Here is a 57,671-nt window from a genome sequence, read left to right as displayed (position 1 = left end):
ATTTATATACCTTTTCCGTTAATTTTTCTTTACAATCATGGCATAAACAATCTTTCTCTGTACCATTTCTATATACCGTTTTATCCTTTGATGCAGCAGGTTTATCGGTGTAAGTAATACTAACATCTTCATTAATAATTAAAAATCCCATCATAAACGCCGACTTAATTCCTGCGATTTGTGCTTTTGTCACGGCTTTGTCACTACTATCTTGACTGCTACCAAGCCCCCAAAAATTAATTGTTTCTCCACTATCAGCATCTATTAGCATTACTTCAACTTTCACCATTACTAGATATTCAATGCTTTCCTCAACTGTCGTTATTTCTTTCATGCTAATTAATTCGGATTTAGCACTAGAATAAACATTGTATTTTACTAATAATTTATTCATTTTCCCCAGTACATCCCCATTGGGGCATTCAAAAGAATTACTGTAATTCTTACTTTTTTGTTTCTCACCCTCTGCAAGCTCGTCCATAATTTTAACTAACTTAGTCGCTATTTTTTGCATTACTATCCCCCACAATACAAAAGCCTGTAACTACTAAAGTTACAGGCGTTAATTTTTTATCCGCTTTTTACGCAATCTTACTTTTTTCTTTTACTTGAGAAGATAAATATTTTTGTCGGCAAAAATCTTCTTTTTCAATTAACGCTACTTCATCGTCATAGCTGGATTCTATTTCAATACTACCTACATACTCTGTATCTATTTTTGTAATATCCGTATGCCCTAACATAGCATAGATTTCATCAACTAATTCTTTAATTTGTCCATAATTTAAAGTGATGCTTACTTCCATATTTTTATTTGTATTATTTAAATTAATTGAGATAGCTTCTTTATGTTGTTTAAGCTCTGCTTTCACATCGTTATAGGTCATTACCATTGTAATATAACACATTTTTATCTTCTCCTTTATCTTGCTAATGCAATTACGTTGGAATTATTGTTTGGCGTTATATTTTTAATAGGATGATTCTTATTGGAACCACCAAGCAATTGTTTTATTGGTAACGATAATAATTCACCACCCAGTCTTTCTAACTCTGTAGCTCTGTTATAGTCTTCAATATCTTGGCTTGCTCTAGTTACAGCATTGATTAGTCCAAACCTTGAGTTGTCACCTGCCATAATAAAATGTCTTAAGATACTTCCCCGTTCATTTTGATTCATCATATATTTATCTGCTAACAGTTCTACGGTCTTAATTGGATCATTACCAGTAGTCTCATGCTTGGTTTGACGAAATTTATCTACAGATAGCATAAATTTTGCTTCGTCTACAGCACATCTTACGGTATCTTGAACTTTCATAAAGAAGGCTTTATCATCGGCTGCTAATGTTTCATCACTAAAAATTTCATAGGCACTTTCTTCGTTATCAATTTGCCGCCCAACATGGTATCTTTTTTGCGCATAATCTTTGACGATAAGGCCATTTTTACAAACTAAGCGATAAATTAATGGTTCTACTTTTAAACTACCTAGTCCAACCTCACTATTACTTATTACAAGTCCTGCTTGAACGATATCATTTACAGCGACTTCGGCTTTTAACTTTTTATTGATTACTTTGATATACATATGCGTATCGGTAATATCTGCGGAAATGATATCTGTACCTTTCATTTCTTTGATAATCGGTAAAACAGCTTCGGCTAATTCTAAATTGTCTAATCTTCTATAACGGTCAGATAGAAACGCTCTGATATTTCCATCAAGAGTCCGAATCATTCGACGTTCCCCATTTTTATTGAACCAACTGTTAACATTATCGTCTAATAAAGAAGGGTATTCGACTTGCATCTTTTGATAATATTTGAACGGAATTTGTAGACGACTAGCAATTTGCTGATGTGCCAAGTCATTTACGGTAAAGATTTGATTAGAATCACCTAAATCTACATCTAACTTGCTTTGACCGCGTTCATTCGTAGTAATCATAAGGCTGCGCGTATCGGCAATATAATCTTTTCTTGCCATACGTTGACGTTCTAATTCTTTGCATAATTCAATTAAACTTTTTCCTTGTTTCATTGTAAAAACCACCTTTTCATTCTATTTTGTGTATTAGTTGAATAACTTTGTTGATAAATAAGCATAAAAATAGCGAGTAAACTTATTTTTATTTGTTTACTCGCTTTCTAATAACCCTTGCTCTTTAAAACTACAATATGTACTTTTTCCAATAATAATATGGTCAATAACGTTAATATTGATAATATCTCCTGCTTTTGTAATTGCTTTTGTGACCTCTATATCTTCTTTGCTTGGCGTTGGGTCACCACTTGGATGGTTATGTACTAAAATGATATTACCTGCCATCATTTTAATTGCTGGTGAAAATACTTCTCTAGGAGAAACTAGACTAGCATTAATCGTACCCTTGGAAATAGTCTTTTTTGCAATAATTTTATTTTTGATATTAAGCATAAGGATACGAAATTCTTCCTGCTGTAAATCTTCCATATCACATGCATACTCTGCAACATCATGCGGAGTTTTAATCTGAATTATTAATTCTGATTTTTGCTTTTGGATACGGCATAGAATTTCTTTAATACAATTTATTTTATATAACTTACTTTTTCCGTATCCTTTTACCATTGATAAATCTATAGGCGATGTATTCATGAATGCCCCATATAAAGATTGGTATTCAGCTATAAGCTGATTAGCTGTAACTCCTGGTATGAAGTTGCTTAGAAGTTCTACATCTGATAGGTCTTGTGGATTTGATTTCATTTTGTTTACCTCCCGAAAATAAATTAGGCACTAGCTAATTTAGCTAGTGCCTGTATGTATGTTCCTATGTTCCTTTGCAAGGGCTCTTCATTATATATGAAGGTTTACAAGTTATTCATAATTATAATATATAATTGAAAAAATATAACTTTAACAAAACACTATTTTTCAAATCTTAATTACGATTTTCCCTTTTGTAAAAGCATTTTTACTTCACAATCAAAATCAGAAATGATTTCTTTTGTTTTATTAAAGTAATTATATTCTACTTTTGCTTTATTATCAGCAACTTTTCTAGATACTTTCCCTTTGTCTTTCAATATCTCATATTTGGATAGGCTACACCATTTTAATTCTGTATTATATTAATACTTCATTCTTAAAATTTAACGCCCCTATAGTGGGATCAATAGCCAATTTAGATCCTCTAAATCCCACCTGTAACCCTTCTAATTCATCTGAATATACTCTTGTATATTGATTTATATTAACGGATAAACTTTTACAATCATCACATATACGAATAGAATATTTTTCATTGTTACTCTTATATACTCTATAAATACAATATTGATTTCGCGTCGTAGCTATATAGTCAATTTCTTGGCTACTGAATATCATTTTCTGTGTAAAGTCATATCCAGTAGTTTTAACATCCAAATATATAACATTATTATTGTTATCTTGAATGGAAAAATCATAAGGAAAACCACTTTCACGTTCTTGGTTATACCATGTATAAGAAATTAATTGCCCCGATTTATACAATTTTTCAAAATATGAATTTACAAATTCTTCACCCTCTCTGCCAATTTTTTTATTAGTTTCATTTGCTTTCTCAATATCATACGCTCTAAATTTTTTATTAGGCATAATGTTATTTGTTTGTGTAATAATTTCCAGCTCTTTTAAAACATCTATACCATTACTATTTATTTTTTCTTCAATATATGCCATTAATGCTGAGTATATTCTATCGTTACCATCTATCGATTTGGTTCCATGAACATTTAGTTTTAACCCTAATTTTGTAAATTCTAAGTAATCAGAAGAGCTATCGTTAAATAAAAAGAAAACTATTTTACAATTTTTTAATCCAAACCAAAGAAGATACCACTGAACACTACTATCAAATGATTTTGCAATTCCTCTAATTGCAGAAACAATAGAAATACATCCCCGCTCGCCAATCCTAATTTTAGGACTTCTGAATGTTCCATCTGGATTTTGAATTCTATCAAAGTATGCATCTATATACTCAAACTTATCCTCATAAATAAAAATTGAATCTTCACTTACGGTATCTCTATCAGATAAAAACATTAATACAGATTCAGCCAATCCAATATGCGTTTGATGTGATGTTGAAGATATTCCTAAATCTGCTAATGATAATTTTTTATATCCAATTTTCTTTTCATTATGTAATTCAAAAAACATATACGCTAATCCTCCAATATCCCAATTTCAACAATTAAATAGTATAGTATTGCATAAACCGTATTTACACTAACTGCGTTACCTGCCTGTTTGTATAACTGAGAATCACTAACACCTATCTCACGCGCTTTTACAAAGAATTTCTCATCAAATCCTTGAAGTAAAAAAGCTTCTTTTGGAGTTAATCTTCTGATTTCCTTTTTTATTAATTCATCTTTAGAAAACTCTTTCTTTGAGTATTCTTCTTTGTTATCACAAGCAATAAAATCATCGCTAAAGTAATTATCTTGACAAGCTCTATGCATTTTAGCCATTGTAGCAGTTAATGGTCGTGCAATTAATTGGTCTATTTTAGATTTCGACTTAAAATTTTTAGAACCATCTGCCAAAATAGTAGGCTTAATAAGTTCTGACAAATAATACTTTCTATTTACATTTTTATCCAAGACATCATATGTTGTATTATGTTTTACTACCGTTGATATTTCTCTAATCTTACTAAATGAATGAATAATACTGTATGAATCAAATTTAAAATTATCAGCAAGTTTTTTTCTGCTTGCAAAAATATAAACTCTATTTCTTGTTTGTGCTAAAGCAAACTCTTTTGTATTAAATACATCATAATACACATAAGGATATCCAGCATCTTTTAAGGATTGTATGATAATTTTTAGAGTTTCCCCTTTATTGTGAGTAGTAATATTTTTTACGTTTTCCAATAGAATATATTTAGGTTTCTTAATTTTTATTATTTCTAATATTTGAAAGAATACATTTCCTCTCATATCATTAAATCCCTTTTGCTTACCCATCATACTAAAGGATTGACAGGGAAATCCACCAGTTAATAGATCAAAATCTTTTAACCTTTGCACGTTTGTCCTATCTTGAACAAACGAAACAATATCTCCCATTTCAACTTCATTTTCTGTTTCAAAATTCGCTTTGTATGTTTTTGTTGCGTAGCTATCAATTTCTGAGAAACCTATATTTTCAAATTTCATATTAAAATCTCTACATAACGTTTCTATTGCCTGTCTAAAGCCACCTATCCCCGCAAATAATTCTAAATGCTTTATAACCATTTTATAATCTCCTCACCTATAACTTTAGCAAGCTTTACTGGAACCGCATTGCCAACTTGTAAATACCAGCTGTTCTGTGGACCTGTAAAAATGAAATCATCTGGAAATGTTTGAACCCTAGCAGCTTCTCTTGCTGAAAGCCCACGAGATTGCGTAGGATGAATATACATATTACAATCATATTTCATATGTGAAGTTATAGTTTTGCAAACATCATCCAATCTCAACTTATAATATTTATCTTTAAAAATATGGTTTCTTGATTTATATGGCATGATATCAGCTATGCTTTCATGCAAAGAATTAGCTCCTTGCGGCAATCGAGTGTATATATCAATGTCTCTTTCATTATTATATCTATTCTTGTGATTATACACATAGTTTACATACTTTCCATTATTGATATAATGATAAAAATTACTTTCCGGATAAACAAATCTTCTTTCAGCATAACCTACTTGTTCATTTTCTATAGATGATTTATTTTTAAACATATTTATACCTAGCGCAGGAAGGTCAGATATAGCATCTGCAAGAACATAAGTACAATATTTTCCCTTTTCAATATTGCCAAATATATCATTTGACTTTATACCCACACAGTTGCCAATTATAAATAGTCTTTCTCTATTTTGAGGAACACCATAATTTTTAGCATTAAGCACTCTATATGCAATGTCATACTCATTTCCTAATAGTTGGTGAAAATCATCGAAAATTTCGTCGATTTTATTCGCCATACCTTTTACGTTCTCCATAATAAAAAATTTAGGTTGAACTATTTTTAGAAACCTCAAATAGGATTTGTAAAGGATATTTCTAGGGTCATCTATTATTCTTTGTCTATTAGCCATTGAAAAACCTTGGCAAGGTGGCCCACCAGATACTAAATCCACATTACCAAATTTTTTATTTTTACATTCTATATCTTTTAATAAGTCATTTATATCCCCAACATAAACATTTTCTTCGTCAATATCAATATTCAATTTATATGTATTTGCACATATTGGATTAATTTCATTTGCAAATATTGCCTTAAAACCTGCATGCTCTAGTCCCATACTCAACCCGCCGCACCCAGCAAAAAGGTCTATCATCGTCTTTTGCATATTATCCTCCTATATTTTTTGCTGAATACTATTTTTTCTTAATTAGTTACATTAGTTCTATTTACTCGCTTTAACCTCAGCATTATTTTTTAATCTATTGTCTTTAGGCTTAGGTGCGTCATCTGGGATTGCCCAAGTATCACCTAACTTAAAGACACCATTGATTCTATCTTGAGCACACAATATTTGCACCCTACGTTGAGATATATTCCATTTTTTTGATGCTTGATTAGCTGTTATATATTTCATATGCTTTAACCTTTCAACTATAATTTATATTCATCATTATATTCCATAGGACGAATAATGTCAAAAGAAAGAATCATTATGTTAAATTATACATTAGCCTTTATTTCTGTAAATAAAATTATATATATATATATATATATACTGCAAGCATTTTGCAAGTACAAATCCGCAACCAGGCTCTATAATAAATGTTTTCTGATAAAATATTAGTCTACTAAAACCAATATAAAGGAGAACCTGTCTATTAAGGAATTTAAACGAGTGTCAAAAATTACATGGCAATAGAAGAAAGAAATTCTCCATGCTAATGCAACTGGCTTTAATAATGGATTTATTGATGGCTGTAATACAACAAGGGAAGTCGAACCCCTGTTCACAAAAACATTTTATTCAAAATCATTATAAGCCACTAATTTTCTCCCCAAATAACCTAACATAATATTAAACAACAATGTTAGGTGGTGAGTAATCATGTATAATCAACAGATATTAATGCATGTATCTGATGCAGGAAGTCTTTTAGGCTGTAGCAGTCAAATAATTTATCAATTAATAAATTGTGGCGAATTAAAAGCATTTAAGGCCGGCAGAGCATGGAAGATATCTTCCGAATCTGTTCATCGTTATGCTAACTCCAGATTAAATAATTAAGATTTGGTTTGATTATTTTAAATTTAATATGATGCGTAATTCATCTCTCAAATAGCTATTAACATCATATTAAGAAATCATTCTGGAGGTAAATTAATTATGTTTGAACAATATGACGATTTAGTAACTGTAGAAGATCTTACTGAAATGCTAAACATCGGTAAAAATTCAGCTTACAAATTATTAGATTCTGGCGAACTAAAATGCTTTCGCATAAATCGAGTCTGGAAGATTCCCAAAAAATCAGTTAGTGAATATATTTTACAAAAATCCCAGTAGTCATAATGACTACTGGGATTTCATATTTGCAAATGTAATAAATTTTAAACTTATCTCCATCACATCAACTATTGCACTATTAAATATTGAGATATAGCAATTTGTTAATTATCAACATAAAAAAATGTCAATCAATTCTAAACTCTTCTGTAAATTTTTCAAATTGCGCTAAAAATCTCCTTATTTCCATAGAAGCATCTTCAATCTCACCATATATCCGCATTTCAGCTAAGTAATATCCATCTGTAAGAGTATTTATATCTGTTATCATATCATCATCTAAAATTTTATCACTATTAATTAAATCATTTAAAAAAAAATAAATTTCTTTAAGCGAAAATTTCTCATTCAAAAGCGACTTATAACAAAGACCTAAAAATACATTTACGACATATCCAAACCGTTCAGTACCTTTCAATTCTTTCAATTTATATGATAAATCTATTGGTTTCTTCTTAGCAAGAAGAGACGCTTCAATCAAAACATATTCTGGGTCTCCATCCTGTAAAATATAATTATCCAGCTAAGAAATAACCTCTGTTTTGGTAAAAAACCCACAATTTAACCCAAGACGGTAAATTTCAACATATTCTTTTAAAGTAAGCATATTCCACATCCATTCATTAAGTTTCGTCTATAACTCTTTGCCTTCCATAAAACGAAGCTTAAATTTGCCATTACAAATACCAAATATTGCTTTTAAACTTACATATTATATTTAGACATCTTTAATTAAAATCCTTGTTCAACGATAAATTACATTTTTAGCGTTAAATAACACTTATTAATCTTGTCCCTTATTTGTCCCTTAATAGCACAAAATATTGCTTATTTAAAACAAACATTCACCAACTATTAATTCTAAATCCCCAATAAACTCAACACTTCTCAAACGCCTAAAAATTCACAAAAACACCCTATTTCCAATTCGTAATGAGCAGGTCGTAGGTTCGAATCCTATTATCAGCTCCATAGATAAATCAAGGCTTGCGAGGTTTTCGTAAGCCTTTTTATTTTATTGAAATTAATTTAGCAAATAATTATTGAAAATTCTTTTAGATTTTTATTTGTCCATTTACGAGTTTTATTCCTACAGTATTTTTACTATAAAATTAATTCTAGCATCTTAGTTTCTATACTTTATAAATTCAACAAAAACTTTTACACATTTTTTGTCGATTATGCATGAATTTATCTATTTTTTTGTTATAATTATTCCATGATGAAATTCGCTCGATTTTTATCGGCAAATATCATTATAATTAGACTGAATACTTTGGAGGTATCCTATGAAAAAAACGATAAAAATTGGCATCGTTGGTTACGGCAATTTAGGCAAAGGTGTCGAATTAGCCGCAGCGCAATGCGATGATATTGAATTAGTAGCTGTATTTTCCCGTAGAGAATTAGCTGGAACACAAAGCGGTGTACCTGCTGTCAGCTTAGATAAAATTACCGAATACCAAGGTAAAATTGATGTTATGGTATTATGCGGCGGTTCTGCAACCGATCTTGAAGTACAAGGGCCTCTTGTTGCACAATATTTTAATACAATCGATAGTTTTGATACTCATGCAAAAATCCCTACATATTTTGCAAGTATGGATAAAACTTCGAAAAAAGCAAATACCGTATCCATTATTTCTGTAGGTTGGGACCCTGGCCTATTCTCCTTAAATCGTTTATTAGCTAGTGCTGTTTTACCAAATGGACAAGATTATACCTTCTGGGGAAAAGGCGTAAGCCAAGGTCATTCTGACGCAATTCGCCGTATCGTCGGCGTAAAAAATGCGAAACAATATACGATCCCAAAAGAAGAAGTAGTCAATGCTATTCGAAGTGGTGAATGTCCTGCGATCAAAGGCAATGAAGTACATTTGCGTGATTGCTATGTCGTTGCTGAAGATGGTGCTGATTTAACTGCGATTGAAGCAGCGATTAAAACAATGCCAAATTACTTCGTTGGCTATGAAACTATAGTTCATTTCATTTCTGAAACTGAATTTAATGAAAAACACACAGGTATTCCTCATGGGGGATTCGTATTTAGAAATGGTCAAACTAGTCCAGGCACAAATCATGTGATTGAATTTGCCTTAAAACTCGACAGCAATCCTGAATTTACCTCAAGTGTATTAGTTGCTTACGCACGTGCAGCTTATCGACTAAAACAACATGGTGGTAGTGGAGCAAGTACTGTATTTGATATCCCATTTGCATGGTTATCCCCAAAATCAGGAGAAGAGCTAAGAAAAGAATTATTATAATTTACTTTTACTTAATACAAAAAGACGGAGTGAAAACGTACATAATGTACGCTCACTCCGTCTTTTGCATTTTATTATTTTCGAAAGAATGAAATGATATAACCTAATACCGCCCCAACAATAGATGGCACTACCCAACCAAAATTAAATATATATAACGGTAAAAACTCTGTGCAAAGGCGATGGATAAAATCAAAGTGAATATTTGCAGCCTGCATTCCATCGAATATACTAAAGATAAAAGTCAAGCCTAAACTTCCCCAGTAAACTTCCCTTCTCTTTCCGAATAAGTTTTCGGACATAGATAACAAGACCAGAACGATAACCATTGGATAGATGCCGACTAAAAATGGTACCGATAAATTAATTAAACTTGTTAAACCAATATTAGAAGCAGCCATGCTGAATAATACAAACGCAGTTAAGCATTGTTTATACGTAATTTTCTTATAAAATAAACCACTAAAGAAAGTGGCACAAGAAGCAGATAAACCACAACTTGTCGTTAAGCAAGCAAAACTAATAATAATTGCTAAAATAACATTTCCCATATGTCCAAAATAAAGGTTTGCAACACTTGCTAAAATAATACCGCCATTTTCCGACTGCCCTAATATTTCTACGCTAGTTGCGCCTAAATACGCCAGTGAAACATACACCAGCCCCATCAAAGTCGCAGAAATTAAACCTGCAATTGTACAGTATTTCGTAATATCCGCGGGTTTATGAATGCCTTTATCGCGCATTGAATTTACTACAATAGAACCAATTGCTATAAAGGCCAACAAATCCATTGTCAAATACCCTGATTGAACACCTTGCAAAAACGGCGCATGGTAATATGCCTCCATAGGTGATTCCAATGGACCTAATGGTGCAACAATTCCTTGTAATACAAGCAACGCAATAAAAAACAATAAGATCGGCGTTAATAATTTCCCTACCCAATCGACTAACTTTGATGGATTTAATGCAAGAAAATACGTAAGCCCAAAGAAAATAAACGTATAAACAAACTGACCTATCGCATCATATTCCGGGCTAAGGAATGGTCTAAATCCAACTTCAAACGATACCGCACCCGTCCGCGGAATCGCAAATAAAGGCCCAATCGTCAAGTTTAGGATAACTAACATAGCAAGCATAAAATATCTATGCACTCTATTTTCTATCATCTGTGTATAATTACCACCTGCTAATCCAATTGCCAGAACCCCAAGCAAAGGCAATCCTACACCAGTAATTAAGAATCCAGACATTGCTGAAAACATATTAGATCCCGCAGCTTGTCCTAAAGCTGGAGGAAATATTAAATTGCCTGCACCGAAGAAAATTGAAAATAACATCAATCCGAACGATATTATCTCAATCTTCGATACTTTTTTATACATTTAGCATCAACTCCATAATTAATTTTCCCCTCGAAAACAGTCCTTCCCATACGCACAAAAAGACGCGTTAAGGCATTTCTGCCAAAACGCGTGTCGGCATTCAATAAAATCACTTCAATTCCATGACAATTATTATAACATATCTTGCGTAAACTCGTAAACCTTTATTTTTGGCACTATCTTACCAAATCTTTTACTACTTCCCCAGCAATAATCAATCCCGCAACAGAAGGAACAAACGCTACACTCCCTGGAATCTGTCTTCTATATAGATCAAATTCCTCGGTTTCAAATGGCGTAATTGCAGGCTCCTGTGAGTAAACGACTTTTAATGACGGAATTTCCCGCTTACGCAATTCTTTGCGCATGACCTTTGCTAATGGACAAATATTTGTCTTGTAAATATCTGTTACCTCAAATTTCGTTGGATCAAGCTTATTTCCCGCTCCCATACTGCTAATAATCGGAATGTTTCTTGACTTGCATTGCACAACTAAATCAATTTTCCCTGCTACTGTATCAATTGCATCAACCACATAATCATAATTTTCTTGAAAAAAATCTTCTGCCACCTCAGGCAAATAAAACTTTTCTATCGCCGTGACCTCAGCGTTTTCATTAATCGCTAAAATACGTTCTTTCATCACTTCAACTTTTGCTCTACCAATTGTCTCCGTTGTTGCATGCAATTGTCGGTTAAGATTTGATTTTGCAATCGTATCTTTATCAACCAATACCAGTTTACCTACGCCACTGCGCACCAATCCTTCAACGACGAAGCTCCCAACACCGCCAATTCCAAATACAGCCACCTTACTATCATTTAACTTTTTCAACGATTCTTTGCCGAGTAATCGCTCCGTACGCGAAAATCTATCCATACTATCACCTTTACTTTTATCAGTTTCCATTTATCCAAAGCCATTTCAATCGATCCAATTGTTCATGCAGTTTCTGGATCAATCGCAATGCGAATTCCGGCTTCGCTTTCATAAAATCACGAATTGCTTCCGCCTTAAATTCTAATATTAACACATCTTGATTCATTGCCTCAAGCGTAGTCTGTGAAATCGTTACTCCATCCGCTAAGCTCGCACTGCCAAAAAAATCTCCATTTTTATAGATTCCTATAGAATTTTCCCAACCAATCACATTCCTCTTACTACTATCAACAAAGCCATCCCAAATAATGATAAATTTATCGTTAAAATCACCTTCCCAGGCAATGACCTCTGCCGGTGCATATAATACCTGCTTTCCTTTTTTCGCCAGACTAAATAATTCTGCCGAGTTGAAATCTTGTACGACTGGCAGCTTACTTAAAAATTGGATTCTCTTTGTTAAGGCAACTTCAACTAAAGCATCAAACACATCTAGATCAACTTCATGCCATTTAAAATTCAATTGTTCCAAATATTTCATCGTCTTTTCAGAGTCAATACGATATTGCGTCACTTCCTTCTCCGAAATCCAATCCGATCTTGCAATGATGTTTTCAATATACTCTTTAAACCCTAGCCTACCAAAGTTTTTATATAATAAATTTACAAATTCAATATTACTCACTTCTTGTAGTTCCATATGAATTGGTGCAGAATTCAATACATGCCCTAAGTTGATCACCTGATCACTATGAACATGAAAAGTATACTCTTTCTTGCCTTTTCTATTCTGTATTGCTACGATTGCTCGTGCAACATCATCTACACGACTAACCTTAGGATTTACAAAATCTCTAGGAACAATCCCTATATTTACATAGGCTGAAAACAAATTAAAAAAAGATGTCTCCGCTAAATTTCGCGGCAATTTTCCTTTCGGCGCAGGTAATAACAAATCACCAATTCGATAGATCGTCACAGAAAGTCCTTCTGCTCTTGCCTTTTCAAGTTCTTTTTCCGCCTGCAATTTTGTTTCAGCATAGTAAAATCTCATCTTTTGTCCAATATCACTGTCAGACTCATTAAAATGCACCAACAATTTATCCTTAACATCGCCAGATGCGATAGACAAAGTGGATAGATAAACAACATCAACTAGATTTTCTATTTTTTTTGCAAACTCAATGAGATTTAATACTGCCTGGACATTTTCTACATACAAATCCTTGTCGTTATCTAGTGGTATCGCCTGCACAGAATTTAAAACCATATCAATATTCTGCACGAGAAGCTGTGCATCTGCCCGCGATACCCCAAGGTTAGCTTTACATATATCACCCACAATTATGTGAACTCGAGGCGATTCCAAACAAAGTGTTGCCAAACTTTCACCTAAATAGTAATCTAAAATTCCCTTTATCTTCGCCCTAGCCATCTCCTCTTTTTCTGCTCCTACAAGAAGATATAACTCACATTTACCCTGACAAAACAGTTCATAAAATATATGTACGCCAACATATTCATCAGCACCAATAAGTAGTACTGCCTTATAGTCATTTTCTTCCTTTTGGGAAAGTTCTTTTGGTACGGAACAATCATTTTTTTTTGCTTGCGCTGTCTTTTTAATACTATCTAGTTTTGGACTTTTCGTTAATCTTAATTTTATCTTTTGTAAGTGCGCTCTTTCCTTAACCATTGTCAGCCAAGTCGCAGCATCTTTACTATATGAGTTTTCATTTAAATCTACTTGTCCTTTATCTACTTTATTTCCAAATTCTACCTTTCTTCCCAGATCTGCTAGCGCTTGACTTGACTCATCAATAATTACAGAAATATAACGTTCAAATGCTTTTAGCCAATTTTTTATCGTACTTTGCTTAAATAGCTTATTGTAATAAATAAATCCAATCGTTAAATGACTTCCCAAATCCTGTACCGTAAAAGATAAATCGAACCAACTCGTCCTCACTGGGATTAAAAATGGTATCGTCTCCAAAGTCCCATGCATTTTTGCACCACTATCTGGCAAAAATTCGAAGCTTACATCACAAAGCGGATTTCGATCAGCTCGTTGTTTAACCTTAAGTTCCTCTAATAACGTGGTAATAGGATACGACTGATTTAATTTCGCTTCTTCTAAAAGCAAGTAGTTTTTTTCCAAAAAATCAATAAACGTTATTTTTTTATCAGGATTCGTACGAATTCCATGCATATTTGCAAACATTCCAGGAATATTTATCACATCTTTATACATTCTACCTGCAAAAGGAATTCCAATAATAATATCCTCCTGCTGGCTCAGTTGCGATAAAAGTCCGGCATATGCGCTAAAAAACAATGCACAAAGCGAAGTTTTCGTTTCACATACAAAACCTCTAATTTTTTCACTCAATTCCATACTTAAATCAAGACTCGCCTCTGAGCCGCTACGGTTCATGATTGCAGGGCGCATATAATCCGTTGGCAAATTCAATAATGGCAAATCCCCTTTCAGCATTTCATGCCAAAACCGTCTGCGCTTTTCATAATCTCTTCCATAAAACCGACATTCTTGCCATACTGCAAAATCATGATAGGTTATCACTGGTTTATCCAGTGATTTATCACAATATAGCTTCATCAGCTCGTCAAAAAGTATCATTAGCGAACGGCTATCTAAAATGCTGTAATGCCCTGCTAAAAATACATAATTTTCAGTTTTCGATACCTCAATTAAACCAAAGGAAAACAATCCCGGTTTATCCGTTTGAAATGGCTTTAACCAATCATAAATAACATAAGGAATATCCACCTTATTCGCAATAGTTTTAAAAAGTTTTTTATAATGCACTTTCCGCGCAACTTTTTGGTAGCCCCGCCCATCAACAGCAACAAAATACGTTCGCAAAATCGTATGACGTTCAACCAATTGGTCAAATGCAGCCGCTAACTTCGCTTTATCAAGCTCCCCCTTAATGAAAAATACTTTTGATACATTATAATGCACTTCATGGTCCACCATCTTTTGCAAAATGTATAGCTGCTGTTGCTCAGGCGTAACGGGATATTTATTATAAGTAGATGCAACAGGAATTAGAGTGTTCTCACCATAATAAAATTGACTTTCTACATAACCGCTTTTATCATTACAACACCCATTTGATTTTTCCATCATACGCAATCGCTCCCTTCCGTATTCTCTTTAATACAGGAGAAGTATCTCATTAAGTTTTCCCATTTATATGGTAGAAGTGGGGATTTTATCATCGTACTCTCTATTGATTATATTCGCACTTTAACTTACAAATCCCCTTTAATAAAACAAAAAACTCCTCCGCCGCCAGCGAAGGAGTTTTTTGTTTTATTCTTATTCGTCGTCTCTAAGTCCATCTACAATTGTTGCGCAAGCTGCATCACCAGTAATGTTAACTGCCGTTCTAAGCATATCAAAAATTCTATCTACACCAAATAGAATTGGCAATGCCACAATTGGAATGTTTGCCGCCATCAATACTGCAACAACAAGAAGCGTAGGTCCAGGAACACCCGCTTGCCCTACAGCACCTAATGTTGAAGTAACAATAATTGCAATATATTGCGCTGTTGTAAGCTCCATCCCAAACATCTGGGCAAAGAAACACGCGGCTAATGCATAATATGCTGCATTCCCATTCATATTAATCGTAGCACCTAACGGAAGCGCAAAAGAAGTGGTTTCTTTCGACACTTTTAATTCATTTTGTACAGTTGCCATATTTAACGGTAAAGTGGCCATAGAAGATGCCGTCGAAAACGCAAATAATTGTACCTTATACATGCTTTTAAAAAATTGTGCAAATGTAACATTTTTTGCAAACAACGCTACAGATCCACCAATCATAACAAAGTTCACAAGTGCAAGCACCAAAATATAAATACCAACTAAATATGTAATCTTTACTAAAACGTCATAACCAAACGTACCTACAGCATCTGCCATTAAAGCAAATACACCAATTGGCGCAACATACATAATTACTGTCATGATGTTAATTAATACCTCAGTCATATAGTTGAAAACATTAAGTAAAAATTCTCTCTTTTCTCCAGAAAATTTCGCAATTGAAAAACCAATAAATAATGCAAATACTATAATTTGTAAAATATTCCCTTCAACAAGTGCGGCAAATGGGTTAGATGGAACAAATCCAATCACTGTATCCCAAAAACCAGGTAATGCTCCTTTATCGGCAAATTCATTTGATGCGATTGCATTAAATGTTTCTAAGCTCATGCCTGCACCAGGTTTGAAAAGTTCGCCGAACAAAAGACCAATTACGACTGAAGCTATTGTTGTCACTGCATAATAAATAAATGTAACAATACCAATTTTCCCTGCCGATTTGGAATTTCCTAGAGAAGCGCCACCGCCAACTAGCGAGAAAAAAACCATTGGCACTACAACCATTTTTATCAATTGCATAAATAAATCACCGATAGGGGCAAATATTTTTGCCGATTCCCCCATTAGCAAACCAACTACAGCACCAAGAACCGTCGCCGCGATAATCCATGTGCCTAACTTGCTCAATGCGTCATCTGACTTTGACAATACAATCCCTCCTATAAAATATTATAGATAAACAGCTTATCTTGACTACACTATAACCTTTTTCCACAATTTTGTCCATTCAACAAATAAAAACCATCAATATATTATGTGAAATCTATAAAATTTTATCCGATAATTTAGCCGAAATCCCCCCTCTGGGGTAACAATCATCTTATTTATGTAAACTCTAAATAAACGCTCGCGCATCTTGATAATGCTCAAATAAAAGATCTATAATCTGCTTATCCAATCTGCGATACTTTGCCATTTTCCCCATGATATCCTTTACTTTTTCTTCAGATAGGCTTTCTCTATAGGGACGATCTTCTGTCAGCGCCGTAAAAACATCTGCTACAGCTAATATTTTTGATCCTAAAGATAGAGAATCTTCTGATATACGAAATGGATATCCTGTGCCATCCAAAGTTTCATGATGGTAAGCTGCCCATTGAGCAATTTTTTCAAAATTATCAATTCCTTGCAAAATACGATAAGTATAATAAGTATGCTGTTTAATCAGTAAATACTCTTCCTCCGTCAACTTCTCTGGCTTTTCTAAAATCTCATTTGGTATCGCTAGTTTTCCCAAGTCATGCAAAAGGCCTGCAATTCTCATCTCTTTTACCTCAGATGGACTAAAACCTGCTTTTTTTGCTAAATACGCTGCTACTTCTGCAACTCCACGAGAATGTTTTGCTGTATAGCGACTCGTTTTGTCAATAATAATCGAAAAAATATCCGCAATTTCTGTTACATCTCCTAATGTATAAGAGATTGAACCATAGACATCCAGACTGCTAAAAAATACTTCTTTATAATTCGGATTTATTAGATCTAGCCAAAAGGCTTCTGATTTCGCACATTGATTAAAAGCATCTATCAAATTTGGATCAAATGCAGTACCTGATTTCTCATCTACATAATCTAAAATTTTGTTTTTCTGATCGAAAATATATGTACCCGGATAAATAGAAACTTCTATTCTATCCGCTAAATGGATAATTCGCGAAGCTAATGGAATTTTATCTCCTGCTAATCCAGATGGATTGCCCCCGCACCAATTATCATGATGATATCTAATGGGCTTCGCTAATTTCTCAAACCGCTTTGATAACAAAAGTAGTTCATATCCTTCTTCAGCATGCAAATAAATCCGCTTAGAATCATCCATCGTTCTTAGTAATTTTCGTTCTTCCCAATTGGATACTGCACCAATATCATGAATCAAAGCAGCATAGACAACCTCCTGCCGCTCTATCTCCTCCAGTTTCAATTCTTTTGCAATACAATCTGCAATAAGCGCCGTCCGCCAATGATGCGTTGACATTCCATTTACCGTTAGCTCAAGTGCCATAGATAAAGACTTCATTAAATTCATAGGGTGAATATCAAAAAAATGCACCTTTTCAGCCCCTTTCAAGTATCCGATTGAGGCCTTTCAGGAAGCTGCCAATCAATCGGTGTTCTGCCATTTTTAATAAGATATGCATTTGCCTGTGAAAATGGTTTACTGCCGAAAAATCCGCGATGAGCAGAAAGAGGGCTTGGATGCGGCGATTTTAAAATTAAATGTTTTGAATTTGTAATCATAGTTGCTTTTCGTTGGGCAGGACTACCCCACAAAATAAAAACCAGCGGCTTAGAATTCTCATTTAAGAGTTCAATTATCCGATCGGTGAAAAACTCCCAGCCAACACCTTGGTGTGAATTTGCCTGCCGTTCACGAACAGTTAATACCGTGTTTAATAATAATACACCCTGTTTAGCCCACGAAGTCAAACAACCGTGATTTGGAATTTTGCAACTCAAATCGCTCTTAAGCTCTTTGAATATATTAATTAAAGATGGTGGCGGTTTAACTCCCGGACGCACAGAAAAACTCAGCCCATGTGCCTGTCCCGCACCGTGATAAGGATCTTGCCCTAAGATGACAACTTTCGTCTCTTTATATGGAGTATAGTGAAGCGCATTAAAAATATCATACATGCTCGGGAAAATTCGTCGCTGACGATATTCATCAATTAGAAAAGATCTCAAACTTTTATAATACGGTTTTTCCAATTCTGTATTTAAAAGCTTTGCCCAATCATTTTTAAATATTTCTGTCATTGTATCATTTCCTTAAAAAAAATCTTCTTATTTGTCTATTGTAACACAAATAAGAAGATTTTTAATTTATTTAATCAATTGCATGATAACCAATCATTAACGCTTCCATATTTTTTTCAATCGTTGCTGGCGGCACACGCCTAGCCACCACTTCTTTTATGGTTTCCAGTTGAACTAAATTCGATAGTTTTACTAATAATCCAAGTGCAACAACGTTGGCAAATAACGATTTTCCTAGCCCTTCTACAGCAAGTCTGGTAATCGGTACTTTTATTACATTTGGATGATTCGGCACATGCGGAACAAGTTCTTCGTCAACGACAAGCAATCCCTCTTGCGACAAATCATGATAGTATTTATCGGCAGCTTTTTGCGTCATTGCCAATACAATGTCCGGATGCGTTACTTTCGGATGATAAATAAAACTGTCAGAAATAATAACCTCTGCTTTCGATGCACCACCACGGGCTTCCGGCCCATAAGACTGCGATTGTACCGCTTGCTTACCTTCTACGACTGCACCTTCAGCAAAAATAATCGCCGCTGTTATAACACCCTGCCCACCCGAGCCTGATAATCTAATCTGTTTCATCATTTTGCACCTCCAGCTAAGTCAATGACTTTTTGATAAGCTGTTGTGTATTCTGTTGTCGAAGCTTTATGCAAAATTCCGATAGGGAATTTATCTTCACGTTTTTCTTCTGGTAATTTATCAAAAGCAGCTTGCATCACAGCGTGTTCACTCATCCATTTTAACATCGCCGGTGCATCACCTAATTTATTTTTTCTACCATAGGAAATAGGACATTGCGTAATTGCTTCAATAAAGGAGAAGCCGTCATTATCCATTCCTTGTGCAATCATATCAGCTAGATGCTTTACATGGAATGCCGTACTGCGCGCAACATACGTAGCCCCCGCCGCTCTCGCTAAGTCACATGGATCAAAAGGACGATCAATTGAACCATATGGCGCTGTAGTTGCTTTCTTCGTAAGTGGAGTAAGCGGAGATGCCTGCCCACCGGTCATCCCATAAATATTATTATTGAACAAAATCACCGTTAAATCCACGTTTCTACGACAGCCATGAATAAAATGATTTCCGCCAATTGCCGTACAATCTCCGTCACCTGTGATGACAATAACATTTAATTCGGGATTCGCTAATTTAATTCCCGTTGCAAATGGAATTGCTCTTCCATGTGCTGTATGCAAAGTATCAAAGTTCATATACCCTGACGCTCTTGATGAACATCCAATCCCCGATACAATAATCGTTTTATCTTGATCTAAATTTTTCTTTTCTATTGCTTGCACAATTGCCTTCATTACAATCCCATTACCACAGCCAGGGCACCATAAATGAGGCAATCTGTTTTGGCGAAAATATTTATCGTAACTTCTCATTTCAGCACCTCCTGAGCTAATTTTTCAATTGCTGAAGTAACTTCATCTGGCGTAAAGATTTCCGTATTATATTTTGCTAATAGCTTCACTTTAGCCATCCCATTTGCTGCCCGTTCTACTTCATGAACTAATTGCCCATAGTTAAGTTCAGGTACCAAAATCGCTTTTACTTTTGTAGCAACTTCTTTAATTACTTTATCGGCGAATGGCCAAATCGTCATTAACCGAACCATACCTACTTTAATTCCCTTTTTGCGCGCAGTTTCAACCGCGGCATAGGCTGTACGAGCTGTACCGCCATAAGCAACGACAGCATACTCAGCATCTTCCATAAAAAATTCATCATAATGCGTAATTTCATCTTGTACACGCATAATCTTTTCATGCAAACGATGAATAGACTCTTCTGTTACTTTCGGACTTCCAGAAGGGAACCCCGTTTCATCATGAATAAGTCCCGTCACATGAATACGATACCCTTGACCAAAATCTGCAACATTTGGCACCAAGTCCTCTGTCGGGCGATATGGTTGATACCCTTCTGCACGTGTGCATGTTGGTTTACGCCGTGGATAAACCTCAATATCTTTTATTTCTGGAAGTTCTACACATTCTCTTAAGTGCCCAACAATTTCATCTAATAAGATAATAACTGGTGTTCTAAAACGTTCCGCATAATTTACTGCTTTTATCGTAACATCAAAAGTTTCTTTCACAGTCCATGGTGAAAGTGCGATCATTGGATGATCACCATGCGTACCCCAACGAGCTTGCATAACATCCCCCTGGGATGGTGATGTTGGCTGTCCTGTCGAAGGACCTACACGTTGCACATTGGCAATAACCATCGGAATTTCAGCAATTGCGGCAAATCCTATCAATTCCTGTTTTAATGAGAATCCCGGGCCTGACGTAGCTGTCATTACCTTTTTTCCTGCCAGTGAAGCTCCTAATATTACAGCTGCTCCACCAATTTCATCCTCCATTTGAATAAACTTACCACCGTATTTGGGTAACAAATCTGCCATTGTTTCAGCAATCTCCGTAGAAGGTGTAATTGGATATCCACCGAAAAACCGAACTCCTGCGGCTAATGCTCCTTCTGCACAAGCCTCATTCCCCTGCATTAATCTAGCTTTATTCATTTGCATTCACCTTCTTATCTATATAAATCGCATAATCTGGACAACGTAATTCACACAAACCACAAGCAATGCATGCCTCAGCATTTACCACTTGCACTTTGCCTAATGTATCTAAAGCTAATACAGCTTTAGGACAAAAAGTTACACAAATCTTGCAACCTTTACATCTTGCTTCTTTAATCGTTATAGATACGCTCATAAAGCTTCCTCCTATATCCTATCAAAACATTCATCTTTAATTAAATGCCAAATCCCTAAAATACTTTCTTATAAGTGCACTATACAATAATAACAAAAAATTTATAAAAAAGCTATTATGTTGTAAATGTATTCAAAAAACATCCAATAATAACGTACATTTATATAACAATTAATTAAAATGCTAAATTATTTAAAGCAAATAAACTTCTTCTTCTATAAAATAAAGCTATTATCGAGATTTTTCAAAATAAAACTTTAGATTCTCTGTATAATTTTGTTTTTTTAAGTATTCTTTTAGTATTATTTTTCTATTTTATGGAGGATATCATCTATAGAGAACGAATATTTTATTCATTGATTTTTATCTGTGGAGGTGCAATCCTTGCCCACACTTTTATCCGATTTTTCAACAACTTTATTTGCAGGATTTCCTTCACTTATTGCAATATTTATTTTTGCGTATCTTTACTTATGTTATCGTAAAAAGCATCTTTTTCTTTGGTTATTCTCTTGTTTTGCTCATACATTTCGCATAAAAATTCTCGCCATTGCTTCCCTTAATTTACCGTCTGCTTTTTGGCAGATTTATCAGTTTACATGCATTATTTCTATCATTTTAGATTTATATACAACAAATACTTTGCTAAAAATTAAAAATAAAAAATCTTGGCTATACTTTTTTTTCACATATATTACGTTTCTCATCCTTACGTCTATCTTTAATTTGCCATTTTATACTCTATTGACAATTTCGTATATTGCGCTTTCTTTTAGCTCTACTAGAAATGGTTATATGTTTTTAAAGCATTTACCCAAAAGTATTCATGCGAAAAATATCGCAGCATTTTCATTCATTGCTTCAGGTCTACTGTTTTTTATTTCAGCAATTTTATGCATAATAGAAATTAACCAGAAACTTCTCTTGTTAGTCGAAGTTTTTCTAAGAATCCTTATAATCATTGGATTACTTTCTGTGTTTTTAGAAAAGAACAATTACGATTTAATCAGTGAAAAAATTCGCTATCAACGATTAACTGAAAATTTACCTGATACAATTTGTCGATTTCACATTCACCCAAACTTTCGTATCGATTATATAAGTCTTGCTATCTTAAAATTAACGGGTTATCCCCCTAAAGAATTTTACGATAATCCTCACTTAATTTACAGCATTATATATCACGAAGATCATCATATTTTTAAAGTTTTGAAAAAACAACCTTCTACTTTTTGCTCTAATCATAATCCGCCAAAACAATACCGCATCATCCATAAAAGTGGTAAATTTATTTGGGTGGAACAGACCTTTTCTCCTTTTTTCGATGATAATAACAATATTATAGGATTTGAATCGCTTATTCGTGATATCAGTCTAAAGCGCTCTCTAGATAAAGAAATGCTTCACTTAAACAATATGAAAATCATCGGTCAAATGGCAACAGAGGTAGCCGATCGTGTCCGAAATCCTTTAACTACAATTTCCGGCTATTTGCAGCTCTTTTATGTAAAACCCGAATTTGAAAAGCAACGCAGTAAATTATGTCTTGCATTAAACGAAATAGAAAACTGCAATAAATTTATTCAACAATATTTATTACTAAGTAAGCAAAAAAATCTTGAACTGACAAAAAGCAATCTAAATGACATTATTATAGACATTCAATCTATTTTAAATACAAAAGCTTGCAACCTTGATGGATCCCGCAGAATAAACATTTACTTAAATTTAACCCCACTCCCCGATCAAATGCTTGATATAAGCCAGATTAAACAGCTTCTCATTAATTTAGCTACAAACGCCTTTGATGCCATGCCCTATACTGGCACATTAACAATCATCACCCTTGCAACACCAAATTCAGTCATTCTAACTATTCAAGATGAAGGTTTTGGAATTCCAGAAGAAATCCTTAAAAATATTGGTCAACCATTTTTTACAACCAAAGAGATGAATTCAGGGTTAGGTCTATGTATTTGTTACAATATCGCAAACTTACATCAAGCTGAAATTAATGTCGCTTCAACTCCCACAGGCACAACTTTTGAAATTACTTTTCCTTTATAAATAAAAAGCGTTTACAAGCACCGTGCTGCAAACGCTTTTTATTTATTTTGGGAATAAGTTCTACTAAGATTTAGATAAAATCAAAACTCCACTAAATCCCAACCTTATTTTATAGATTATTCTTCAAATACTCTTTTACTTCTTCGGCAGTCTCTAATTGTAGAACTGCTTCTAGGATAACTTTTGCTTCTTCAAAGCTAATTTTACGGATTTTTTCTTTTACTTTAGGAATAGATGGTGCACTCATGCTAAGCTCATGAATTCCCATGCCTAAAAGCAATACTGCGGCAGCTGGATCACTCGCCATTTCACCGCACATACCAGCCCAAATATTATGATCTCTAGCTGCTTTAATCGTCGTATAAATTAAACGCAAAACAGCTGGATGGAAATGACTATATAAATAAGCAACATTATGATTTACTCTATCTACCGCAAGTGTATATTGAACCAAATCATTCGTCCCAATGCTAAAGAAATCTACATGTTTTGCCAGAACGGGTGCCATAACTGCTGCAGCTGGAGTCTCTACCATGATACCTAAAGATACATCCTCAGAATATTCTTTTCCTTCTGCAATCAATTCATTTTTTGCTTTTTCAAGCAGAGTTTTCACCTGATTGATTTCTGTAACACTGATAACCATCGGCAACATAATTGCTGCTTTTCCATAAACACCTGCACGTAAAATTGCTTTTAATTGCGGAATAAATAAATCTTCTCTAGTTAAACTGATTCGTAGTGCCCGCCAGCCCAAAAACGGGTTATCTTCTGGTGGTACATCAAGATATGCGAGCGGTTTATCTCCACCAATATCCATCGTTCTAATTACACAGATATTACCTGCACACTTTTCTACAGCTTTTTTATAAGCGAGATATTGATCTTCTTCCGTCGGAATATTTTCTTTGCCCATAAATACAAATTCTGTTCTAAATAATCCAACACCTTCACAACCATAAGTAAGTGCTGATTTCACATCGTCGGCACTTCCAATATTTGCAGCAAGCTGCACTTTGACACCATCTGTTGTAATCGCTGGCAATGGTGCTAACTGTGCATAATGTTCTTGCTGACGCTTTTGTTCTTCCAATCGCTTTTGATAACTGCGAATCGTTCGTTCATCAGGATTAATTAACACTTCCCCTTCGTCACCATCAATTAATACCATTGTGCCATCTTTAATCGCTTCAACTTTTTTGCCTAAACCTACAACTGTTGTAATCGCCCGCGCTTTGGCAATAATAACAGCATGACAAGTCGTACTCCCCTGCCCTAAAATAACACCGCCAATTTTGTTAGATGGGATATTTGCTATAACGGAAGGCTCTATCTCATGCCCACAAAGGATTACCGCCTCATCACCAAACTCAGGCTCAGGCACACCGAGTAGCCGTTTCGCGATTCGTCTTCCAACATCGCGGATATCTACCGCCCGCTCCTTCAAATACGCATCATCCATTCCTTCAAACATCGCCGCATATTCTTCACTTGCATATAAAATCGCTCTTGGCGCTGACCCCGTACTCGTAACCTTATCAATAATTGCGCTTTCAAGTGATGAATCTTGTGCCATCATAAGATGAGCTTCCATAATCGCCGCTCTATCTATAGATTCTTTTGCTTTAAGCATTTTAACACTGGCTTCCAAATCAGCAACAACGTTACGAATTGCTTCGTGGACTTTTTGAATTTCAGACTCACTATCACCAGCATCATACGCAGCAAGATATCCGTCTATATTTTGACTTACGAGCATGACTTTGCCGATAGCAATTCCAGAAATAACACCCTTGCCTTGTAATACATCTGGCATAACTATAACCTACCTTTCCAACAGTCTCTATTCTATTCTCCGAATTTAGATTCAACTAATTCAACTAAAGCTTTCACCGCATCTTCTGCATCTGCGCCTTCTGCTTTAATCGTAAGTTCAGTCCCTTTCGTGAGTCCCATTCCCATAATCATTAAGATACTTTTTGCATCCACCGTTTTCCCTTTTGCAGTTACAGTAATTTTACTTTTAAATTTTGCAGCTGCCTGAACAAACATCGACGCCGGTCTAGCATGAATCCCTGTTTCATTCACAATAATAACTTTTTGTTCCATGATTGTATTCTCCTATTCTCTTCTTACCTTTTTATTTGTAAAATCTAAAATCATAATTTTTGCAACTTTCTGGCGCCTTCAGCCGTAGCAACAACAGTATCAAGCGGGCTTCCTAATGAAGCCTCTACGGCTGCGCTAATTGCCCCTTCTAAAATTGGAGTATCCGCTACTTTTACTCTTTCTTTTAATTCTTCATCTACGAGTTCCAATGCAACATCAGTACTTAAAACTGCACTTCCTAAATCCACTAAGACAAGTACACCACTACCATCATCTGCAGCCTCAATTGCAGCTTGAATTTTCATTGCATCAGTACCGATTCCTCCGTCCTCCATACCACCAGCTGCAATGATTTTTTGTTCTGGGCGCGACATTTGCATCGCCATTTCTTTAATTCCTTCTGCTACTTTTGCACTATGTGATACGATTACAATCCCAACCATACTTACCACCCCACTTTTTACTTTTTGTAATAATCATACAAAGCTTTAATCATTACAGTAAGTGAAGTTGCTCCTGCATCTTGATGTCCAATACTGCGTTCGCCAACGTAACTCGCTCTGCCTTTAGTTGCAATAATTGTCTTTGTATATTCTACCCCATCTTCTGCTGCCTTAACCGAAGCTTCTAAACATTCTAATAATGATTTGCCTTTTTCTTTTCCTTCAATAAAACATTCATGGACTGGAATGAATACATCCAGCATTGTTTTTTCACCTTTTACAGCTTTGCCGCGATCTTGAATCCCCTTTACAGCTGCAGCAATCATTTGTTCCGCTGTGTCTACATCTAATGCAAATTTTCCCGCTGCTGGGACTGCCGCACGCATAAAAGCTGTACCATATAGAGGCCCTGCTGCTCCACCAACACTTGAGATAAGTGCCATACCTACAGTTTTTAAAACCGCACCGATATCTTTGCCTTCACCAAGCACTTCAAGCTTCTTCTCTACTGCTTCAAAGCCACGCGCCATATTAATTCCATGATCCCCATCACCAATCGCTTGATCAAGTGAAGTCAAAAATTCTTTTTGTGCAATAACCGCTTTTCCTACAACTCCAATTACTTCATTTATCTCAGCCATAAATTTCTCTTCCTTTTCCGTTGCAAATAATATGTTGTATTATTCGCAGTTTTTTATTTTATATCCACATAAACAATAAACTAAGCAACTTCACTAAAGAATATGCTTTATCACAAAAATTAGCCTGCGTTATAAAAAAGGGCTTGTTCCAACATCACATTAGCACAAGCCCTAATCATGTTAATTAAAATTGAACTAACGCCGGAGTATCCGCTGGTGCTAACAACAATTCTTTCATTTCCGCATCTAATTTTAGAACACTAATAGAGAAACCTGCCATTTCGAGAGAAGTCATATAATTACCAACAAAAGTTTTTACTGTCTTAATTCCTTTTTCGGCTAATATTTCTGCTACTTTACGATTTGCTACATAAAGCTCCATAAGTGGAGTTGCTCCAAGACCATTTACCAGTACCGCAACTTCATCGCCACTATGAACGATATCTTCTGCCAAAATTTTATCAAGTAAGTGCATAACGATTTCATCCGCAGTTTTGATTTCTTCACGATGTGTACCTGGTTCCCCATGAATACCCATACCAATTTCTACTTCTTTTTCACCTAATTCGAAACTTGGTTTTCCTGCTGCCGGAACTGTGCAAGGCGACAAAGCCATACCCATTGAACGAACATTTGCAATTACTTTTTCTGCAACCTCTTTCACTTCTGCAAGTGAGCCTCCATCTTCAGCTTTTGCTCCAGCAATCTTATGAACAAACACTGTACCCGCAATACCACGACGACCAACTGTCCATGTACTGTTCTCTACTGCAACATCATCAGCTACAACAACTTTTTCTACTTCAATCCCATCAGCGGCCGCCATTTCTGCTGCCATTTCGAAATTCATTACATCACCAGTGTAATTTTTAATTACTAGCAAAACACCCTTCCCACTATCAACAGCTTTTACTGCTTCGTATACTTGATCTGGTGTTGGCGATGTAAATACAGCACCAGCAACAGCGCCATCTAACATACCTTTACCTACAAATCCACCATGTGAAGGTTCATGACCACTACCACCACCACTTACTAAAGCTACTTTTTCACCTTTTTTCACTCTAACTACAACGTCTGCACCTTCAACTCTTTTCAAATATTGGGGATGTGCAGCAACCATACCTTGAAGCATTTCTTCAACAACATTTTCAGGAACATTAATAATTTTTTTCATCTCTCCATCTCTCCCTATAAAAAAATTTTGTTCACTATAGTATCGTGACTTTCACTTAATATATATTGCAAGCAGCGTGCCAATCCTATGCAAATTCGACAATAAATTTCGAAAAATTCTTTAAACCCCTTTTTCCCTCTTGATTTATCTTACTTCGAACACCATCTACAAATAAAACATTTTTTCTTTTTCCCAAGAAAAGAATCCATTCATCCTATAAAAACCAAAACACCTAGTAAAAAGTATCAATATTCTTTCTGACATTGATACTTTTTACTAGGTGTTGATATTTTTTATCAATTCACTCTTTCGTTAATCCGTATTTTTTTGCTTTTGTTGCAACTGTCTTATGCGTTAATTTTAACATTTTCCCAGCAGCATTAAAACTTCCACATTTTTTTAATGCATTGCTGATAATTTGTTTTTCATACTCTTCCCAAGGCAGCACTATATTATCATCAAATGCACCTCGTCTAGTCGCCTCAATTCTTTTGACCTCTCGAACTACTGTTTCTCCTCGAATATAGGAAGGCAAATGCTCTAGCGAAATATATTCTACATCCATCAAAGTAATCACTCGTTCCATGATATTTTCCAGCTCCCGAACATTCCCCGGCCAACGATAATCAACTAAAACATCTAGCGCCTCCGTCGTGACTCCTTTTATTGGTTTATGCATCTCATTGCTGATTTTCCCAATAAAATGTTCAATTAATAAAGGGATATCCTGCGCTCGTTCTCTAAGTGGTGGTAAAAAGAGTGGAATTACATTCAAACGATAATATAAATCATCACGAAATGTTTCCTTTTCTAACATTTCTTCTAAATTTCGATTTGTAGCGGCAATAATTCGCACATTCACTTTGACGGACGTTTCGCCACCAACACGATAAAACTCGCGTTGCTGTAAAGCCCTTAACAGCTTTACTTGCATATTCCTATCCATATCGCCAATTTCATCAAGAAAAATCGTACCGTTATTCGCTAATTCAAACTTTCCAAGTTTTCGCTTCGTTGCACCGGTAAACGCACCCTTTTCGTGGCCAAACAATTCGCTTTCGAGTAACGCAGATGGAATTGCTCCACAATTCACACGAATAAATGGACCTTGCGCTCTACTGCTTGCATAATGAATTCCCTCAGCAATCAATTCTTTCCCCGTGCCACTTTCACCCCGAATCAATACCGTAGCACTGCTTTTTGCAGCTTTTACCGCCATTGCCAATACATCAACAACTTTACCACTCGAACCGATATAATGGGCAAACGCTTTGTTATTTTTTTTCGTACGCAAAAGTTCCTGTTCCAAATACTCCGCTTTCGCAGAAACTTTCATTAGTTTCTCCATTAACTCTTGAACTTCCGTAATTTTTTTCACAACAGATACGACGCCAGCAATCTCGCCATCAACCATAATCGGATTTGTATTCGCTACGACAGTAACACCATTTTTCTTTTTTACAATACTGCCCATTTGCTGTTTTCCTGTCTTAAGAACTGTATTTCTTACACCATTTGGCGATATTTCCTGAATATTTTTCCCAATTAGTTCAGCACTTTTTCGATCCACAATTTTCAAATACGCAGGATTCGCATAAATAATCTCGCCAACTTTATTTAATACGCAGATACCATCTTGCACAGTTTCCAAAATAAGTTGTAATCTTTCTTGCATTTCTTTGACTTCATAAAATTCCCATGTAACTTTTTCAAGCGCCGATACGTCTTCAAAAATTGCCGTTGTTCCGCGGACTTCTCCATCAATAATTATCGGCGTACGATTCGTCAACGTCATTGCGCCATTAATTTCTTGTCTAGATGCGATTTCACCTAACCCAGTCTGATTGACAATGTGCATTCTCGTATTTGGTACGACATCATAAACTCTCTTTCCGATCGCTTTAGCCGCGGGGATACCAATAAGACGCTCTGCTGCTGGATTGCAAACAGTTATAATATCTTCTTGATTGGTTACAATTAAACCATTCGCCATACTAGAAAAAATCTGTTCTGCTGTAAATGCATTTTCGTGTAAAAGTTGGTCAACCTCTTTTAACGCCGAAGAATTTCCTAAATTAAAATCCCCTTCAAGAAAAGTAACCATCTCTTCAACTGCTGAGAATTGTTTATCGTCATCTGTAGAAACCCAAATAGAATCTCCACAACCAATCTTTAATGCAACCAAAGACATTAGGCTGCGAATCTCAATTCGCTCACTATCTTTACTGCGAATATATAACTTGCATCGACGTGATTGATATATTTCATGTGACTTTTGCACAATCATTGCAGCAACCCTTGTATGCAGCCCACTCTCGTGATAAACTACCGCTTGCTTTTCAAACAAAACTCCCGCCTCATTTCCTGCACAAATTATAACGCCATTGTTCAAGATCTTCCGTGAGAAAATCTACCTATCGCCGTTTCAACGAGGCGGGAGATATCTGCTCACCGCCTGTTACTTACAGTTGTTTCCCCACCTATAGAAGTGAGGAAAATTTTATTTCGAGTTATATTCCCATTATACTTTATCTCATCATTTTCGACCATCCCCACCTAAAAATTAGAAAATGATACAGGTTTTTTGTTAAAATTGTCGAATTATTCTACTTTATATAAAGTAGACTTGATTCAGGTGGATTTTTACTCCATCTGGCTCCTAGTCTCCCTTATCCAAAGACTTAACTTCTCTTTTCACTCCCATAGCTGGAATCTTAGCGCAGGTTAGTCATCGGATAAAGCATCGAACAAAAATTTATTCATATAAAAAGTAGGAGGATTTTACATGAAAAAAAGTATAAATATTCTAGGTTTACCTATCATAAGTATTACAGAATGTAGTGAGCTTGGCACAAGTAAAGGTCTAATGATTGATGCGAATAAAGGGATTGTTGCAGGTATTCTCATTGAAGACGACGAGTGGTTTCGCGGAGCTAAGATCTTACCATTTGATGCAATTACAGCAATCGGTGGCGATGCAATTACCATTATGAATGATACGGACATTATTCCATTAACGGAAGGTGCCGATTATGAACCACTATTAGTAGAAAATATAAAAATAATCGGTACAAAAGTCATTACAAAAACAGGCAGCCTTTATGGAAAAGTAACGGAAATTATAATTGATGATGCAGGTAAAATTGCAGAATGCGAAATTATGAATAGTCACAACGCAGTTGTCACCTTATCTGCTGATAAAATTTCTACGTATGGCAAACATGTTACAATTATTGAAAACGTAGAAATTGAACCAATTGCGCCAGAACCGATTAAACCTACACCGCTTGCACAGCAAAGCAAAATTTTAAAATCGAATCAAATTGATCCAGCCCCAATCCATCCACCATTAATGAAAACAACCTCCTTTATTAAACCAAGTCATATGTCAGATGACGAATACAAAAAGACTTTGCTTGGACACCGCGCAAAGTTTCGCTTAACAACGGACAGTGGTGTTGTCATTATCGAAGCTGGCGGCGAAGTTACGCAAGAAGTTCTACAAAAAGCTACTTTATCAAAAAAAATCCCTGAACTCGCGTTATGCCTTCAATAACCCCAACTTAATGCAGCGGGATTTTTAACTCCATTTGCATTTTAAGATGACTAGCATCCCTTACTTCAGAAAAGAGGAAATCTCATTAAAAAGTTAATTTTTAACCAAAAGACCTTAGTAACTCTACTTTTTCTCTGTATGGCTATTCTCTTTACTTTAACGATTTTATTTAGTACCGGACTCGCATTGTTGAATTCCAATCGCATATTTTTTGGAGTTTCCACCCCTCTCATACATGTTAGCAGCTTGACGACCACTGAAGCAGAGGCAAAATTACAAACCTACTTTCAAGAAAAAATCGTTCCTGCGCCAGTGATAAAAATAGATTGCAACAATAAAACCTGGTCAATCACTGCTGATCAAATTGATTTAGAACTGGATAGTGCAGCTACTGCTCAAAAAGCTTTTTCCATCGGGCGAAATTCCAATATTTTCAAACGAATTTATGAGCAAATTCAATGTTTTTCTTCTGGAATTATTATAGAACCAGAATTTCGCTGTAATGAAACAAAACTCACAGCAGTCCTAAAAAAAATACATGCGCAATCTGGACAAGATACAGAAGATGCATATTGTCAGTTAGACGGCGAAAAAGTAACAATTATCCCTGAAAAAATTGGACAAAAACCTAATTTTGATAAACTGATGAACGATTGTAGCCTCGATGCATTAAAAAAACAATTACCCCTAATCGTTCATCTCGATGTAGAAATCTCTCCCCCTCAGGTCACCGTTGATGCATTAAAGCAAATTGATACTTTACTTACAGAGTACTCTTCACAATTTAATGCAGAAAATGAAAATCGTTCTGAAAATATCCGTATTGCAGCTAAAAGCATTGATAAGCATTGCATTGTGTCCGGCGAAATCTTTTCCTTTAATGAACATGTCGGGTTACGTGTTGCAGAGGCTGGATTTAAAGAAGCACCTGTCCTTATTAACGGCAAAAGCGTTCCCGATATCGGTGGCGGCGTTTGTCAAGTAAGCAGCACACTTTATAACGCAATATTGCTCGCCGACTTAAAACCTATGAATCGGACTCCGCACTTTCATCCTCTAGGCTATGTACCTTTTGGCCTAGATGCCACCGTTGCCGATAACTTGATTGATTTCACCTTTCAGAATACATTACCAAATAGTATTTATCTTCTAACAAAAGTTACGGGCAATACCTTAACAATTTATATACTCGGTAATCATCAAAGCTTTTCAAAAGAAACGATTAGCCTGACTTCTTCTATTGACAAAGTCATCCCTCCAGCAGTCGTTGAACAAACGGATCCTTCCTTATCGAAAGGAGCAAGATTTATTGCAGATCCCGGACAAGAAGGCTATGTTGTATCCTCTTACCGCATAAAAAGCTATCAAGGACAAGAAGTGAGCCGTGAACTCCTCTATGTCGATACCTACTCCGCAGAAGATAAAATTATCCGAATCGGCACTGGGAAATAAATTTAACGCATTAAAGCAAAAAATTTGTAAATTTCTGTTACGAAACAGAAATTAACAATTTACACTTGACGAAAAATTATATATAATATCATTATAAGTAAGATTATAGGATATGATTATCCGAGATTTGTTGATAATCACGCAGTAACGCCATTTATTAATGGGTCAGTCTGCGTTTTTTTATTGTTAAAGAAAAGGAGTCTTCGGCGTGAAAAGAGCTGTTATTGATGAAATTGCGAATCCAGAATTACGTTTTGTTTGCAAGTATATCGAAGAGGAAATTTTCGAACGTGGTTTTACGAACAACATCATCGAAATAGACTTTGAGAATATTTGCGAATGCGACAAAATAAAAAAAGCTTGTGAAATCCTTGGCTATAAACAAAAAATTGGCGCTAGCTATATGAAGCGATTACTGTCTACACACCGCTATCATCTAAAATGCTAAGTAAATCTTATACATAGAATTCTTTTATATGAAAAAAGTTCACTTCATTTCTGAAGTGAACTTTTTATTTTATTTATTTTATTCATTTTCTTCTTTTACTTTAAACCACGCCGCATACATCGTTGGCAATACCAAAAGGGTAAGTACAGTTGCACAGAATAACCCCCCTGCAATCGCAACTGCCATCGGACCCCAGAAATTACTGCGCATCAATGGAATCATTCCTAAAATTGCAGCTGCTGCGGTCAGCATAATCGGTCTAAACCGCAAAATTGCCGAATCAATAATTGCATGCCATGGATCTTCACCATCAGCTATATGCTTTTCAATTTGATCAATTAGAATAACAGAATTTCGAATAATCATTCCACTTAACGCTAACACCCCAAGTTCTGCAACAAAACCCATCGACTGATTGGTAATGAGCATACTTGTCGCAACTCCAATAATGCCAAGCGGTGCGGTCATTAACGTAATAAACATCAGCGACATCCGTTTCAACTGGAACATCAATAGAGTAATAATTACAATAATCATTGCCGGAATCGGTACCATCATAAATTCAATAGATTTATCACTACTTTCTAATGCACCTGCTGATTCAATTGTATACCCCGGCGGCAGATTCTCTTGAATCCCTTTTATTTTTTGTAAAATTTCATTTGCAACGTCATTTCCTGTTACGCCATTGATAATATTTGCTCCAAGTGTAATTGTTGGTTTCAAATCACGCCTTGCAATTTTTCCTTCTTCTGCTGAATAGCTGACTTTTGCAATTTGTTCTAACGGAACATAACGGTTTCCAATATAAATCGGCATATCTTTAATTTTTGATAAATCTTCACGTGCATCGCTACTCATTCTAAAAACGATATCCACCGTTTTATCACCTTCGTAATATTCGGCTATCGCTGCACCTGACAATTGCGTTTGCAAGCTAAGTGAAAAAGTTTTTGCATCAATACCCAAATTTCTCAATTTATCTTGATCTAAATCAAGATGCATAACTTTGCTCTTTTCTTTCCAATTAAACTTTACTTCTTTTACTTTATCATTTGTAACCATAATATTAGAAACTTCATCGGCTATTTCACGAACTTTTTCGTGCTCATATCCACTAACTCTAAACATTACTGGATACTCCGCTGGTGGCCCAGTTTGAATCAACCGAATATTCCCAATGACATTTGAGAACTCCTCTGAAAATGATTGTTGAAACTTTGTAATAAGCTTTTCTCTTGCTTCATTGTCTTTTGCAACAACGATAAATTGTGCAAAATTCGTCGCTGGCAATTCCGGGGTCATGGTTAGAACAAATCGTGGAGATCCCTCACCTGCATAATAGCTATAATTTTCAATGCCATCTAATCCGTCAAGCATCGCAGCAAAACGATTTGCTGTCATATCCGTAGCTTTCATTGACGCCCCCTCCGGCAAAGTCAAAGAAACGATAATCTCCGGACGCGTTGAAGGCGGGAAAAATTCTTGTTTTACAAATTTTAATAATCCAATCGACCCAATAAAGCAAACAATCGTACACCCTATGACTAGTACACGATGGCGCAAACACCAAGTCAATAGATTGCGAAAGAATTTATAAAATTTACTTTGATAAGGGTCTTTATCTTCTTGATGCACTTTTACTCGAATTAAATAATAGCCAAATAATGGCGCTACCATAACAGAAACAATCCATGAAATAATGAGCGCAATAGAGATTACGGGGAATAGCGAAGAAGTAAATTCTGCTGACATTCCTTTAGAAAAGCCTACAGGAATAAACCCTGCACAAGTAATCAACGTTCCTGTAAGCATTGGAACAGCAGTTACCGTATAGGCATAGCAAGCTGCTTCAAATCGTTCATACCCTTGTTCTAATTTCACTGCCATCATTTCCACGGCAATAATCGCATCATCAACTAAAAGTCCCAATGCAATAATAAGCGCACCCAACGAAACTTTATGTAACGAAATATTAAGCATATACATTGCTAAAAATACACCGGCAATAACTAAGGGAATACAGCCAGCTACAACAAGTCCAGTACGTACTCCTAAGCTTAGAAAGCTTACAAGTAAAACGATTGCAATCGCTTCCAAAAGAGTTCTGACAAATTCACCAATCGAATCTTTTACTACTTTCGGTTGATTCGAAACTTGATTCAACTCTAATCCAAGCGGCAAATCTTTACTAATTTGATCTACTGTTTTAGAAAGATCATCCCCCAGCTTTAGAATATTACCACCTTCTGACATCGAAAGCGCAATCCCAATTGCCGGTTGTCCGTTAAAATACATTTTCGGTTCTGCCGGCTCTACATATTTCCTTTCTACGGTTGCAATATCCCCAAGACGAAACGTCTTGCCATTGGCGCGAATCGCTAGGTTTTGAATTGCTTCAACGCTATCAAACTGACCAGTCACACGCATATAGACATCATCGGTCTGAGTTTCCACCATCCCGGCTGGATTCATGGCATTTTGATTTTTTAAAACGGAAGCAATTAAGTCAGGTGAAATTCCAAGCTGCGCTAATTTACTCGTTTCAACTTCTACATATATTTTCTCCGATTGTTCGCCAATGAGTTCAACTTTCTTTACATTATCCAAATTCAATAAAGTACGTCGAATCCGCTCTGCCTCCACCCGCATTTCCTCATACGAATATCCGTCTCCCGTCAAAGCATAGATTGACCCAAATACATCATCAAAACTATCATTAAAAAATGGACCGACGACACCTTCTGGCAGGTCACCTTTGATATCATTTACTAAATTTCTCGCATTGAACCAAGAAGATTTTATTGATTCTTTCGGGAAGTCCTCAACAAGTGTTACATAAATAACCGCCTTGCCTGGATAAGATTTACTCTCCAGATAATCAAGTCCAGGAATGTCCTGCAATTTCTTCTCCAATTTATCGGTAACCTGTTCTTCAACTTCTCTGGCACTTGCGCCAGGCCAAGCAACAGATACTACCATTTGCCGAATGACAAAGTCGGGGTCTTCCATTCGCCCTAATTTTTCATACGAAAAAATCCCCATAATAAAAGTTACGATAATGAAATAATAAACGAGCGATTTATTTTTTAGAGCAATTTCTGTTAAGTTAAATCCCTTCATTTGGGCTCACCTGCCAACCGAACTTCCTGTCCTTCATGCAATTTATGCACACCTGCGGTTACAATAACATCTCCAGCATGTAGACCTCCTGTAACTTTCACTGCGTTGTCAGCAAAATTTTCAATGACTACCGCTTGTAATTTCACTTGATTATCTTTAACAATCCAAACTTTCGGATGATCATCCGTTTGATAAATCGCAGATAAAGGAACAACATAATAATTTAAATCTGTATCTACATTATTTAATCTTGCACTGGCTGTCATACCTAAACTTATAGTATCCGGCGAATTTAACAGCGTAATTCGAACTTTATAAGTTCGCGCAACAGGGTCTGCAATTGGGGAAATTTCTCGAATTGTACCGTTGACAACCACATTGTTTAACGCCCAAAAAGAGATTGCTGCTGATTCACCCACCTTAACATCCTTTATTCGACTTTCTGGGATATTAATTTCAACTTCCAATTCTCCGTCCTTCACTAGCGTAACCATGCTCTGTCCTGCAGCTACCACTTGTCCTACTTCCCCTTGGATCGCTGCGATTACACCATCTGCATCGGCCAAAAGCTGACTATATTCTAGCGCATTACTACCTTGCGCTGCTTGCGCCTGTGCTTGCTTTAATGTAGCTAGCGCTGACTCATAAGTTGTCTTATATTGCTCATATTGTGCAAGGCTAATTGCTGCTTGTTCATAAAGTTGACGATAGCGCGCTAAATTTGCCTCCGCTAAAGCTAATTGTGCACGGGCCGATTCCACTTGTGCAGCCCCAATATTTGCTGTCTGTACAACGTCTTTGGCATCAATTGCCATTAACAAATCCCCTTTGCTGACGCGTGTACCTAAATCAATATTACGAGTAATGATTTTTCCTCCAACTTGAAAAGCAAGCTGACTTTCGTAACGCCCTTTAACTTCTCCAGCATAAACAGACGAATCATTTTTATCGCTCATCCCTACGACCATCGTTTTCACAATGGGGGCATTTTCCTTAAGCTGCGAATTTTTATCACAACCTGTGATGAATAGAGAAATAAAGATACATCCAATAAATAAAATAAATAACTTACTGTGCCGCATTTTTCAAACCTCCAAATCCGTCCATAATAATTAACCCGATTATACCATGTCTTTCAGACCGGATAAAGTAACCTTCTTATAAAATATTCCCTTAATCCTAGATCTGTGCATTAGGCAACGATCGATGTGCTAGCCCTACACACAGCTCATTTAGATTCAATATGCCGACGCCCATATAAATTGCTACACACAAATGCTCATCATAACGCGCAATTCCAATTTTCCCGCCTACATTGAATCCAATTGCTTTTGCTTTAACTTGTTCTAATGCCGCAGCTGCCGCACCTGCGACAGCCCCCGCACCAACATGATTATTGGGAACCAAACCTTGCCTTTGCGCAGCTACAACTGCCCGCTCAACAATTTTCCCAATGGAATGTACAAATTCACCACCAAAATCTACTGCAGTCGCTTGAATCCCCTGCGCATTTAATATTCGTTTTACTTCATTTTCTTCTATGCGACTTGCTGTGACAGCAATTTTTAATGCTGCTCTGCCAATATCAATACTCGTATATCCAGAATCGTCCATTTTTTTGCACTCACTTTCCTATTTAAAGTATTCATAAAATCTCCCGAATATGGCTATTTTATCACTAAGAAGGTTTATCGCCAATAATAAATACCAAATATTACGCTTGATGAGCCTAGTAAAAATAAAATATAATGATTATCTGTGTGCAAATTGACAAAGCCTGTTGAAAGCTATAGTATCTTTTTAGACAATATTTACACTGATAAAAAAGAATTCACGCAAAGGATGAATCACTATGAAAGATATTTTAGATATGCATACTCATACAATTGCCAGTGGGCATGCTTATAATACAATTCGTGAAATGGCACTTGCTGCAAAGGCCAAAGGATTAGAACTCCTAGGAATTGCTGAACATGCACCAAATATGCCCGGCACGTGTCATCCATTTTATTTTTATAACCTTGAAGTTATTGACCGCAATGCTTATGGCATTGAATTATTTCTCGGGGCAGAATTAAATATTCTCGATGAACAAGGCAACATTGACTTACCAGAAGAGCTATTATCACGGATTGACTATGCAATTGCCAGCTTTCATGAAATGTGCTGTCCACCTACAAATAAAGAGCTAAACACAAAAGCAATGATTAACGCAATGAAAAATCCATATGTAAACATCATCGGTCATCCCGATAATGGGAATTATGAATTAGACTATGAAGCCGTCGTTATCGCAGCAAAAAAATATAAAGTTTTACTTGAAATCAATAATAGTTCTATGCGTCCGACGAGCAATCGTCCAGGCGCTATAGAAAATAATCGAAAAATGCTTACATTGTGTCAAAAACACAATGTATCGGTTATTTTAGACAGCGACGCACATTCTGAAATGGGTGTAGGCAATCATCAATATGCTTGGCAATTAATTGAAGAGCTAAACTTTCCTCAGGAGCTAATCGTCAATGATTCACGCGAAAAATTGATGCGTTTTTTAAAAAAACGCGGTTAAATCGGTATCCATAGGGAGGAACTTTTTTGATCACTTTACAACTCTGCGTAATACTTGCCTGCCTAGTAATCGGTACTAGGTTTGGCGGTATCGGACTCGGACTGATTAGCGGGTTTGGAATCTTTACCCTTACCTTTGGGTTTGGCATGCAGCCTGGCAAACCACCTGTTGATGTAATCTTAACGATTTTAGCGGTAATCAGTGCTGCTTCCATCTTGCAAACTGCCGGCGGACTAAACGTACTGCTTCAATACGCTGAACATTTGCTAAGACGCCATCCTTCGTATATAACAATCTTAGCTCCATTAACTACATGGCTATTAACAATACTTTGTGGTACAGGGCATGTTGTTTACACAATGTTTCCAATTATTTATGACATCGCAATCAAACAAGGAATCCGCCCCGAACGACCAATGGCTGTAGCTTCTATAGCCTCTCAAATTGGGATTGCGGCATCCCCTGTATCCGTTGCAGTCGTTTCAATGATCTCTATTTTTGCTGCAAATGGAATTGAAGGAATTGGCATCTTACAATTATTATCTATCTCTGTTCCAGCTACATTCATCGGTATTTTCGTGGCAGGCTTGTGGAGCATGAGGCGCGGTAAAGATTTATCTATCGACCCTGATTTTCAGGCAAGAATCGCAGACCCAGAAGAAAGAAAATTCATTTTTGGCGATACAACAAGTCTACTGGGGAAAAAGTTACCAAAAGAATCTTATCTTGCAACGGGAATCTTCTTTCTGGCAATTTTAATCGTTGTTATCTTTGGTGCGATGCCAGAACTTCGCCCGATTTTTAGCGATAGCGGAAAACCACTATCAATGAATCTAGTCATTCAAATGCTTATGCTAATGGCAGGGGCTTTAATTTTAATGACTTGTAAAGTAAAGCCTACAGATATTTCTCACAGCAATATCTTCCAAGCTGGCATGATTGCTATTGTATCCATTTACGGGATCGCTTGGATGGCCGATACATTTTTTTCAGCACATTTTACTTTACTCAAGACCAATTTAGCCGACTTTATTGTCGGACATCATTGGGCATATGCACTCGTATTATTTATCGTCTCTCAATTGGTCAACAGCCAAGCTGCAGCGATAACGGCAATTGCTCCAATGGCGTTACATCTCGGCGTGGAACCAAAAATTATAGTTGCATTTTTCTCCGCTTGTTACGGGTACTTTATCTTACCTACTTATGCAAGCGATCTTGCCTGCATTGGATTTGACCGTTCTGGCACAACGAAAATCGGTAAATTCGTAATCAATCATAGCTTTATCATGCCCGGCATTATTTCTGTTGGAACAAGCTGTATTATTGGCTATATTTTAGCAATGCTATTTTTATAAAAAAGCACAAAATGCACCTCAAAGTGAGGTGCATTTTTTATTTATCTATATAAAAACTCTATACTTTATATTGCTCAATTCCTTTAATAAAATGCTGCGTCATCTTTTTAAATTCCGTGATTTTCTCCATCATGTCATGCAATTTTTCATTATAAACATGTACAGATGCGCTAACTTCCTCTGTAGCCGCAGAATTCTCTTCTGAAATAGCTGCAATTGACTCAATTTTGCTATAAACAGCATGAATTCCCTGCATCTCTTGCTCAAGCTTATCAATCATATCCACAATGTTATCCGAAACTCCACGAACATTTTTTAAGCACCGCATATTATCCTCAACCACGCCCATTAGCTGACTACTTTCCTGCGCTAGGACTTCATACTCTGTATCGACATGGCGCACAACGTCTTCAATTGTATGCGTAATCACCTGAACATCCGCAGAAATAATTTTTGACTGTTCTTGTGACTGCTCTGCTAGCATTCTAACCTCTTCGGCAACAACGGCGAAGCCCTTGCCTTGTTCGCCCGCCCGCGCTGCTTCAATAGCCGCATTTAGCGCTAAAAGATTCGTTTGTCCCGCAATAGATGCAACAGTGTTCGTGATCATTGTGATTTTTTTTGCTTGCGTACGCAATCCCTCTACAGATTCTTTTACCAATGCAAAATTGTCCATGCTTTCATTAAGTTTATTACTGGAACTTCTTACATTTGAAAATCCATGATCAATTTCTAGAACAGCCTCTTTTAACTGCTTATTATTTTCAATTTGTTCTTTAACTACATCTTTAAAGGTTTCAATATTCCCATTTAAAATTCCAACTGCTTCCGTTGTATTTTCAGCCTCATGCATTGCTGAAGCCGCTACGTCATTTACCACTTTTGTGATTTCATCAGAAGTCCCACTCATCTTCTCCGCTAAAGCATTAAATGCATCACCATATTTATCTAGTTCATCCCCCGTCCCTTTAAATCCAGTAAACTCACGACGTATTGTTTGCTTATATGTATTGATTTTATTTCCTATCCGCTCAAAAGCATCGCCCGTCTTTATCTGCATTAAAGAAGAATACTGATGCTGTAAAAGTTGATCCACCTCATTTTCAATATCCTGTAGAGGACGCGCAACCAACCAGCATCCTATAAATGCTGCTACCCCCGCTGGCAAAGCTGCCCATAGAGGAATAGAATCCGTCAAAAACTGTAACGGCAATAGTGCAATAAATGCAATTGCCGCCGTCAATAATCCACATTTCGAGGCTAGCCCTGGTAAAAATTTTAAAATATAATTCATTTCATATGCTTTTATACGATGAATCTCATAGGGAAAGCGAAGTTTCAACTCTAACTCTTCACGTTCCTTTTTCACCACTGTAATCCCAATCTTTTCATTATAATGCTGTGCTGCACCTTCTAAAAGCCCCCGGAAATAATCAAACATCGCTCGCTTTGATTTGTAGCTAAAAATCGCTTCATTTCCTGAAACAACATGCATTCTCAGATCAGGCGGCTTTGCCCCAGGAATAATCCGCATAACTTCAATATGTACATCATACATAGATTCTAAAAAGGCATACAAATTATTTCGTTGAAAAAAAGCCGGATATGCTTCAAAAAAAGTTTTTATGTTATCTTTCCCTATTGCATGCCATACATCGCTTATTGGCAAGCTTATCTTTTGTGAAATTAAATGTATCATTTTTTGAGGTATGTGATCCTCTATATCCTCCGTCGGTAAAAAGACATGATCTGATCCATAGCCAATTTGTCGCAAAACTTCACTAACTAGATTTTCTCCCCATAACTTTCTTGCTGTACGCACCCATGTTGCTACAATTGTCCCCTTCATTTTTTCACTCCATTCTGACTAAGCATCCATTTCCTAAATTATACACTTTTCTTTCTCATTCGTAAATAAGAATTATTATTTATAAAACGTTATTTTATTATATTTTTAAATTAACAACTTTGTTCTTTCAGCTTTAAATGCAAAATAGAGAAAGGGTTTCCCTGTTCATCTAATTCAGACCTGCTTTCCACCTTAAATCCAACACTAAGATAAAACTCATATGCTCGCCGATTCTGCTCATTGACATCTACATGCGTTACCTTGCATTTATGAATCGCATAGTTCACTAACTCTGTACCAATTCCGTGTCTGAAAAAATCGGGATGAAGAAACAGCATCTCGACTTTTTCTTTTTCTGTTAAAAACAAATGCGTTGCTTCCACGGATTTCTGCCATACTTGAAACAATTCATCAGCTAATTTTCCATCGCGTTTTTTCACTTCTATTAATTCGTTCATATTTCACCTCAAATCCCCGCGGTATTTTTATAATTACCCTTTTGCAAATCAGCCTTAGCAAAAGAAAAGGGAAGCAATTCGTCTAAGTAGACAACTTTTTCATCTCCATTTAAATTTGCCATGATAATCTTTTGAATCCCAAATTCTGCAATTACCTGCCTACATGCACCGCAAGGCGAAATAGGACCTTTCGTATCACCAATTACCGCTAAAGCTTTAAATTTAGTTTCACCTTCAGAAACCGCTTTAAAAATTGCTGTTCGTTCCGCACAATTTGCCATTCCATAAGAGGCATTCTCTATATTACATCCACTATAAATCTTGCCATCCTCCGTTAATACCGCCGCTCCAACTTTAAAATTCGAATAAGGTACATACGCATTTTCCCTAGCCTGTCTTGCAGCCTCTATCAATTCTTTCATGAAATCAACACCTCAAGAATGAAATTTTTCTACTTTACCTTTCTCAACGCGAGCAAAAATCAAAGGTTCCTTCGCTGGCTTATGCGTGCCAATCGTTAAAGCTTCCTTATATAAAGATTCTGCATCTACAAATACACCCTTTTTCGAAGTATAAAACACAGCCAATACATCACCAACTTTGACATAATTACCAACTTTTTTTCGCATGATGATTCCAGCTGAAAAATCAATCACACTTTCTTTCGTTTCTCTGCCCGCACCTAGAATCACTGAAACAATACCACACTTTTCAGTATCCATTTTTTCGATATATCCCTCTTGCTGAGCAATCACTTCATGTAGATAAGGCGCCTTAACAAATTTCTCTGTGTTAAGAATTACCCCTGTATCTCCACCTTGAGCATCTACCATTGCAACAAGTTTATCAAAGGCCGAACCGTCTCGGAGTGATTTTTCCGCCATTTTCTTGCATTCTTCCAGACTTCCTTTTCCCGATAAATACAGCATATTTTGAGCCAAAGTCAAACAGACTTCCGTCAAATCCTCTGGCCCTTTTCCTTTCAATGTATCGACAACTTCAATAATTTCTAATGAATTTCCAATCGCATTTCCAAGCGGAATATCCATATCCGTAATCAAAGCAACTGTGCGTTTTCCGGCCGTCTCTCCAATTGACACCATTTTTTCTGATAACTCAATCGCATCATCAATCGTCTTCATAAATGCGCCACTGCCTTTTTTGACGTCGAGCAAAATACAATCACTTCCTGCAGCTAACTTTTTACTCATAATGGATGCCGCGATTAAAGGAATGCTACTGACCGTTGCCGTTACATCCCGCAATGCATACAATTTTTTATCAGCAGGTGCAAGATTTCCCGTCTGCCCGATTACACTAAGCCCATGCTTATTCACAATATCAAAGAATTCTTGCTCTTTAAGTGCTGTCCGCATATGTGGAATCGCTTCCATTTTATCAACCGTCCCACCCGTATGCCCAAGCCCACGCCCTGACATCTTCGCAACTTTACCTCCACAAGCCGCCACAATCGGCGCAATCACAAGCGTTGTCTTGTCGCCTACACCACCAGTACTATGCTTGTCCACCTTGACTCCTTCAATTCCAGATAAATCAATGCAATCTCCGGAACGCGACATGCAATCAGTAAGTACAGCTAGCTCTTTATCATTCATACCATTGAGATAGATTGCCATAAGCATTGCTGACATTTGATAATCTGCAATACTTCCTGCGACATATCCGTCAATCATAAATGCAATCTCTTTATCATTTAAAGCGAAATTATCACGTTTTTTTGCAATTAAATCATACATTCTCACTAAGCATCCCCCCTAAAACAATTAATTTCTACCGTCTACACACCACCACTACTTACTATTGTTACTTTTCATCCCAAGCTTCTTGACTGCGAAATAGTTGAACCGCAGAACTCGTCCCAATCCTGTCGCAACCTTCACCGATAAAAGCCTCTAAATCCTCGATTGACCTTACACCACCAGCTGCTTTAATCCTTACATTCTTACCAATATTCTGCTTAAATAAGCGAATATCATTAATTGTAGCTCCACCTGTGCCAAAACCAGTCGAGGTTTTAATAAAATCCGCTTCCGCCTCCGTGACTGCTTTGCACATTGCAATCTTTTCCTGCTCTGTTAAACAGCATGTTTCAATAATCACCTTGAGAACTTTAGGCCCAACAGCTTTTTTTAGCGTTCTAATTTCTTCTGTAACTTTATCATAATTACCATTTTTTACATCTGTGAGGTTAATTACCATATCAAATTCATTCGCTCCATCAGCTAAAGCCTGCTCAACTTCCGTCAACTTAGCCTTAGTAGTGCTATAGCCAAGTGGGAATCCAATAACCGTACAAATATTAATTTTATCCCCATATCTATTATGAATTCTTTTTACATAGGATGGAGGTACGCAAACAGAAGCAGTCTTATATGTAATTGCCTCTTCACATAATTTTTCGATATCTTCCCAAGTTGCAACTGCTTTTAATAATGTATGATCTATCCGTCTCAAAATTTCCGATTCTGTCATTTTATCATCTTCCTTCTCGCTTTATTAAGCTCATACTAACATAAAAAAAATTGTATCTCAATAAGATAAAGTAAGGCTTGATTCCGGTGAAGTTTTCACTCCGGCTGAATTTTAGACGCTCTTATTTAGCAACTTAGCCAATCTTAGATTAATATACCCTCAAAATAGCAAATTCATCATTTAATTGCGCTAACAAAGATTTCATTTCCTTTGAAGTAGTAAATATTTTTAGAGTCACAAAAAAATATATAAATTCACAAAAAAATATATTTTCTCCAATTTTTTGACATGTTTTTTCTTATTTTCTATAAATCGGGCAGGAAAAGTTTATTTTATCAAGAACTTTATAACACTGGTACAACTTCATAAAATTTTACAAATACACTTAGGAGTTTATATGGAAACTATAAATATTCCCGTGATAACCTCATTAGCGGGTACAGCCATGATTGTCGTTATATATATCTATCTTTACTTTCTCTATAAGGAACGCTGCATTGGTATTTGGGCAATTGCCTGGACTACTCTTTTTTCCCGTTACGTTTTTTTTGATTCTGGATTATTAACCTGGCAAGACTCCTTTTTCAATTTTTTTGTATTTCAAGCTCTTATTATCGCTAGTTGTCTCTTGCTGGTTCGTGGTATATACGACTTTATGGGGAAACCCTTTGACAAACAAAAACTATTTGGTGGTATTATCCTGCTAACAGTTTTAAATACATTTACCGATGCGATTACTCCTTCGCCGCAAATCAAACTTTTATTTCCGCTAATTGTCGGCAGCTCTATCGGTCTATGGATGGGCATAATTTTTATTCGATTAAAGAATCTTCAAGGAATCGGACATCTTTTTACTGGATTTGCCTATATCGCATGGAACCTCTTTAATTTATCATATCCATTTAATATTTTTTCACCCTTTATCGCCAATTATAGCTATATTATCGGGGGAACGCTTCGCCTATGCATTGGAATTGGAACTTTGCTCGTTTATTTCGAAAAAGTTCGCAATGATTTAATAAAAAAGGAGCACGAAGCACGCCTATTTGCAGAAAATGCATCGGATATTATTTATTATGTTGAAATGTATCCAACCTTCAAAATTAATTATATTAGTCCTGCTGTTCTTCAAGTAACCGGCTACACAGTTCAGGATTTTATGAAAAACCCAACCTTTTATTTAAAAGTCATCCACCCTGAAGATAGAAAATTAATCGAAAGATTTATTCGTTCAGCCCCAGACAATATGCAGGATACATTACTGTTACGAATTTTTGACAAAAACAAAAAAATTATTTGGCTAGAACAAAAAGTTGTCCCTGTTTATCATAGAAATAATCAATTTATCGGAATCCAAGGGATTATTCGCGATATTTCTGAACGAAAAAACTTGGAAAGACTCTCATCAGTTCTTGATAAAATGAGTGCTGTTCGCAATATGGCTGCAACAGTAGCCCATGAAATTCGCAATCCGATGACAACAGTTAAGGGATACCTTCAGCTTATGTCGCGAAAAAATAAATATCAAAGCGACCATGATAAGTTCAAGCTTATGATTGACGAATTAAATCGAGCGAATCTTATCATCTCCGAATATTTATCCGCATCACGAGAAAAAGTAATTCATCTTAAACCGTGTGCACTCAATGATATTATTCTTACTGTATTACCGCTACTTGAAGCTACAGCAAAAGATAATTTTGTAACAATAAAAACAAAATTATCCGAATTACCAGAAATTCCGTTAGATGAAAATGAAATTCGCCAACTTATTTTAAACATTGTTCGCAATGGAGTTGAAGCTATGCAAAATGGTGGTTTTTTACACATAGAAACCGTTTACAACAAAAATCAAGTAGTTTTATCCATTCGCGATCACGGGACCGGAATCCCAGAAGAAATATTAAAGAATATTGGCACTCCTTTTTTTACTACAAAAGACACTGGTACCGGTTTAGGGCTATCCGTATGTTATCAAATTGCTGCTCGGCATAATGCCAATATAAAAATTGATACCAGCAACCTCGGTACTACATTTCATATCTGCTTTGACCTTTAGACTCACAAAAATTAATAAAAAGCTCATGTTTTCGCTTGAACAAAAGCGAAAACATGAGCTTTTTATTTTTTATCCGATAATTAACCTACGCTAGCCTCTCATCTGCTATAAGTGAAAGTAAGAAAGATATCCCTTTAAATAAAACGCGACTAGGATTCAGATGGAATAAAAATATCACCTGAATCCTAGTCGCATTTTATACCCCTTTTTTTGTTAAGACAAGGATTATTTTTCCATGCCCATAATCAAACAATTGGAGGTGGTGAAAATGTAGCTTTAACTTTTATACAAATATCAAAAAAATTTTATTAAAAAAGGGGTATTCATATGCAAAAAAATCAGAATTTATTAACAAATGATGAATCAACAATTTTATTAAAGGTAGCACAAACTAACGCTGAGAAAGAGGCAGTTTACAATTTCCGCTATAACGTTTACGTTGAAGAAATGGATAAACATCGTATTGACGCAGATCTAAATCACAAAATGATTTCGGATCTTTTTGACGATTGGGCTATTAATATCTATGCTGAAAAATCTGGCAGAATCGTTGGCGTCAACCGCCTAAATATTGCCCCAGCGAATAAATTTCCTAAAGATATCATTCAAACTCTCGATTTAAAAAGATTTGTTCAATTAGGGGGATTAGAAGAAAATGAAAATATAACCCTAATGACAAAATTAATGGTGGACAAAGCTTTTCGTAACTCACCTCTTCTCTATTTATTAATGAAAAAATCATATGACCTCTTCGCTGAATATGATATTCAATTCGGGTTTGGTGGCTGCAACCTGCATTTATTACGTCTCTATGAACAAATGGGACTGCACCGCTATGCAGAAAACTTTATTGATGGCGGCTATGGACTATTATTTCCTATTGTTATGCTGGCTGACGATGTTGATCATTTCCGTCGTGTTCGTTCGCCTTTATACCGTCTAGCACGCAAAAGAACAAATAAAAATTTAGATAAAGTTACTTGGTTTCACAAAACTTTTCAAAATAATTCAAATATTATAAATAGTCAAATAATTAGTGCTGACTCACTCTGGGATTTTCTTTGCCGAGCGTTAAAAGCCTCACCAACAAATATTTTACCAATCCTTGATGGATTATCAGTTGAGGAGGCAAAAATATTTGTTCATAGCTGCGGAATTATCATTCAATGCCAACCAAATAATTTGCTCACACTCCAAGGCGAAGTCAGTTATTCTCATACAATTTTATTGAGCGGAAAACTACAATCTAAAACAATAATAAAGCCGCAAAAACATTACCTACCTGGAGATTACTTCGGCGCAAACGGATTAACAGAGCAAAACAAACATATTGAAGATATTGTTGCCATCGCTCCTTCTCAAATTTTAGTCTTAACCGGGCTTGGATTTCAGCGTTTTAGTAGCAGTAACTTTGAAATTGCTCATAAAATAGTGAAGAACTGTCGTCAAATAAGTTATCATTCTCCCTATAAATTAACCGTTAACAAATAGACAAAGTAAATCTTAGCCTTTTGCCAGTCCCCTCCTATAGGTATAAATGTAAAACCACGAAACAAAATCTTTGATTTTGTGTGAGGGATTTATTTTTCTAGATAAGATAATTGTTTTCAGATAAAATTAGAAGCCCATTTCCCAATAAGCGGGAGATGGGCTTCCATTAATTAAAATTTAGCATTAAAATTCTAATACTGTAATATTAATATCAACAAAATTTACTCTTTCATTCGTATAATTGACTAACGCTAATTTTTTTGGATGATTCCCCGTTTGCACAATCGCTGTACCTGCTAAAGTTACATAATCTTTACAACATCCCATCGTCTCTATACTCATCCCTGGATATATTCTATCATCTACTAAAAATTTAACCGCGATATCCTTAGCACATCCATGGCTGCAAATCGTAGCAGTAATATTACAATTAATTAAATATGATTTATGGGCCGCCAAATGAATAATCGGTTGCCCTTCCGTATGCTGAATAGATGTACCTCTTTTTACCACATTGTTTTCTAATGGTACTAACTCACGTCCTTCTACAAAAATACACTCTAAGCTATTGGCAAATAAATAATCATGCTCACAATCTTTACCTGTAGGCCCTGTGGCTCCTTTTGCTCCGGTAGCACCGGTAGCACCCGTAGCACCTGTTGCTCCTGTGTGTCCTGTGGCACCCGTAGCACCTGTTGCTCCTGTGTGTCCTGTGGCACCTGTAGCACCTGTTGCTCCGGTGTGTCCTGTGGCACCTGTTGCACCTGTTGCTCCCGTTGCTCCGCTGGCACCTGTGGCTCCCGTGGCTCCGCTGGCTCCTGTGGCACCTGTTGCACCTGTTGCTCCCGTGGCTCCGCTGGCACCTGTTGCACCGGTAGCACCGGTAGCACCCGTAGCACCTGTTGCTCCTGTGTGTCCTGTGGCACCCGTAGCACCTGTGGCACCTGTTGCTCCCGTTGCCCCCGTTGCTCCGCTGGCACCTGTGGCTCCCGTGGCTCCGCTGGCACCTGTGGCACCTGTTGCACCTGTTGCTCCCGTGGCTCCGCTGGCACCTGTTGCACCCGTTGCACCCGTTGCCCCCGTTGCTCCGCTGGCACCTGTGGCACCTGTTGCTCCGCTGGCACCTGTTGCACCTGTTGCTCCCGTTGCTCCGCTGGCACCTGTGGCTCCCGTGGCTCCTGTGTGTCCCGTTGCACCTGTTGCCCCTGTTGCTCCCGTTGCTCCCGTGGCTCCGCTGGCTCCTGTGGCTCCTGTTGCTCCCGTTGCTCCCGTGGCTCCGCTGGCTCCTGTGGCTCCTGTTGCTCCCGTGGCACCCGTTGCACCTGTGGCTCCTGTTGCACCTGTGTGTCCCGTAGCCCCCGTTGCACCTGTGGCACCTGTGGCTCCTGTGGCTCCTGTTGCACCTGTTGCACCTGTGGCTCCGCTGGCTCCTGTTGCTCCAGTCGGTCCAGTGGGACAAATTGTACAATTCGAATTGATAACAATAGTATCAACAGTATTACTTACTGTCGTAATATTTCTAATATTTCCTTCCGCATCTTTAAACGTATACTGAAGTGTTCCTGTATTTTCAATATTTGTTCCATTTTCGACATTATCATTGATTCTCGCTCGAAACTTAATTGCAACTGATTTAGTCGCCTCAACATCAGTAATTTTAATTCCAGATCCAATTATTTTTTCATCAGCCTGCAAATTATTAATGATCAGCGAATTTTTTTCAATTGTAAGATGGCTTGGAAGTTGATCTTTAAAGTCTACATTTGTCAAAACTTGATTACTTGTGTTGTTGAAAGTAATTGTATATGTTAATACATCTCCTGGTTCAGCAATCACTTTGCTTACCTTTTTATCAATACTTATAACCGGAGTCCCTTCTAATTCATAAAGTCTCATATCATCAATTAAATAATCATTCCCATTCGCTGGTCCACCTTCACTAATAAAGCTTACTGTTAAGGATTTATTTTCACCACTATTAAACATTGCTCCCACCTGCTTCCATGTTGGAATTTTTGCTGTACCTAAATCGTTATTTAATAACTGATCGAACAATGCAGTTGCGCCCTCTACCAATACACGTAATTGTGGTAACACCTGCCCCTGCCTTGAATCAACATTCATCACCCATGTTGAAAGTACATAATTGGTATTTGGCCTAACATTAACATTTGCAGTAAATATATATTGCTTTGGATGACTTCCATTGACAATCATCATTCGCCCATTTTCATCCCCAGTAGTATGGTCAGCAACATTAAACCAGGTACGAAAATTTGTATTTGTTATTATATTAGCGACTGAATATTGCCCATCTATCGGATACCCTGTTTGATAATGAACATAACTAAAGTTTGTTTGAAAATCATTATATGGAGGATTTAAAGTTGGTTGACTAGTTTGCACCGCCGTCCCATTTGCTAATGCTCCAAAGGATCCATTACTACCCGCTTTAATTAAATTATCACCAATTGCTACATAATGATTTAAATCTAATTCAATATCCTGCGCAGGTGCATCGACAAATTGGATGTTTGTAACATTACTAAAAGCAACTGACACATAAACAGTATTTGGAGATAGAGAATTTACCCGATTCGCTTCACTTGGCGGCGATGTTATAGCTGCTATTGCAGGATCAGCTGGCGTAACTATAATCTTCTGCGCATTGGCCCAATCTCCACTGGTAGATATTGTTCCCATATAACTAGCAGCTTCTACCACACGGTACTTTCCTTGTGGTACAGAAGTAAATTTGAATTTTCCCGAACTATCTGTTTTTACAACGATTCCCTTCCCCTCAAACGTACCGATGACAGTTTTAGTCCCCTCAACTTGCAATGCAACAGGTATATTTTTTATTGGCTGATTTCCCGATAATTGACTGGGCTCACTATTGATGTTAAACACAATACTCCCTGATATATCCATATTCCCTCCTAAAAAATCATTTAATTTACTAAGATTTCTTTAATAAAATTTAGAAATAATCAATAATATATTTCTATGTGTTTCTTTACATAATACAAGAACTCAAAATCATAGCATAATACAATATATGAATTGCAATAAAATTATGGAACGTTATAATATCGTCTTCTTACAAGTAAAGCGTTTTCAATTACTTATATAACCGCTTTATTTACTTTACATAATTTATATAAATCTACATAGAAACAGCCCTCACGCTAATTCCGTGAAGGCTGTCTTTATGTGTAACTTTTTAATCATTAAAACTCTATTTTCTTTTTATAATATCACCGTATTTATTAATATAAAAATTCTATTTAATGAATTTTCGTTATATCTAAACGCTTTACTCTTGTTACTATTTCTTCGAATCTATTTACCCTGCCTTTTATTTCATCAGGTTCTACATTAAGCTCACGAGCAAGAATTTTTCTTACTCTCGGACCACAAAATGCTCCTTGACATGGCCCAAAACCAGCTCTAGTTCGCCGTGCTACACCATCTAAGGTATTTACTGGTAACCCTCGATGAAGCGCATCCATAATTTCCGCTTCCGTTACAGATTCACACCGACATATGATATGCAGATTAGGATCTTTGGAATCTATACTTCCTTTAAAATCAGCAGTTTTTTTCTTTATAATTGGGGCCCGATAGGAACGAAACTCTGTTTTTGGTAGCAAGTTTAATCCACTTACTTTTAAAATTTCTACTACTTTTAATGCGATGGCTGGTGATGAAGTTAATCCTGGAGAATCTATTCCAATAAGATTAATAAATCTTTTTACCCTGCTCTCCTCAATTACCCAATCCTTTTTATTCGATTTAGGTCTATTCCCCGCAAATGATTTTAATGCTCTTTTTAAAGATATCTCAGGTACCGATTTTCTCGCTAATTCAGCAATATGAATTAAAGCATCCTCATCTGTACTTAAGTCTTCTTTGTCATTAATTTCTTCAGCATTTGGTCCAATTAAAAGATTTCCATGATACGTAGATGTAACTAAAATTCCCTTTCCTAATTTGGTTGGGACTTGGAATATTACTGCATTCGCTAAATTATTCTGTGTTTTATCTAAAATGATATATTGTCCTCTTGAAGCATGAATGTCGTATTCATCTATTCCAACCATTTTAGCAATAGCATCACTATAAATTCCCGCTGAATTAATTATATACTGGCTTTTTATTTTTTCTTTTTGATTTATTTCAACTTCAAAATATTCTTCTTTTTGCGCGATCTTCGTTACTTCACTATTTAATCTTATCTCTACTCCATTATCAATAGCATTTTCAGCCAAAGCAATAACAAATTCATAAGGCGATGTTACACCCGCATTTTCACAGTATAATGCTTTTGTTACCGCTTTGCTTAAATGAGGTTCCATTTGCCTTGCCTTGTCTCCATCTATAAGCGCTAGTCCTTCGACTCCATTTTTTATTCCTTTATGATATATCTCATCTAATTTTTCATTTTCTTCCTCATTAAATGCCAAAACAAATGAACCTGTTTTTCGATAACCGAAGTTTAGTTCCTTTTCCATTTGCTCATACATTCGATTGCCCTTTACACATAGCTCGGCTTTTATCGTTCCAGGTTCATCCGAGTATCCACCATGTACAATTCCACTATTTGCTTTAGAACAACCACAACCAACATCTCCTAATTTTTCAATTACACATACTTTTAATTCATACTTTGCCAATTCACGTGCAATATTTGTTCCAACTACACCTGCACCAATAACACAAATATCATACATCTAAAAACCTCCCTATATTTTAATGAAGTAATGCTTAAATCCGTGGAATTTCAACTCTATATGAATCTTATTCATATCTATCCGAAGCTTAGCGTTTTTAATTTTCCTTCTATAGAGAATAATAATTCTATCAGCAGAGAAATAAAATCTTTGCTTTTATCAGAACCGTTATTTCGTTAAATAAGTGGAGAATAATTAGCTAAACGCAAAATATAAGATATTCCTTTTACATTTTGTCCAAGATAAACATTAATTTGCAATTCACATCCACGATATTCTGTTATTTTCCCTTACATAATAATCAACTTCTCTTTATCTTAGATTATCATAATATTTAACATTTTTAAAGGCAAAATATTTTCACCTAGTTTTCATACTTCCTTTTTTTATTTAGCGACAAAGAAATAAGTTTATGTAATAATTATTCTATTTTTATTAAAAACATATTATCGAGGGTTTACGCTTGTCTTGTGCCATTGATAATCCAAATATTTATGTCTATACAAACCAAATTTAAAAGCAATAAAAGATTATTTTTTATCTGTACGAACATCCTTCTTGCAATTGTTATATTTCATCAAAGAATTCTTCTATTAAAAAACTCATCTTTTTATTTAACCTAATAAAATACAAGGTTTGACAGAAAAATTTCTCTGGTATATATTTAGAGCATAAATAGTAAGTCTGATTAAGTAAAGAAAGAAGGCATGAAAATGAAGTGTTTTCAGGAAGCGGTTATTCACCGTCGTACAAGCTATTCATTAGGGAAATTAATCCCAGTATTGCCATCGCAAATTATTGCTGTAGTAGAGCGTATGACCCAAGAGGTTCCATCAGCTTTCAATATGCAATCAGCACGTGTGATAGTGGCTATGGGAAAACATCATGAAAAAATTTGGCAGATAACAAAGGAAACATTGAAGAAAATTGTTCCTTTAGAAAGCTTCTCAGCAACAGAAACTAAAATTGATGGTTTTTCGTCTGCCTATGGCACGGTGCTTTTCTTTGAAGAAATGAACATCGTAAAAGATATGCAGGAAAAGTTTGCAGCTTATGCAGATAATTTTCCGGTTTGGGGACAACAGGCTAATGGAATGCTACAATTTTCTATTTGGACAGCTCTCGACGATATTGGAATTGGCGTAAATCTTCAACATTACAATCCATTAATTGATGCTGAGATTAAAGAATATTTTACTGTACCGGATAGCTGGGAACTCATTGCACAGATGCCTTTTGGAGAAATAAAACAGCCTCCAATGCCAATAGAAAAAATCTCTATAAGTGAACGGGTAAAAGTATTTAGTTAATATTTCAACAAATCATTATTTAAACATTTTTATTATAACCATTAAAAAGAGTTGCAAAAACAGCAACTCTTAATTTTCTAAAGAGAATCTTCGGAATTGGGCTGTTCTCTAGCTTTTAAGAGGCTGATGCTCTATTCAACCCACATTCTCCGCGATAGTGCAGACACGCAAAAAAGCCCTCACAGAACGTGAGGGCTTGTATTCTCTATGGAGCGGGCGAAGGGAATCGAACCCTCGTATTCAGCTTGGGAAGCTGATGTTCTACCATTGAACTACGCCCGCCTATTTAAGTACTTATTAAGTTTACCACTTTTCTTTAAAAAATTCAATTAAATCTTATTGTTTTTGCAATATTTGGGATGTTACCAAGCTTGTTTAAATATTTCTTAGCTTCACGCCGTTTTTACAACTGTATTAGCTGATTTTGCAGCTATATGTTTTCCTTTATATTTTAATATCAATGCAATAAAGGCATTTACGAAAAAACAAACAACGAAAAAATATAGAATTGTGCTATAGCCATTTGTCGTTTCACGAAACAAAGAAACTAATGATGGACCGACTACCCCTGCAATTCCCCATGCAGTAAGAATGCGCCCATGAATTGCACTCAGCTGCTTAGTTCCAAAAATATCACTAAGATATGCTGGCATGCAGGAAAAACCTCCTCCATAGCAGCTGATAATCAAAAGAATCAAACCTTGGAAAACAAGTGCATCTGTAGTTAGAGCCAGCCTCCAAAAGGCTATCATTTGAATAAAAAAGAATAAAACATAGGTGAACCCTCTTCCAATATAATCAGAAACAGTAGACCAAACAATACGCCCAAATCCATTCACTAATCCAATCACACCAACAATAGCAGCAGCCTCAGCGGCCGACATTTGTACAACCTCTTGCGCCATTGGAGATGCTACCGCTAAAAGGCCAATACCACAAGTAATATTCACAAAAAAAATCCACCAAAGTGCGCTAAATTGCCACGTTTTTAATGCTTCATTTGCCATAAATCCATGGACATTGCAATGAATTTTATTTTTTATTACGATCCCATTCTCAACAGGCGGTTTTAAATATAATGCTGAGGCGCCCATAACTAGCATATAAACAAAGCCTAAAATTAAAAAATTATAAACCAAGCCATACGTTGCCGTTAAATGCTGCATGACTGGCCCTGCAATTAAGCTGGCAAATCCAAATCCCATAATTGCGAGCCCGGTGGCAAATCCACGGTTATTCGGAAAATATTTTACAAGTGTCGATACTGGTGTGATATATCCCACACCCAAACCTATCCCGCCAATTACACCATAGAATAAATACAAAAGCATCAATGATTGTTGATAAAAGGCAAAGGCAGTACCAAACATCCCTAATCCAAAAAAGCACATTGAAACAAGACCACTTTTTTTCGGTCCGTATTTTTCTACGAAATCACCTAAAAATCCAGCCGAAAGCCCCAAAAATAAAATAGCTAAAGAAAATGCCCATGTCGTTTCTTTTAAAGAAAATCCCATCTCCTGCATAATCGGACGCGTAAGAACGCTCCATGCATAAACACTTCCAATGCAGATGTGGATACCAATAGCGGCTAAAGCAATTAACCAACGATTTCTCATAAAATCAACCATCCTTCCTTTAATTAACACTAAAGATTTTAGAGAAATCTACCCAAACGACAAAAAACCGCCTGAGCATCATTCTCTTTGCCCAGACGGTCGGCTTTCATTGCTATGCAGTTCACGTGGTCACTTCCACTATATCCGTCAGTTCTGCACGGCATATTCATTTATATAGGAATTATAACAAGCATAAATTATACTGTCAATAAAAATAAATTTAATTAAAACTATATAATAAACCAGCTGGAAATGCACAAACTAAAATTAATAAACTTTTAAGCTGTTACTAGTAGTTTTAACAAAACAATATTTTGTATACAGCAGTATTTTATTAAAAATATTTTGTATACATTTTGTAATCCCATTTACTAATTTTAAAAGGAATATATAATATAACTATCGTATATGCGAAAGGTTGTGTCCTCTATGAAACAAGAAAAAGTTTCCTCTTGCCAGTATTGTTTTGAAGGTAAATGTTATGCCAATGCAGCTGTATCCCCCGAAGAATACGATTGCTATCAACCACAATGTCGCGATTGTAAATCTCAAACAAAAAAAGAAGCTTAATTTCCGATAAGCTTTATACGTAAAATATTAAAGAACGCAATTTTTATTGCGTTCTTTTTATTTCAACGTTTCTTTCTGTATTCAAGTAAAAATAAATCTTCAATCTTATCTGTCATCAAGGCATGACAATCTGCAAGCGCTTGTTCATAAACGAACCGACCTATTTCTTCTAGCATAAAATCAAGGTAAAATTGTGCTTTAAAATCACTTAATCTCGTCCCTGTTTCTTCTAAAAAAAATTCTTTAATCCTTTCCAAAGCTTCCTTATTTCTCTGTTTATCTAATTTAAAATCGGCCATATTATCAATCCTTTTATTTAGATAGCCCCATCGGATAAAAAAATAAACTCTATTCTAAATCGAATAGAGTATATAATCTTATGGTGGGCGATAACAGGATCGAACTGCTGACATCCTGCTTGTAAGGCAGGCGCTCTCCCAGCTGAGCTAATCGCCCACAGAAAAATGGTGACCCGTACGAGATTCGAACTCGTGAAGCCGCCGTGAAAGGGCGGTGTCTTAACCGCTTGACCAACGGGCCACAATGGTGATCCACCCGCGACTCGAACGCGGGACACCCTGATTAAAAGTCAGGTGCTCTACCGAC

The 57,671-nt window shown here is 36.1% G+C and carries 51 protein-coding genes, 3 tRNA genes and 1 riboswitch (1 of these 55 running past the window's edge); of the genes, 13 read left to right on the top strand and 41 right to left on the bottom strand.

All coding sequences use genetic code 11. The features are described 5' to 3' along the window. The 9 genes from ACWZFG_RS12185 to ACWZFG_RS12145 all read right to left on the bottom strand — a co-directional run. Positions 1-514, bottom strand: partial view of a hypothetical protein gene (locus tag ACWZFG_RS12185; RefSeq protein WP_455577707.1) — the 5' portion only. Its footprint begins 74 nt before the window's first position; the window shows 514 of its 588 coding nt (coding positions 1-514); its start codon is at positions 512-514; the stop codon falls past the left edge of the window. Positions 515-581: 67 nt separating this feature from the next. After that, complete coding sequence (locus tag ACWZFG_RS12180; RefSeq protein WP_455577706.1) at positions 582-908, bottom strand: hypothetical protein; 327 nt, start codon at positions 906-908, stop codon at positions 582-584. Between the two features lie 14 nt (positions 909-922). Further along, the gene (locus ACWZFG_RS12175) at positions 923-2,044 is read right to left on the bottom strand and encodes a DUF932 domain-containing protein (RefSeq protein ID WP_455577705.1); all 1,122 of its coding nucleotides are present in this window, start codon (positions 2,042-2,044) and stop codon (positions 923-925) included. A 96-nt stretch (positions 2,045-2,140) separates the two neighbouring features. Next, on the bottom strand, positions 2,141-2,752 hold the full coding sequence (gene radC, locus ACWZFG_RS12170) for a RadC family protein (protein WP_455577704.1): 612 nt from the start codon (positions 2,750-2,752) through the stop codon (positions 2,141-2,143). 179 nt (positions 2,753-2,931) lie between these two features. Continuing rightward, complete coding sequence (locus ACWZFG_RS12165) at positions 2,932-3,072, bottom strand: hypothetical protein (RefSeq protein WP_455577703.1); 141 nt, start codon at positions 3,070-3,072, stop codon at positions 2,932-2,934. Between the two features lie 40 nt (positions 3,073-3,112). Further along, entirely contained in the window at positions 3,113-4,192 is a 1,080-nt protein-coding gene (locus tag ACWZFG_RS12160) for a protein NO VEIN domain-containing protein (RefSeq protein WP_455577702.1), read from the bottom strand. A gap of 5 nt (positions 4,193-4,197) precedes the next feature. Beyond that, positions 4,198-5,280 (bottom strand): DNA (cytosine-5-)-methyltransferase, encoded by a 1,083-nt coding sequence (dcm, locus tag ACWZFG_RS12155; RefSeq protein WP_455577701.1) that lies wholly within the window; start codon positions 5,278-5,280, stop codon positions 4,198-4,200. Next, positions 5,271-6,392, bottom strand: coding sequence for a DNA cytosine methyltransferase (locus ACWZFG_RS12150; protein WP_455577700.1), 1,122 nt, complete (start codon positions 6,390-6,392; stop codon positions 5,271-5,273). Before ACWZFG_RS12150 ends, dcm begins: the two co-directional genes overlap by 10 nt. Before the next feature lie 57 nt (positions 6,393-6,449). Further along, a complete protein-coding gene (locus ACWZFG_RS12145) occupies positions 6,450-6,641 on the bottom strand; it encodes a DNA-binding protein (RefSeq protein ID WP_455577699.1) in 192 nt (63 codons plus the stop codon). Between the two features lie 471 nt (positions 6,642-7,112). Between ACWZFG_RS12145 and ACWZFG_RS12140 the strand changes: the two genes are divergently transcribed. Both ACWZFG_RS12140 and ACWZFG_RS12135 read left to right on the top strand, forming a co-directional pair. Then, positions 7,113-7,292, top strand: a complete 180-nt coding sequence (locus ACWZFG_RS12140; RefSeq protein ID WP_455577698.1) for a helix-turn-helix domain-containing protein — start codon at positions 7,113-7,115, stop codon at positions 7,290-7,292. A 99-nt stretch (positions 7,293-7,391) separates the two neighbouring features. Beyond that, positions 7,392-7,571 carry a helix-turn-helix domain-containing protein gene (locus tag ACWZFG_RS12135; protein ID WP_455577697.1) on the top strand — a complete coding sequence of 60 codons (180 nt, stop codon included), beginning with the start codon at positions 7,392-7,394 and terminating at the stop codon, positions 7,569-7,571. Between the two features lie 127 nt (positions 7,572-7,698). On the opposite strand, the gene ACWZFG_RS12130 is transcribed toward ACWZFG_RS12135, so the two are convergent. After that, complete coding sequence (locus ACWZFG_RS12130) at positions 7,699-8,052, bottom strand: hypothetical protein (protein WP_455577696.1); 354 nt, start codon at positions 8,050-8,052, stop codon at positions 7,699-7,701. 808 nt (positions 8,053-8,860) lie between these two features. Between ACWZFG_RS12130 and ACWZFG_RS12125 the strand changes: the two genes are divergently transcribed. Further along, positions 8,861-9,838, top strand: coding sequence for a diaminopimelate dehydrogenase (locus tag ACWZFG_RS12125; protein ID WP_455577695.1), 978 nt, complete (start codon positions 8,861-8,863; stop codon positions 9,836-9,838). Positions 9,839-9,912: 74 nt separating this feature from the next. On the opposite strand, the gene brnQ is transcribed toward ACWZFG_RS12125, so the two are convergent. The 10 genes from brnQ to ACWZFG_RS12075 form a co-directional block, all read right to left on the bottom strand. Next, the gene (gene brnQ, locus ACWZFG_RS12120) at positions 9,913-11,229 is read right to left on the bottom strand and encodes a branched-chain amino acid transport system II carrier protein (protein WP_455577694.1); all 1,317 of its coding nucleotides are present in this window, start codon (positions 11,227-11,229) and stop codon (positions 9,913-9,915) included. Between the two features lie 176 nt (positions 11,230-11,405). Further along, positions 11,406-12,140 (bottom strand): tRNA threonylcarbamoyladenosine dehydratase, encoded by a 735-nt coding sequence (locus ACWZFG_RS12115; protein ID WP_418627484.1) that lies wholly within the window; start codon positions 12,138-12,140, stop codon positions 11,406-11,408. Continuing rightward, complete coding sequence (locus ACWZFG_RS12110) at positions 12,130-15,264, bottom strand: condensation domain-containing protein (protein WP_455577693.1); 3,135 nt, start codon at positions 15,262-15,264, stop codon at positions 12,130-12,132. Before ACWZFG_RS12110 ends, ACWZFG_RS12115 begins: the two co-directional genes overlap by 11 nt. 192 nt (positions 15,265-15,456) lie before the next feature. Continuing rightward, positions 15,457-16,680 (bottom strand): dicarboxylate/amino acid:cation symporter, encoded by a 1,224-nt coding sequence (locus tag ACWZFG_RS12105; protein WP_177504528.1) that lies wholly within the window; start codon positions 16,678-16,680, stop codon positions 15,457-15,459. A gap of 187 nt (positions 16,681-16,867) precedes the next feature. After that, positions 16,868-18,058 carry an HD-GYP domain-containing protein gene (locus ACWZFG_RS12100; RefSeq protein ID WP_455577692.1) on the bottom strand — a complete coding sequence of 397 codons (1,191 nt, stop codon included), beginning with the start codon at positions 18,056-18,058 and terminating at the stop codon, positions 16,868-16,870. A 38-nt stretch (positions 18,059-18,096) separates the two neighbouring features. Continuing rightward, positions 18,097-18,789 carry a uracil-DNA glycosylase gene (locus tag ACWZFG_RS12095; RefSeq protein ID WP_177504530.1) on the bottom strand — a complete coding sequence of 231 codons (693 nt, stop codon included), beginning with the start codon at positions 18,787-18,789 and terminating at the stop codon, positions 18,097-18,099. A 70-nt stretch (positions 18,790-18,859) separates the two neighbouring features. Beyond that, a complete protein-coding gene (locus tag ACWZFG_RS12090) occupies positions 18,860-19,384 on the bottom strand; it encodes a 2-oxoacid:acceptor oxidoreductase family protein (RefSeq protein ID WP_177504532.1) in 525 nt (174 codons plus the stop codon). Next, positions 19,381-20,196, bottom strand: a complete 816-nt coding sequence (locus ACWZFG_RS12085) for a 2-oxoacid:ferredoxin oxidoreductase subunit beta (RefSeq protein ID WP_177504534.1) — start codon at positions 20,194-20,196, stop codon at positions 19,381-19,383. The genes ACWZFG_RS12090 and ACWZFG_RS12085 overlap by 4 nt, the downstream gene beginning before the upstream one ends. Continuing rightward, a complete protein-coding gene (locus tag ACWZFG_RS12080; protein WP_177504536.1) occupies positions 20,193-21,341 on the bottom strand; it encodes a 2-oxoacid:acceptor oxidoreductase subunit alpha in 1,149 nt (382 codons plus the stop codon). Before ACWZFG_RS12080 ends, ACWZFG_RS12085 begins: the two co-directional genes overlap by 4 nt. Next, on the bottom strand, positions 21,334-21,540 hold the full coding sequence (locus tag ACWZFG_RS12075; RefSeq protein WP_147669560.1) for a 4Fe-4S binding protein: 207 nt from the start codon (positions 21,538-21,540) through the stop codon (positions 21,334-21,336). The genes ACWZFG_RS12080 and ACWZFG_RS12075 overlap by 8 nt, the downstream gene beginning before the upstream one ends. A 384-nt stretch (positions 21,541-21,924) precedes the next feature. Between ACWZFG_RS12075 and ACWZFG_RS12070 the strand changes: the two genes are divergently transcribed. Beyond that, a complete protein-coding gene (locus ACWZFG_RS12070) occupies positions 21,925-23,607 on the top strand; it encodes an ATP-binding protein (RefSeq protein ID WP_177504538.1) in 1,683 nt (560 codons plus the stop codon). A gap of 109 nt (positions 23,608-23,716) precedes the next feature. Here the strand turns inward: ACWZFG_RS12070 and ptsP are convergent, their stop codons facing one another. From ptsP to ACWZFG_RS12040, 6 genes are all read right to left on the bottom strand, one after another. Then, positions 23,717-25,423 (bottom strand): phosphoenolpyruvate--protein phosphotransferase, encoded by a 1,707-nt coding sequence (ptsP, locus tag ACWZFG_RS12065; protein ID WP_418627487.1) that lies wholly within the window; start codon positions 25,421-25,423, stop codon positions 23,717-23,719. Between the two features lie 32 nt (positions 25,424-25,455). Next, positions 25,456-25,716 (bottom strand): HPr family phosphocarrier protein, encoded by a 261-nt coding sequence (locus ACWZFG_RS12060; RefSeq protein ID WP_147669557.1) that lies wholly within the window; start codon positions 25,714-25,716, stop codon positions 25,456-25,458. A 50-nt stretch (positions 25,717-25,766) separates the two neighbouring features. Continuing rightward, positions 25,767-26,159, bottom strand: a complete 393-nt coding sequence (dhaM, locus tag ACWZFG_RS12055; protein ID WP_147669556.1) for a dihydroxyacetone kinase phosphoryl donor subunit DhaM — start codon at positions 26,157-26,159, stop codon at positions 25,767-25,769. A gap of 17 nt (positions 26,160-26,176) precedes the next feature. Beyond that, positions 26,177-26,800 (bottom strand): dihydroxyacetone kinase subunit DhaL, encoded by a 624-nt coding sequence (gene dhaL / locus ACWZFG_RS12050; RefSeq protein WP_177504542.1) that lies wholly within the window; start codon positions 26,798-26,800, stop codon positions 26,177-26,179. Between the two features lie 184 nt (positions 26,801-26,984). After that, complete coding sequence (dhaK, locus tag ACWZFG_RS12045; RefSeq protein WP_177504544.1) at positions 26,985-27,977, bottom strand: dihydroxyacetone kinase subunit DhaK; 993 nt, start codon at positions 27,975-27,977, stop codon at positions 26,985-26,987. A 301-nt stretch (positions 27,978-28,278) separates the two neighbouring features. Continuing rightward, the gene (locus tag ACWZFG_RS12040) at positions 28,279-30,369 is read right to left on the bottom strand and encodes a sigma 54-interacting transcriptional regulator (RefSeq protein ID WP_455577691.1); all 2,091 of its coding nucleotides are present in this window, start codon (positions 30,367-30,369) and stop codon (positions 28,279-28,281) included. A gap of 393 nt (positions 30,370-30,762) precedes the next feature. Between ACWZFG_RS12040 and ACWZFG_RS12035 the strand changes: the two genes are divergently transcribed. From ACWZFG_RS12035 to ACWZFG_RS12025, 3 genes are all read left to right on the top strand, one after another. After that, complete coding sequence (locus ACWZFG_RS12035) at positions 30,763-31,533, top strand: PRC-barrel domain-containing protein (protein WP_418627489.1); 771 nt, start codon at positions 30,763-30,765, stop codon at positions 31,531-31,533. 246 nt (positions 31,534-31,779) lie between these two features. Then, complete coding sequence (locus ACWZFG_RS12030; RefSeq protein ID WP_177504550.1) at positions 31,780-32,985, top strand: VanW family protein; 1,206 nt, start codon at positions 31,780-31,782, stop codon at positions 32,983-32,985. Positions 32,986-33,193: 208 nt separating this feature from the next. Continuing rightward, a complete protein-coding gene (locus ACWZFG_RS12025) occupies positions 33,194-33,433 on the top strand; it encodes a hypothetical protein (RefSeq protein ID WP_147669550.1) in 240 nt (79 codons plus the stop codon). 78 nt (positions 33,434-33,511) lie between these two features. Here ACWZFG_RS12025 and ACWZFG_RS12020 read toward each other — a convergent pair whose 3' ends face one another. From ACWZFG_RS12020 to ACWZFG_RS12010, 3 genes are all read right to left on the bottom strand, one after another. Continuing rightward, on the bottom strand, positions 33,512-36,556 hold the full coding sequence (locus ACWZFG_RS12020; protein WP_177504552.1) for an efflux RND transporter permease subunit: 3,045 nt from the start codon (positions 36,554-36,556) through the stop codon (positions 33,512-33,514). After that, positions 36,553-37,638 (bottom strand): efflux RND transporter periplasmic adaptor subunit, encoded by a 1,086-nt coding sequence (locus ACWZFG_RS12015; RefSeq protein WP_177504554.1) that lies wholly within the window; start codon positions 37,636-37,638, stop codon positions 36,553-36,555. Before ACWZFG_RS12015 ends, ACWZFG_RS12020 begins: the two co-directional genes overlap by 4 nt. A 97-nt stretch (positions 37,639-37,735) precedes the next feature. Then, complete coding sequence (locus ACWZFG_RS12010) at positions 37,736-38,170, bottom strand: HutP family protein (RefSeq protein WP_177504556.1); 435 nt, start codon at positions 38,168-38,170, stop codon at positions 37,736-37,738. Positions 38,171-38,408: 238 nt separating this feature from the next. On the opposite strand from ACWZFG_RS12010, the gene ACWZFG_RS12005 reads away from it, so the two are divergent. Continuing rightward, a complete protein-coding gene (locus ACWZFG_RS12005; RefSeq protein ID WP_177504558.1) occupies positions 38,409-39,125 on the top strand; it encodes a PHP domain-containing protein in 717 nt (238 codons plus the stop codon). 26 nt (positions 39,126-39,151) lie between these two features. Continuing rightward, positions 39,152-40,483 carry an anaerobic C4-dicarboxylate transporter gene (locus ACWZFG_RS12000; protein ID WP_177504560.1) on the top strand — a complete coding sequence of 444 codons (1,332 nt, stop codon included), beginning with the start codon at positions 39,152-39,154 and terminating at the stop codon, positions 40,481-40,483. A 58-nt stretch (positions 40,484-40,541) separates the two neighbouring features. Here ACWZFG_RS12000 and ACWZFG_RS11995 read toward each other — a convergent pair whose 3' ends face one another. From ACWZFG_RS11995 to deoC, 5 genes are all read right to left on the bottom strand, one after another. Then, entirely contained in the window at positions 40,542-42,332 is a 1,791-nt protein-coding gene (locus tag ACWZFG_RS11995; protein WP_177504565.1) for a heme NO-binding domain-containing protein, read from the bottom strand. A gap of 110 nt (positions 42,333-42,442) precedes the next feature. Further along, entirely contained in the window at positions 42,443-42,790 is a 348-nt protein-coding gene (locus tag ACWZFG_RS11990) for a GNAT family N-acetyltransferase (protein ID WP_418627227.1), read from the bottom strand. An 8-nt stretch (positions 42,791-42,798) separates the two neighbouring features. After that, positions 42,799-43,212, bottom strand: a complete 414-nt coding sequence (locus tag ACWZFG_RS11985; protein ID WP_177504569.1) for a cytidine deaminase — start codon at positions 43,210-43,212, stop codon at positions 42,799-42,801. A 12-nt stretch (positions 43,213-43,224) separates the two neighbouring features. Then, a complete protein-coding gene (locus ACWZFG_RS11980) occupies positions 43,225-44,553 on the bottom strand; it encodes a thymidine phosphorylase (protein ID WP_418627228.1) in 1,329 nt (442 codons plus the stop codon). Positions 44,554-44,614: 61 nt separating this feature from the next. Beyond that, positions 44,615-45,283, bottom strand: a complete 669-nt coding sequence (deoC, locus tag ACWZFG_RS11975; RefSeq protein WP_418627229.1) for a deoxyribose-phosphate aldolase — start codon at positions 45,281-45,283, stop codon at positions 44,615-44,617. A 397-nt stretch (positions 45,284-45,680) separates the two neighbouring features. Between deoC and ACWZFG_RS11970 the strand changes: the two genes are divergently transcribed. Together ACWZFG_RS11970 and ACWZFG_RS11965 are read left to right on the top strand one after the other, a co-directional pair. Then, positions 45,681-47,342, top strand: coding sequence for an ATP-binding protein (locus ACWZFG_RS11970; protein ID WP_177504575.1), 1,662 nt, complete (start codon positions 45,681-45,683; stop codon positions 47,340-47,342). 327 nt (positions 47,343-47,669) lie between these two features. Next, positions 47,670-48,833 (top strand): GNAT family N-acyltransferase, encoded by a 1,164-nt coding sequence (locus tag ACWZFG_RS11965; protein WP_177504577.1) that lies wholly within the window; start codon positions 47,670-47,672, stop codon positions 48,831-48,833. Between the two features lie 183 nt (positions 48,834-49,016). On the opposite strand, the gene ACWZFG_RS11960 is transcribed toward ACWZFG_RS11965, so the two are convergent. Next, positions 49,017-51,764 (bottom strand): hypothetical protein, encoded by a 2,748-nt coding sequence (locus tag ACWZFG_RS11960; RefSeq protein WP_455577690.1) that lies wholly within the window; start codon positions 51,762-51,764, stop codon positions 49,017-49,019. Between the two features lie 356 nt (positions 51,765-52,120). Further along, positions 52,121-53,566 carry an NAD(P)/FAD-dependent oxidoreductase gene (locus ACWZFG_RS11955; RefSeq protein WP_177504579.1) on the bottom strand — a complete coding sequence of 482 codons (1,446 nt, stop codon included), beginning with the start codon at positions 53,564-53,566 and terminating at the stop codon, positions 52,121-52,123. A 713-nt stretch (positions 53,567-54,279) separates the two neighbouring features. Here ACWZFG_RS11955 and ACWZFG_RS11950 point away from each other — a divergent pair. After that, positions 54,280-54,876 (top strand): nitroreductase family protein, encoded by a 597-nt coding sequence (locus ACWZFG_RS11950; protein ID WP_177504581.1) that lies wholly within the window; start codon positions 54,280-54,282, stop codon positions 54,874-54,876. 208 nt (positions 54,877-55,084) lie between these two features. On the opposite strand, the gene ACWZFG_RS11945 is transcribed toward ACWZFG_RS11950, so the two are convergent. Continuing rightward, positions 55,085-55,158 (bottom strand) — tRNA-Gly (locus ACWZFG_RS11945). A gap of 110 nt (positions 55,159-55,268) precedes the next feature. Further along, positions 55,269-56,495: an L-lactate MFS transporter gene (locus tag ACWZFG_RS11940; protein WP_418627231.1), complete on the bottom strand. Its 1,227-nt coding sequence runs from the start codon at positions 56,493-56,495 to the stop codon at positions 55,269-55,271. Positions 56,496-56,577: 82 nt separating this feature from the next. Next, a riboswitch (ZMP/ZTP riboswitch) is annotated at positions 56,578-56,660 on the bottom strand. A 264-nt stretch (positions 56,661-56,924) separates the two neighbouring features. Here ACWZFG_RS11940 and ACWZFG_RS11935 point away from each other — a divergent pair. Beyond that, positions 56,925-57,065, top strand: coding sequence for a hypothetical protein (locus ACWZFG_RS11935; RefSeq protein WP_177504585.1), 141 nt, complete (start codon positions 56,925-56,927; stop codon positions 57,063-57,065). A 62-nt stretch (positions 57,066-57,127) separates the two neighbouring features. Here the strand turns inward: ACWZFG_RS11935 and ACWZFG_RS11930 are convergent, their stop codons facing one another. The 3 genes from ACWZFG_RS11930 to ACWZFG_RS11920 form a co-directional block, all read right to left on the bottom strand. Next, positions 57,128-57,364 carry a DUF2164 family protein gene (locus ACWZFG_RS11930; RefSeq protein WP_177504587.1) on the bottom strand — a complete coding sequence of 79 codons (237 nt, stop codon included), beginning with the start codon at positions 57,362-57,364 and terminating at the stop codon, positions 57,128-57,130. 81 nt (positions 57,365-57,445) lie between these two features. Continuing rightward, positions 57,446-57,521: transfer RNA gene (locus ACWZFG_RS11925), tRNA-Val, on the bottom strand. 9 nt (positions 57,522-57,530) lie between these two features. Beyond that, positions 57,531-57,605, bottom strand: a tRNA-Glu gene (locus tag ACWZFG_RS11920). Positions 57,606-57,671: the final 66 nt, after the last annotated feature.

The organism is Anaerosinus sp. (assembly GCF_965318445.1).
The sequence above is the reverse complement of the archived record's forward strand: the minus strand, read 5'-3'. Positions and strand labels throughout refer to the sequence as shown.

Coding starts and splice junctions, on each gene's coding strand:
- dhaK (WP_177504544.1), bottom strand. CDS start 27,977: ATGAAAAAAATTATTAATGTTCCTGAAAATGTTGTTGAAGAAATGCTT.
- ACWZFG_RS12020 (WP_177504552.1), bottom strand. CDS start 36,556: ATGAAGGGATTTAACTTAACAGAAATTGCTCTAAAAAATAAATCGCTC.
- dcm (WP_455577701.1), bottom strand. CDS start 5,280: ATGGTTATAAAGCATTTAGAATTATTTGCGGGGATAGGTGGCTTTAGA.
- ACWZFG_RS11990 (WP_418627227.1), bottom strand. CDS start 42,790: ATGAACGAATTAATAGAAGTGAAAAAACGCGATGGAAAATTAGCTGAT.
- ACWZFG_RS12140 (WP_455577698.1), top strand. CDS start 7,113: ATGTATAATCAACAGATATTAATGCATGTATCTGATGCAGGAAGTCTT.
- ACWZFG_RS12010 (WP_177504556.1), bottom strand. CDS start 38,170: ATGGACGATTCTGGATATACGAGTATTGATATTGGCAGAGCAGCATTA.
- ACWZFG_RS11970 (WP_177504575.1), top strand. CDS start 45,681: ATGGAAACTATAAATATTCCCGTGATAACCTCATTAGCGGGTACAGCC.
- ptsP (WP_418627487.1), bottom strand. CDS start 25,423: ATGCCAGATGTATTACAAGGCAAGGGTGTTATTTCTGGAATTGCTATC.
- ACWZFG_RS12100 (WP_455577692.1), bottom strand. CDS start 18,058: ATGAATTTAATGAAGTCTTTATCTATGGCACTTGAGCTAACGGTAAAT.
- ACWZFG_RS12075 (WP_147669560.1), bottom strand. CDS start 21,540: ATGAGCGTATCTATAACGATTAAAGAAGCAAGATGTAAAGGTTGCAAG.
- ACWZFG_RS12015 (WP_177504554.1), bottom strand. CDS start 37,638: ATGCGGCACAGTAAGTTATTTATTTTATTTATTGGATGTATCTTTATT.
- ACWZFG_RS12135 (WP_455577697.1), top strand. CDS start 7,392: ATGTTTGAACAATATGACGATTTAGTAACTGTAGAAGATCTTACTGAA.
- ACWZFG_RS12005 (WP_177504558.1), top strand. CDS start 38,409: ATGAAAGATATTTTAGATATGCATACTCATACAATTGCCAGTGGGCAT.
- brnQ (WP_455577694.1), bottom strand. CDS start 11,229: ATGTATAAAAAAGTATCGAAGATTGAGATAATATCGTTCGGATTGATG.
- dhaM (WP_147669556.1), bottom strand. CDS start 26,159: ATGGTTGGGATTGTAATCGTATCACATAGTGCAAAAGTAGCAGAAGGA.
- ACWZFG_RS12150 (WP_455577700.1), bottom strand. CDS start 6,392: ATGCAAAAGACGATGATAGACCTTTTTGCTGGGTGCGGCGGGTTGAGT.
- ACWZFG_RS11955 (WP_177504579.1), bottom strand. CDS start 53,566: ATGTATGATATTTGTGTTATTGGTGCAGGTGTAGTTGGAACAAATATT.
- ACWZFG_RS12035 (WP_418627489.1), top strand. CDS start 30,763: ATGAAAAAAAGTATAAATATTCTAGGTTTACCTATCATAAGTATTACA.
- ACWZFG_RS12145 (WP_455577699.1), bottom strand. CDS start 6,641: ATGAAATATATAACAGCTAATCAAGCATCAAAAAAATGGAATATATCT.
- dhaL (WP_177504542.1), bottom strand. CDS start 26,800: ATGGCTGAGATAAATGAAGTAATTGGAGTTGTAGGAAAAGCGGTTATT.
- ACWZFG_RS12180 (WP_455577706.1), bottom strand. CDS start 908: ATGTGTTATATTACAATGGTAATGACCTATAACGATGTGAAAGCAGAG.
- ACWZFG_RS12080 (WP_177504536.1), bottom strand. CDS start 21,341: ATGAATAAAGCTAGATTAATGCAGGGGAATGAGGCTTGTGCAGAAGGA.
- ACWZFG_RS11940 (WP_418627231.1), bottom strand. CDS start 56,495: ATGAGAAATCGTTGGTTAATTGCTTTAGCCGCTATTGGTATCCACATC.
- ACWZFG_RS12090 (WP_177504532.1), bottom strand. CDS start 19,384: ATGATGAAACAGATTAGATTATCAGGCTCGGGTGGGCAGGGTGTTATA.
- radC (WP_455577704.1), bottom strand. CDS start 2,752: ATGAAATCAAATCCACAAGACCTATCAGATGTAGAACTTCTAAGCAAC.
- deoC (WP_418627229.1), bottom strand. CDS start 45,283: ATGACAGAATCGGAAATTTTGAGACGGATAGATCATACATTATTAAAA.
- ACWZFG_RS12110 (WP_455577693.1), bottom strand. CDS start 15,264: ATGATGGAAAAATCAAATGGGTGTTGTAATGATAAAAGCGGTTATGTA.
- ACWZFG_RS11985 (WP_177504569.1), bottom strand. CDS start 43,212: ATGAAAGAATTGATAGAGGCTGCAAGACAGGCTAGGGAAAATGCGTAT.
- ACWZFG_RS12095 (WP_177504530.1), bottom strand. CDS start 18,789: ATGACAGAAATATTTAAAAATGATTGGGCAAAGCTTTTAAATACAGAA.
- ACWZFG_RS12160 (WP_455577702.1), bottom strand. CDS start 4,192: ATGTTTTTTGAATTACATAATGAAAAGAAAATTGGATATAAAAAATTA.
- ACWZFG_RS12085 (WP_177504534.1), bottom strand. CDS start 20,196: ATGAGAAGTTACGATAAATATTTTCGCCAAAACAGATTGCCTCATTTA.
- ACWZFG_RS11935 (WP_177504585.1), top strand. CDS start 56,925: ATGAAACAAGAAAAAGTTTCCTCTTGCCAGTATTGTTTTGAAGGTAAA.
- ACWZFG_RS12115 (WP_418627484.1), bottom strand. CDS start 12,140: ATGGAAACTGATAAAAGTAAAGGTGATAGTATGGATAGATTTTCGCGT.
- ACWZFG_RS11950 (WP_177504581.1), top strand. CDS start 54,280: ATGAAGTGTTTTCAGGAAGCGGTTATTCACCGTCGTACAAGCTATTCA.
- ACWZFG_RS12175 (WP_455577705.1), bottom strand. CDS start 2,044: ATGAAACAAGGAAAAAGTTTAATTGAATTATGCAAAGAATTAGAACGT.
- ACWZFG_RS12060 (WP_147669557.1), bottom strand. CDS start 25,716: ATGGAACAAAAAGTTATTATTGTGAATGAAACAGGGATTCATGCTAGA.
- ACWZFG_RS12125 (WP_455577695.1), top strand. CDS start 8,861: ATGAAAAAAACGATAAAAATTGGCATCGTTGGTTACGGCAATTTAGGC.
- ACWZFG_RS11965 (WP_177504577.1), top strand. CDS start 47,670: ATGCAAAAAAATCAGAATTTATTAACAAATGATGAATCAACAATTTTA.
- ACWZFG_RS11930 (WP_177504587.1), bottom strand. CDS start 57,364: ATGGCCGATTTTAAATTAGATAAACAGAGAAATAAGGAAGCTTTGGAA.
- ACWZFG_RS11995 (WP_177504565.1), bottom strand. CDS start 42,332: ATGAAGGGGACAATTGTAGCAACATGGGTGCGTACAGCAAGAAAGTTA.
- ACWZFG_RS11960 (WP_455577690.1), bottom strand. CDS start 51,764: ATGGATATATCAGGGAGTATTGTGTTTAACATCAATAGTGAGCCCAGT.